Annotated in this window: 44 protein-coding genes and 1 tRNA gene (2 of these 45 only partly in view); 24 read left to right on the plus strand and 21 right to left on the minus strand. The window is 64.7% G+C overall.

The window, feature by feature from the left end:
• The 7 genes from ACIQLF_RS14490 to ACIQLF_RS14520 form a co-directional block, all read left to right on the plus strand.
• On the plus strand, positions 1–382 hold the 3' end of the coding sequence (locus ACIQLF_RS14490) for a lipopolysaccharide biosynthesis protein (protein WP_400299679.1). Its footprint begins 1094 nt before the window's first position; the window shows 382 of its 1476 coding nt (coding positions 1095–1476); its start codon lies off the left edge, out of view; it ends in the stop codon at positions 380–382.
• Positions 379–1650, plus strand: coding sequence for a glycosyltransferase (locus ACIQLF_RS14495; protein ID WP_400299681.1), 1272 nt, complete (start codon positions 379–381; stop codon positions 1648–1650). The genes ACIQLF_RS14490 and ACIQLF_RS14495 overlap by 4 nt, the downstream gene beginning before the upstream one ends.
• Positions 1647–2786 (plus strand): glycosyltransferase, encoded by a 1140-nt coding sequence (locus tag ACIQLF_RS14500; protein ID WP_400299683.1) that lies wholly within the window; start codon positions 1647–1649, stop codon positions 2784–2786. The genes ACIQLF_RS14495 and ACIQLF_RS14500 overlap by 4 nt, the downstream gene beginning before the upstream one ends.
• A complete protein-coding gene (locus ACIQLF_RS14505) occupies positions 2783–4102 on the plus strand; it encodes a hypothetical protein (RefSeq protein WP_400299685.1) in 1320 nt (439 codons plus the stop codon). The genes ACIQLF_RS14500 and ACIQLF_RS14505 overlap by 4 nt, the downstream gene beginning before the upstream one ends.
• A complete protein-coding gene (locus ACIQLF_RS14510) occupies positions 4099–4971 on the plus strand; it encodes a glycosyltransferase (protein WP_400299687.1) in 873 nt (290 codons plus the stop codon). Before ACIQLF_RS14505 ends, ACIQLF_RS14510 begins: the two co-directional genes overlap by 4 nt.
• Positions 4972–5056: 85 nt before the next feature.
• On the plus strand, positions 5057–5833 hold the full coding sequence (locus tag ACIQLF_RS14515) for a hypothetical protein (RefSeq protein WP_400299690.1): 777 nt from the start codon (positions 5057–5059) through the stop codon (positions 5831–5833).
• 8 nt (positions 5834–5841) lie between these two features.
• Complete coding sequence (locus ACIQLF_RS14520; RefSeq protein ID WP_400299693.1) at positions 5842–7860, plus strand: O-antigen ligase family protein; 2019 nt, start codon at positions 5842–5844, stop codon at positions 7858–7860.
• 338 nt (positions 7861–8198) lie between these two features.
• On the opposite strand, the gene ACIQLF_RS14525 is transcribed toward ACIQLF_RS14520, so the two are convergent.
• The 4 genes from ACIQLF_RS14525 to ACIQLF_RS14540 all read right to left on the minus strand — a co-directional run bounded on the left by ACIQLF_RS14525 (position 8199) and on the right by ACIQLF_RS14540 (position 12831).
• Entirely contained in the window at positions 8199–10955 is a 2757-nt protein-coding gene (locus ACIQLF_RS14525; protein WP_400299696.1) for a WecB/TagA/CpsF family glycosyltransferase, read from the minus strand.
• Positions 10956–11024: 69 nt separating this feature from the next.
• Positions 11025–11495: a VanZ family protein gene (locus ACIQLF_RS14530; RefSeq protein ID WP_400299698.1), complete on the minus strand. Its 471-nt coding sequence runs from the start codon at positions 11493–11495 to the stop codon at positions 11025–11027.
• Entirely contained in the window at positions 11492–12076 is a 585-nt protein-coding gene (locus tag ACIQLF_RS14535; RefSeq protein WP_400299701.1) for an acyltransferase, read from the minus strand. The genes ACIQLF_RS14530 and ACIQLF_RS14535 overlap by 4 nt, the downstream gene beginning before the upstream one ends.
• A gap of 104 nt (positions 12077–12180) precedes the next feature.
• Positions 12181–12831, minus strand: coding sequence for a TetR/AcrR family transcriptional regulator (locus ACIQLF_RS14540; protein ID WP_400299704.1), 651 nt, complete (start codon positions 12829–12831; stop codon positions 12181–12183).
• A 136-nt stretch (positions 12832–12967) separates the two neighbouring features.
• On the opposite strand from ACIQLF_RS14540, the gene ACIQLF_RS14545 reads away from it, so the two are divergent.
• The 7 genes from ACIQLF_RS14545 (at position 12968) to sufU (ending at position 19239) form a co-directional block, all read left to right on the plus strand.
• Positions 12968–13040 (plus strand) — tRNA-Gln (locus ACIQLF_RS14545).
• A 97-nt stretch (positions 13041–13137) separates the two neighbouring features.
• Positions 13138–14610, plus strand: coding sequence for a bifunctional UDP-N-acetylglucosamine diphosphorylase/glucosamine-1-phosphate N-acetyltransferase GlmU (gene glmU / locus ACIQLF_RS14550; protein WP_400299707.1), 1473 nt, complete (start codon positions 13138–13140; stop codon positions 14608–14610).
• A gap of 43 nt (positions 14611–14653) precedes the next feature.
• Positions 14654–15634 (plus strand): ribose-phosphate diphosphokinase, encoded by a 981-nt coding sequence (locus ACIQLF_RS14555; protein ID WP_400299709.1) that lies wholly within the window; start codon positions 14654–14656, stop codon positions 15632–15634.
• A gap of 295 nt (positions 15635–15929) precedes the next feature.
• Complete coding sequence (locus ACIQLF_RS14560; protein WP_400299712.1) at positions 15930–16487, plus strand: 50S ribosomal protein L25/general stress protein Ctc; 558 nt, start codon at positions 15930–15932, stop codon at positions 16485–16487.
• Between the two features lie 21 nt (positions 16488–16508).
• On the plus strand, positions 16509–17090 hold the full coding sequence (pth, locus tag ACIQLF_RS14565; RefSeq protein ID WP_400299715.1) for an aminoacyl-tRNA hydrolase: 582 nt from the start codon (positions 16509–16511) through the stop codon (positions 17088–17090).
• Between the two features lie 380 nt (positions 17091–17470).
• On the plus strand, positions 17471–18787 hold the full coding sequence (locus ACIQLF_RS14570) for an aminotransferase class V-fold PLP-dependent enzyme (protein WP_400299718.1): 1317 nt from the start codon (positions 17471–17473) through the stop codon (positions 18785–18787).
• Positions 18784–19239, plus strand: coding sequence for a Fe-S cluster assembly sulfur transfer protein SufU (gene sufU / locus ACIQLF_RS14575; RefSeq protein WP_400299721.1), 456 nt, complete (start codon positions 18784–18786; stop codon positions 19237–19239). Before ACIQLF_RS14570 ends, sufU begins: the two co-directional genes overlap by 4 nt.
• A gap of 137 nt (positions 19240–19376) precedes the next feature.
• On the opposite strand, the gene nhaA is transcribed toward sufU, so the two are convergent.
• Together nhaA and ACIQLF_RS14585 are read right to left on the minus strand one after the other, a co-directional pair.
• On the minus strand, positions 19377–20708 hold the full coding sequence (gene nhaA, locus ACIQLF_RS14580; RefSeq protein WP_400299724.1) for a Na+/H+ antiporter NhaA: 1332 nt from the start codon (positions 20706–20708) through the stop codon (positions 19377–19379).
• Between the two features lie 272 nt (positions 20709–20980).
• Complete coding sequence (locus ACIQLF_RS14585) at positions 20981–21478, minus strand: DUF2505 domain-containing protein (protein WP_400299726.1); 498 nt, start codon at positions 21476–21478, stop codon at positions 20981–20983.
• Positions 21479–21652: 174 nt separating this feature from the next.
• Between ACIQLF_RS14585 and mfd the strand changes: the two genes are divergently transcribed.
• Entirely contained in the window at positions 21653–25267 is a 3615-nt protein-coding gene (gene mfd, locus ACIQLF_RS14590) for a transcription-repair coupling factor (RefSeq protein WP_400299729.1), read from the plus strand.
• Between the two features lie 84 nt (positions 25268–25351).
• On the opposite strand, the gene ACIQLF_RS14595 is transcribed toward mfd, so the two are convergent.
• The 5 genes from ACIQLF_RS14595 to ACIQLF_RS14615 all read right to left on the minus strand — a co-directional run bounded on the left by ACIQLF_RS14595 (position 25352) and on the right by ACIQLF_RS14615 (position 29751).
• On the minus strand, positions 25352–25780 hold the full coding sequence (locus tag ACIQLF_RS14595) for a universal stress protein (RefSeq protein WP_400299731.1): 429 nt from the start codon (positions 25778–25780) through the stop codon (positions 25352–25354).
• Between the two features lie 244 nt (positions 25781–26024).
• Entirely contained in the window at positions 26025–26270 is a 246-nt protein-coding gene (locus ACIQLF_RS14600) for a hypothetical protein (protein WP_400299733.1), read from the minus strand.
• A 45-nt stretch (positions 26271–26315) separates the two neighbouring features.
• The gene (gene deoC, locus ACIQLF_RS14605; protein WP_400299735.1) at positions 26316–27005 is read right to left on the minus strand and encodes a deoxyribose-phosphate aldolase; all 690 of its coding nucleotides are present in this window, start codon (positions 27003–27005) and stop codon (positions 26316–26318) included.
• Between the two features lie 85 nt (positions 27006–27090).
• Positions 27091–28836, minus strand: a complete 1746-nt coding sequence (locus ACIQLF_RS14610) for a phospho-sugar mutase (protein WP_400299737.1) — start codon at positions 28834–28836, stop codon at positions 27091–27093.
• A gap of 105 nt (positions 28837–28941) precedes the next feature.
• Positions 28942–29751, minus strand: coding sequence for a purine-nucleoside phosphorylase (locus ACIQLF_RS14615; RefSeq protein ID WP_400299740.1), 810 nt, complete (start codon positions 29749–29751; stop codon positions 28942–28944).
• 170 nt (positions 29752–29921) lie between these two features.
• Here ACIQLF_RS14615 and ACIQLF_RS14620 point away from each other — a divergent pair, with 170 nt between their 5' ends.
• Both ACIQLF_RS14620 and ACIQLF_RS14625 read left to right on the plus strand, forming a co-directional pair.
• Positions 29922–31328, plus strand: a complete 1407-nt coding sequence (locus ACIQLF_RS14620; protein ID WP_400299742.1) for an NAD(P)H-quinone dehydrogenase — start codon at positions 29922–29924, stop codon at positions 31326–31328.
• A 281-nt stretch (positions 31329–31609) separates the two neighbouring features.
• Positions 31610–33007 (plus strand): MFS transporter, encoded by a 1398-nt coding sequence (locus tag ACIQLF_RS14625; protein ID WP_400299745.1) that lies wholly within the window; start codon positions 31610–31612, stop codon positions 33005–33007.
• Between the two features lie 113 nt (positions 33008–33120).
• Here the strand turns inward: ACIQLF_RS14625 and ACIQLF_RS14630 are convergent, their stop codons facing one another.
• The 6 genes from ACIQLF_RS14630 to ACIQLF_RS14655 form a co-directional block, all read right to left on the minus strand.
• Positions 33121–33657 (minus strand): DinB family protein, encoded by a 537-nt coding sequence (locus ACIQLF_RS14630; RefSeq protein WP_400299748.1) that lies wholly within the window; start codon positions 33655–33657, stop codon positions 33121–33123.
• 144 nt (positions 33658–33801) lie between these two features.
• Positions 33802–35571, minus strand: a complete 1770-nt coding sequence (locus ACIQLF_RS14635) for an acetyl/propionyl/methylcrotonyl-CoA carboxylase subunit alpha (RefSeq protein WP_400299751.1) — start codon at positions 35569–35571, stop codon at positions 33802–33804.
• Between the two features lie 265 nt (positions 35572–35836).
• On the minus strand, positions 35837–36598 hold the full coding sequence (locus ACIQLF_RS14640; RefSeq protein WP_400299754.1) for a Maf family protein: 762 nt from the start codon (positions 36596–36598) through the stop codon (positions 35837–35839).
• Positions 36595–40077, minus strand: coding sequence for an MMPL family transporter (locus ACIQLF_RS14645; protein ID WP_400299757.1), 3483 nt, complete (start codon positions 40075–40077; stop codon positions 36595–36597). The genes ACIQLF_RS14640 and ACIQLF_RS14645 overlap by 4 nt, the downstream gene beginning before the upstream one ends.
• Positions 40078–40081: 4 nt before the next feature.
• Complete coding sequence (locus ACIQLF_RS14650; RefSeq protein WP_400299760.1) at positions 40082–40732, minus strand: TetR family transcriptional regulator; 651 nt, start codon at positions 40730–40732, stop codon at positions 40082–40084.
• A 189-nt stretch (positions 40733–40921) separates the two neighbouring features.
• Complete coding sequence (locus ACIQLF_RS14655; protein WP_400299763.1) at positions 40922–42328, minus strand: dicarboxylate/amino acid:cation symporter; 1407 nt, start codon at positions 42326–42328, stop codon at positions 40922–40924.
• Positions 42329–42708: 380 nt separating this feature from the next.
• On the opposite strand from ACIQLF_RS14655, the gene ACIQLF_RS14660 reads away from it, so the two are divergent.
• Positions 42709–45225, plus strand: a complete 2517-nt coding sequence (locus tag ACIQLF_RS14660; protein WP_400299765.1) for a LuxR C-terminal-related transcriptional regulator — start codon at positions 42709–42711, stop codon at positions 45223–45225.
• A 634-nt stretch (positions 45226–45859) separates the two neighbouring features.
• Here the strand turns inward: ACIQLF_RS14660 and ACIQLF_RS14665 are convergent.
• The 3 genes from ACIQLF_RS14665 to ACIQLF_RS14675 all read right to left on the minus strand — a co-directional run bounded on the left by ACIQLF_RS14665 (position 45860) and on the right by ACIQLF_RS14675 (position 49538).
• Entirely contained in the window at positions 45860–47527 is a 1668-nt protein-coding gene (locus ACIQLF_RS14665) for a DUF885 domain-containing protein (protein ID WP_400299767.1), read from the minus strand.
• Between the two features lie 173 nt (positions 47528–47700).
• Positions 47701–47928: an acyl-CoA carboxylase epsilon subunit gene (locus ACIQLF_RS14670; protein ID WP_400299770.1), complete on the minus strand. Its 228-nt coding sequence runs from the start codon at positions 47926–47928 to the stop codon at positions 47701–47703.
• Complete coding sequence (locus ACIQLF_RS14675; RefSeq protein ID WP_400299772.1) at positions 47925–49538, minus strand: acyl-CoA carboxylase subunit beta; 1614 nt, start codon at positions 49536–49538, stop codon at positions 47925–47927. The genes ACIQLF_RS14670 and ACIQLF_RS14675 overlap by 4 nt, the downstream gene beginning before the upstream one ends.
• Positions 49539–49732: 194 nt before the next feature.
• On the opposite strand from ACIQLF_RS14675, the gene ACIQLF_RS14680 reads away from it, so the two are divergent.
• The 6 genes from ACIQLF_RS14680 (at position 49733) to ligA (ending at position 57018) form a co-directional block, all read left to right on the plus strand.
• Complete coding sequence (locus tag ACIQLF_RS14680) at positions 49733–50593, plus strand: SDR family oxidoreductase (protein WP_400299775.1); 861 nt, start codon at positions 49733–49735, stop codon at positions 50591–50593.
• A 63-nt stretch (positions 50594–50656) separates the two neighbouring features.
• The gene (locus ACIQLF_RS14685) at positions 50657–51523 is read left to right on the plus strand and encodes a biotin--[acetyl-CoA-carboxylase] ligase (protein WP_400299778.1); all 867 of its coding nucleotides are present in this window, start codon (positions 50657–50659) and stop codon (positions 51521–51523) included.
• 122 nt (positions 51524–51645) lie between these two features.
• Positions 51646–52233: a hypothetical protein gene (locus tag ACIQLF_RS14690; RefSeq protein WP_400299780.1), complete on the plus strand. Its 588-nt coding sequence runs from the start codon at positions 51646–51648 to the stop codon at positions 52231–52233.
• Positions 52226–53491 (plus strand): adenylate/guanylate cyclase domain-containing protein, encoded by a 1266-nt coding sequence (locus ACIQLF_RS14695; RefSeq protein WP_400299782.1) that lies wholly within the window; start codon positions 52226–52228, stop codon positions 53489–53491. Before ACIQLF_RS14690 ends, ACIQLF_RS14695 begins: the two co-directional genes overlap by 8 nt.
• 1 nt (position 53492) lies before the next feature.
• Positions 53493–54587, plus strand: a complete 1095-nt coding sequence (locus tag ACIQLF_RS14700; protein WP_400299784.1) for a PP2C family protein-serine/threonine phosphatase — start codon at positions 53493–53495, stop codon at positions 54585–54587.
• 91 nt (positions 54588–54678) lie between these two features.
• Complete coding sequence (gene ligA / locus ACIQLF_RS14705) at positions 54679–57018, plus strand: NAD-dependent DNA ligase LigA (RefSeq protein WP_400299787.1); 2340 nt, start codon at positions 54679–54681, stop codon at positions 57016–57018.
• Positions 57019–57108: 90 nt separating this feature from the next.
• Here ligA and ACIQLF_RS14710 read toward each other — a convergent pair whose 3' ends face one another.
• A protein-coding gene (locus ACIQLF_RS14710; protein WP_400299790.1) for a Pls/PosA family non-ribosomal peptide synthetase crosses the window boundary here: on the minus strand, positions 57109–57671 show its 3' portion. It continues 3379 nt past the right edge of the window; 563 of the gene's 3942 nt are visible here — the last part of the coding sequence; the start codon falls outside the window, past its right edge; the stop codon is at positions 57109–57111.

A 57671-nucleotide genomic window follows, 5' to 3' on the forward strand; every position in this document is an offset into this window, starting at 1 on the left:
GATCCAGGTTTGCAGCTTGGTCGTCTTGATTCCGGCACTCGCGCTGGGTGCCCGTATCGGTGGGCTGGCGGGGATCGCGATGGCACAAACGGCGGTCAGTGCCTTGGTGGTGCTGCCGCTGTACCTATGGCAGCTGCGTCGTATCGGAGTCGGCATCGTGGCGGTGCTCAGCCGTCTGAGCCTCCCGTTTGTGGCAGGCATCGTTTCGGGTGGTTTTGCATGGATGATGGCCAACTCGCTGCAGAATCCCTGGATTTCTTTGCCTGCCGCCGGAATCATGGCCCTTGGCCTAACCGCATTGTTGTTGTACTTGCGACGGGAAGACCTTCGGTCACTGAAATCCATCGGCGAACTTGGCAAAGATGCGGAGACTGCGTCATGAAAATACTGGTGTGTCCACACGACATGAACATGGGCGGCAGCCAGCTCAACGCCATTGAACTTGCCGCCGAGGTGAAAAAGCTCGGTCACGACGTCGTGATTTTTGGCCAACCGGGTTCGTTGACCCAGCGAGTGGCCGACTTGGGGCTGGAATTCATTCAATCGCCCCGAGTGCGGTTCCGCCCGACTCCCGCAGTGACACGTACATTGCGGGAGATCATCGAGGAGCGCGGCATTGACATAGTCCATGGGTACGAATGGCCACCCGCCTTGGAAGCCACACTGGCAGTCGGAATCAAGCGGCGAGCCCGAGCGGTCTCCACCGTACTTTCAATGTCGGTGGCCCCGTTCATCCCAAAGCATGTTCCGCTCATGGTTGGAACCGAGCAGATTGCATCCATGGAGAGAGACAACAACAGGGCGATGGTGGGCCTCATGGAACCGCCCGTGGACACTGAGCTGAATTCGCCAGGAATTGACGTTGGAACCGATTCGTTTGCTGTGCAATGGGGCATTGATCCAGCGTTGCCGGTCATTTCGATCATTTCCAGGTTGGCCCACGAAATGAAGCTTGAGGGGATTCTCGCCGCGATCTCCGTCATAGAGCGTCGCAACCTGGCACAGCCGGTTCAGTTGCTCATTGCCGGAGACGGCCCCGCCCGTCAGGAAGTACATGAGGCAGCGGAAGCGGCCAACCGCAGAATGGGCGCGAAACGGGTTATTCTCACGGGCCAGCTGGATGATCCGCGTCCTGCCTATCTAATTGCCGACGTGGTGTTGGGCATGGGTGGATCGGCCTTGCGCGCGATGGCATTTCAAAAACCGTTGATCGTGCAGGGTGAAAACGGATTCTGGCAGACATTGAGCGCGGAATCCCTGCACACCTTTTTGTGGCAAGGCTGGTACGGCGTCGGCGTCGGCATCGGTGCCAAGCCGGGGGAAGAGCGGTTGTTTGAAGAACTCTCGGGGCTGCTGAACGACAGGGAACGGCGTCTTGAGCTCGGAAAGTTCTCTCGGGTGACGTTGGTTGCGAGGTTTTCGCTGCAAGCCGCTGCCGAACGACAAGTCCAGTTCTACCGCGAAGCCTTGACCCAGGAAACGACCGTCACGGGTTACATGCGTTCGATGGGCAGCTCATTGCTCGCATTTGTCGCATACAACCTCCGGCGGTTGGCGGAACGCGCCCGTGGAAGGTTGCGGCGTGATGATTTCAACGCATCGCCAGTTGTCAGTCTCAACACCACAAGCGAATCCGAGGTGGCGTCTTGAACACCGTTAATTCAGAGGTAATCGTCATGATTGCCGGGAGCCGTTGGGAAGACACCCGGGGCACCGACCACCGGCTGGCCGAAGCGTTGGCCAAAAGAAGTCGTGTCCTGTGGGTTGATCCGCCCGTTCCGATTGTGGGGCCCGCATCCGAAGGCAAACCATCGATGTTTCCCGGATACGCCATCGATGGACTTCGACCGGATCTTTTGTGCCTCAGAGTGCTGGTTCCCCCGGGATTCACCAGGGCGTTCATTCGATCCGTGGCAACTCGGCTCCAGGCCCGTGCAATTCGCCTGGCGCTCGCCGAGCTGAACGCCGAATCGATTGCGAAGATCGTGCTCTCACCTCGCGAACGATTCCCTCATTCGGTATCGGGGAAGAATATCTTGCACGTGACGGACGATTGGGTAGCCGGCGCGGAACTCATGGGACTATCACGGGCGGCGGTACAAAGCACCCTCGCAAGGAACCTCGCTGACGCGGATGTGGTTTGTGCAGTCTCGCCCTATCTCGCCGACAGGGTTGAACAACAGAGCCAAAAACGGGTTGTGGTTCTCCCCAACGGATGCGCGGCGCATCTTCCGCAAACGTCGGAGAAAGAAGTTGTTCGTCGTCCTGTCGCTGGCCTTATTGGTCAGCTGAATGAGCGTATCGACATGGACTACCTCGAAGCCTTGGCAGACAGCGGGATACCGGTGGAAGTCATCGGACCTCGGCGCGATCGAAGCGCCGAAACAAGTGCGCGGCTTGACCGCTTCCTGGAATCGGAAAATGTTCTCTGGCGAGGGGAAATGCCAGAGTCCTTGTTGTGGGCGGAAATTGAAGAATTTGCGGTTGGGTTGACGCCCTATGCGGACAACGAATTCAATAGGGCAAGTTTTCCCATCAAGACCTTGGATTACCTATCTGCGGGCGTACCCGTGATTGCCACTGATTTACCCGCCGTGCGGTGGCTGAACAGTGAATGGATCAAGGTGGTCCAGTCTCCCGAAGAATTTGTGAGCAGCGTCCGAACGGCTATTGGCGATGGTGACCAGAACACCGACGCACAACAACGTCGAAACTTTGCGAGCCACCATACTTGGGATGCCCGCGCGCGTAGGCTCCTGGATCTGATTGCGGGGAACGACTCATGAACAATCTTGGCCGGATGACGAAAAGAGCACGGCGCGGTCGGGCACGTTCCGGCATCGCACTCGCGTTTGTTTTCTCCCTCCTGCTTACCTCGTGTACCGCTTCGGTCACCAAGGGTTCCCTGGAGACGGAGGAACAAGAGATTGGCGCCCTCGGGCTGCCACTTGTTCCGTGGGAGGGAGGTCCGGCCTATTGGAAGCAATTCGCCAAGGCGAAGGCCGGTGGATGGTCCGACCCGTCTTTCTTTCCGATCGTTGCTTGGTACAACGGCGTTTCCGACGAGAAGGAGGTCAAATTCGACAAGGCACTGGGGATCAACACCTACATCGGCATGGCCGACACGCTCGACGCATCCCTGCTGGATGACGCGGGAGTCTTTTGGATTGGAAGGGCGCTGAACAAGACTTTCACTCCAAAAACCAAGAGTTGGGTGGGCTACATTCTTGATGATGAGGTGGACGGTCGATTCGAACCTGTCGAAGGGCGCGAGCACCTCAAGGCAATCAAGGCGAAAGTGCCCGCCGGTCTCTTCTCCTACGCGAACTTTACATACATGGTGAATGAGAGCGATTTGCCCAAGGACGCATCCGAAAAGTATGTCAATGATTTCACGGACGCGGTGTCCGTCGATAAATACTGGTACACCATCCCACACTGCTCCAACGAGCCATACCGCGATGTATCGCTGTCGCCTGTCAGCCGCGAATCATGCCGTAGCTCTTCGAGCTACGGAAAGACCATGGATTCGCTGAGGCTTCGCGACGCCGCCGACGGGAAACTTCAACCGCTTTGGCAGTTCATCGAAAACATGGGGGGAGCGGACGCCGAGGCTGGCTTCTCCGCCTATATCCGGCCGGATCAAGTCCGCGGAGCGGTCATGAACTCCATCATTCACGAGGCACGAGGGATCCTGTATTTCAACCAAAGTCTTGCAGGCCCGTGCCAGGCGGGCAACGTGTTTCGACTTGATCAAGTTCAACCCAATTTCTGCGGCTCGGCCCAAGTGGCTGCCATTCGGAACGTGAACAAGCAGATTCATGAACTAGCGCCGGTGATCAATACGCAAAGTCTCCGGTTTAACTTTGGTGAGGGTCTGGACACCATGCTGAAGGTCAGTAATGGTTACGCATACGTCTTCTCTATGATCGCTGCAGACAGCCAGCCTGGCCAAAGGAAACTAGCGCTTCCGGAGCAGATCGCCGGGCGGGAGGTTGAGGTTCTCTTTGAATCCAGAAACCTGAATGTCGACTCGTCGGGAAGCTTCTCTGATGATTTCAATCAAGAATCCGTCTATCACATCTACAAGGTGAAACTATGAAACCCAGCATTGACCATGTCATCCTGACACGTTTCAACCTCCCTACCGCCGGAGTGGAGAGCCTGGTGCGGGCCCAAGAAGGGTGGTTGCGGGATAGGCAAGTCTTGTTCGAGAAGTACTGCCTTCCTAGCGTTAAGCTCCAGACACGCCAAGACTTCTCATGGATCGTCTACTTTGACACGCAATCTCCGGGGTGGCTTAAGAACCGCATATCGGAGTTGAGTGCTTCGGGTGATTTCTTCGTGTTTTACCGAGACGCGGTATCGCCAGAGGAGCTCATTGAAGATATCCGAAGCACCGGGGCCGGTGAATCGGATGTTCTGCTCACAACCAATCTCGACAATGACGATGGGGTTGCCCTCGATTTTGTTGAACGGCTTCAAGATTCCGTTGTCGACGGCACCCGGACCGCTCGCTATTTTCCTGCCGGGTTGATTCAACAAGGCGACAGGCTCTACCTGCGCCATGATCCAGATAATGCATTTTGTTCGGTCAGCGAAACCTGGCAAGAACCAAAGACATGCTGGACGGACTGGCATAACCTGCTGGGAAATCACATGCCAGTAGCCGAACTCGATGGTGGGCCAGGTTGGCTTCAAGTGATCCATTCAGGAAACGTCAGCAACCGTGTTCGTGGCAGGAGGGTGCCGGCGAGTAATTATCGGACGGATTTTGTTGGCGGGCTCAAGGAAATCGCCGAACCGAAAAAGCTGGAAATGCTCGGCGAAATGTACGTTCAGGCGCCCCTCCGTTGGCTTCGGGAGTCGGTTCGAGAAACTGCCAAGAAACTCGTTCTCCACGTCGGGGGCAAAAAAACCTTGGAACAAGTCAAGGTTTCCGTCTCAACGCTCGGCAGCTTTAGGAAGTGAATAGCAAAAAGCAGTGCATCTGCAAAGCAACCAAGTTAAAGTGAAGCCAAGTGACGGCACTGAGCTGGGGGGCTAACTGATGTTTGTGCGTGACCTGATTCTAAGCAGTCTAAGACGTTGGTATTTTCTGTTGGCCGGCCTGCTACTGACCAGTGTGGTTACCTATCTGGTTTTCGGAATGGTCTCGCCGACGTTCGAGGCAAAGGCCAGCATGGTGCTTATTCCACCCAAAGTTGCGGTGACCGTCGGTGACAACCCTTACCTGTATCTCGGTGGTTTGGATCAGGCTTTGGGAGTGCTTCAAGTAAAGGTGGCGTCCCCGTCGGAATCTGCGGCATTGATAGACAAGTATCCGGGTGCCGAAATATCGATTGCCAAGGACGCGACGACTTCCGGGCCGATCGTCTCAATCCAGGTATCGGCAAATGACGCCAACGACACCATGGAATTGCTCAAGGGCGCGGTTGCACTCGTGCCCAAGACACTCTCGGCAATGCAGACCGAACTTAAAGTTCCTGACAAGTCGATGATTTCCGTGCTGGAGCTTTCCACCGACAATGAGCCGACCAAGGTCACAAAAAAGCAGCTTCAGATGACCATGATCGTGGCGGCAGGTGGCGCGAGTGCTTCATTGCTTGTCACCGGACTTCTTGACCGCTTGCTCAACCGACGCAAGTCCAAGCGGGAAGCCAAAAAGATGGCCGCTGGGACGTTCACCGGACTGCTGCCAGTTGATGATGACAACGTCGAGGAAACCCTGGATGGAAAGTTCGGGTCCAAGCAACACCGACGAACCCGACATGCCGCTCTGCCGACAGATGCCAGCGCCGTTGAATCACCAACCGCCGATGTCGGAACCTGAGCGTCATCGTGACGATTCTGGAGGCTGAAGCACCCGTTGCGCCACGAAAAGCCCAAGCACCTGATGCCACCTCGGTTCTGTCGATCTATCTCTTTCTCCTTCTAGCCATCCCTTCCGACCGTGGCATTGCAGCCCTGGGCGCTGCCGGATCGGTGTCCTCCCTCTTCGCCTTGTTGATGCTTCTTTGGTGGGTATGGCACAACGTGTGGCAGCTCAGGCCCAATAAAATTCGGCGCGTACAACCAGTGCGCATCATGATGTTTGTTCTCCTAGGTTGCGTCCTTGTCAGCTACGTGATGGCTGCACTTCGTACCTTGCCGTTTATCGATGGCAACGCCTCCAACATGAACCTGATCAATGTTGCTTCCTTCGCCGGTGTGCTACTGGTAACGAGCGATGGAATATCTGACCGTGACAGATTCCTTGTCCTGCTCAGGAGAGCCGCATTTTTCGGCGGATGCTATGCGCTTCTTGGACTGGCGCAGTTCTTCGCGGGCGCGAATATTGTGGATTCGATTTCCATTCCAGGTTTGTCGTCCGGCGGAACTGGAGGTGTCGATACGCGAGGTGGATTCGTTCGCCCTGAATCTACGGCTCGTCATGCCTTGGAATACGCAGCGGTACTCTCAATGATCCTTCCGATCGCGATCACCCTGGCTATTCGTGAAACCAAGCGTGCCTTGTTTTCGCGATGGTTCCCGGTCGTAGCCATTTTTATGGCTGCTTTTCTATCGGTTACCAGATCTGCATTGATCGGGATCGTGGCGGTGCTTATTGTTTTGGTGCCGACATGGGACAGAAAAGTGCGTCTGATGGCCACATGGGCCGGCCTTGGTGGTGGCGTGGTCATGTACTTCTTGGTTCCCGGCCTCAGCGGAACGATTATCGGAATGTTCTCCGGATCCGATTCAAGTGTTGATTCCAGAACCGACAGTTTCGCGGTAGTCGGGGGGTACGTGAACGCAGCACCATTCTTTGGCCGCGGGCTGGGCACAATGAGCCCCGAGTATCGGATTTTTGACAACGAGTACATTGGTCTCTTGATTGAGATCGGCATCATCGGTCTCGTCGCATTCCTTGGGCTAATTGCCACAGCGATGCTGACCACGTTCATGAACCGACGTGGACCAGACCCGCTCATCGGTGCGTTGGGTCCTGCTCTGTGCGGCGCGGTCTTGGCTGGCGCATTGCTTTGCGCTTTCTTTGATTCCTTCCACTTCCCGCAATCGGTTGGAATGCTCTTTTTCATGGTCGGATTGTGCGGAGCCCACTGGAACATCAGCCATACCGTGGTGCCCGGTTCTGAGACCCCGGAAAGCCTCGGAGAAGGACCCGACGAACGACTACGCCTTGGCAGGGTCGGCGGCACGCTCAAGCGGCGCTGGTACATCGTCGCCCTGTTGTTTGCTTTGGTCCTCCCCGCCGCTCAGCTGGCGAGGGACGTCCCAGGCGTGTACTACAGCAAATTCAACATCGAATTTCAGGCACCGGCTGGCGCAACGAAAGACAACGCCCTGCGGACCGAAGCGTCATCCACGGTCCACTATGCCGCTCTCATACAGAGGATGTATGAGGGGCGACATCCAAACGCGCCGATCATCCCTACACGTGCCCCGCTCTTTGGAACGGGGCTACGGGATGCTGTTGCGGTGTACTTGCCAAGCGCCGGTGGCCAATGGCAAACGAACTTCAATAGGCCAACCATTACCGTTGAAATCGTCAAAGGCAACGCAGACGCAGTACTCGCCACTGCGGAGACAATCACAGAAGAAATCGCCGCGTTGGCGCAGAAACCGCAAAATGAAATCGGTGTCTGGAAGAAATCCCAGATTTCAACTGAACGTAGTCCTACGGAACCCTCAGTGACGTACATTGCTGTGCGAACCAAATATGCATTGGCTGTAATCGGGGTCCTCGGGGTGGCAATCGCAGTTTCGGGCGCGATCATTTTTGATCGTGTTCTACGCCAAATCCGGAAGCTGCGAAATCAACGATCGAAGACCAAGAAGACGACCAACCCCAGGTAGGAGAAACGGGAAGTCTGGTGTGTGGAGAAGACCCATGTCTCTGTCATTGGGAACCGGCTCCACCTGTGATCGCGCTGGGGTCTGGGCACGAAATCCGGGAACAGTACCGCACTCTTGAGACTCGCGTATGTGGGCTCGCGGTAGCCAGATGGCTCCCGGCTCCGGCTGGCCGGCAATGAGCGTTGTTCCGAAACCACTCGCACGCCCAGAATCGAAACACGGACTCTTGCGTTCTCCTTCGAACGGGGAGCACGGTCTCGTACAGCTCCGACGAAGAAGCGCTCCGCCAACTTGCTGCGGCTCCGCGATGGGTGGGGCACCGCCTAGGAAGAAACGCCTTAGGCGCGGCTGCTGTTGTCGCGTTCCCACTTGTAGTTGCCGGAACACGCCGCTATCCCTTTCTGGCGGAGTCTGGCACGAACCACGAATGATGCGTAGGCGGCGGCATCAAGGGCGCTCCCGGGCCCCCGGATCGATCCGAGCAACTCACGGGCCGTGCGACGCGAACCGGTTCCTCCCCTGCCATGCAACCCCGTAGGAATTGGTGCCGCACTGGAAAGCTTCGCAGCCTTTTCGACGAATTCGGCTTGTCCTCGGTAGTGGCGCTGCAAAACAGCAAACAAGCTCGCAACGGTGCGAGGGGTGACCACGCGAACCGGGGGGGTGTTTAGTATTGCCTTCTCCCAAGTCTCAAATTGTTGATCGACAAAGAGATCGTCGGCGGTCAGCGGCGGGAACTCACCGAATCTGGCGTGCCCTGCCTCGGTGAGGCCGTAGACGCCGGCTCCCCATAGGGCTTCGTTCGTTGATGGAATGCGGCGACGGGCACGGTAAAACGCCCGCACCGGGGGTGAAGCCTGCGAATGGTCGTATTCGAATGCCGGGCGGGCCGCCAACACGTCACTGTGCGTGAGCCGATCAAAGACCATCTGGACTGCCGTTGGAGTCATCTCGATATCCGCATCAAGGTAAATTCTTGGCCAACGTGAGGCTGCCTCGTCGGCGGCATTTAGCGCCGCAACCTTCGAAGCAGCTCCTACTTCCAACACCTTGACCCCGGGGAACGAAGCTGCGATCTTCGCCGTGTGGTCCGTGCATCCGTTGCAGGCAACGATGACTTCCACCGCTCCCGATGCAGCCAATCCGGCAAGGTGTCGTAGCGTTCGGGCAATCACTGCTTCCTCGTTGTGGGCAGGAATGATGACTGTTCCGGAGGGGAAGGTTTCCAGTGAGTCCGGCGACTGCGGGCCGCCACTTGGCCGTGGCAGATCGCTCCAGCTGTCTTCGTCCAGGACGGTCTTGAAGATCCCTCGACGGCTTGGTTTGTACGACCGCAGCAATTCGGCGAGCAGCACCGCTGACCTGAACCCGGAAGCGTAGCTCTTGCCGTGGTACTTGCGGATGTATCGGATGCGGTTGATGGCCATCAACGCATTGAGCGAGGTTGAGGAACCCGACCCGCCCATGTGGTGTGTCATCTGCGATGCAGGCTCGTACCAAATGCTCGCACCACCTTCACGAGCGCGCCGGAAGAAATCCACCTCTTCCGAGTACAGGAAGAACTGTTCATCCCATGAGCCGAGTCTCTTGGCCAGTGATCCTCGGATCAAGAGCGCGGCACCTGTTGCCCAATCGATCCGGTGCGGGTGCTGGTAGCTTTCCGCGTCGTAATCGAGCTCCGATGCCCAGCCGGGGCGGCCCGTGAACCTGGCTCCGAAGAGTGCGTCGCCGACGGCGGTCGCGATACTTGGCTCCCGGCGCAGTGACATGTAGGTGGATCCGTCGGATTCCAAAAGGCGCGGCACCACAATGCCCGCACCGGAACGGCGCATGCGGTCCAGTAGAAGGCCGATCGCGCCGGGCTCGACCCGAAGATCGGGATTGAGCACCAGCACCGCCTCGCTGTCATCGGCATGGCGCATGACGGCGTTGATGCCGCCGGCATAGCCAAGGTTTCCCCCGGTTCGGACGGTCATGACGTCGGGGTGCCGGGCAAGCAGCTCAACGGTCGAATCACGTGAACCGTTGTCGGCAACAACCACGCGCAGCGACAGCCCGCGGGTTTGGACACGCAAGCTGGAAATCAGGTCCTCAACCGTGTCCGCGTTGTTGTATGTCACCGCAAGCACTGTGACATCGGCATGCCGGCCGGCGGGGATGAAGCTGTTTTCCGTACCTGCGCCTTCTTCTGAACGAGGCGAGATGGTTTCGGCCCCGCCGGCAGACAGCGGGTGGCGCTCGGACGGGTTTGCGACACCAGCCGGAGTAGCCGAAGAAACCAGTCGGCTTTCCCGCCTGAGTCGAATCAGGCTCGGGGGATCGTCGACGAGGTACCGGCGTGCCAACCGGCGGGGCTCGAGGGCCAGCCGCCATGCCCATTCCAAACCGTTGTCGCTGGCCCAGTCAGGTGCGCGTTGGACGCTGCCGGCCAGAAAATCCACGACCGCGCCGAACGCCAAAAGGACATTTGCCCCGGTTGCCGGTCCGTACTTGGCCATCCACAGTTCTTGGCGTGGTTTGCCGAGCCCAACGACCAGTATTTGGGTGCGAGACGCCCTGATCGATTCGGCGAGTCGAACCGAAGACTCATGGTCAACGAGATCTTTTCGGTCCGGTGCCCAATAGCCACTGACCTTCAGGTTTGGGCGGTTGCGCGTGACCGTGCGCGAGAGAATCCGCTGGACCACATATGAACCACCCAGGAAGCCGACGGTGAGGCCTTCGGCTTCTGCGCGGTCCAGGAGCGGACCGATGATGTCGCTTCCGGCCAGGCGGGGCCATGGCTCTCCGGTGAGGCGAGTAGCCTCGGCCACCAGCGGCGCGCCATCAAGAAGGACGAGCCAATCCTCGTTGCCGGTTCCGTGCTGGAAGGTTGAACTTGAGCGGGACTCGGGGAGCCCCAGGGCGTAGTCCAAGGTGTCGTACCATCGCCCTTGGCGACCGAACTGCGCGATATGGTCCAGATTGGCCGACACGACCGAAAGCGGACGACGAATTGCCTGGCCATCCTGGATGGGTGCGTTGGCGCGTTCCGTCACGCGATTCAACGCGTCTTCAAGGTGAAGAAGATCAACGACCACACCCACAAGATCCACTTGTTGCATTGTGCCCCCAAGGCAGTTGTTTTCTGTACCGCAGCCCCAGCAGCGGTACCCCAATTGGAACTAATCTATGCGTAGATTGGTGCCGCGACGTAGGTGTTTCCTTCGTGCCCATACCCTAATTTGCGCCAAGGCGAATGCAAGTAGCGCTCCCATGCCCGCCCCGAACCCATTGCAAATCACGTCACGCACTGATCCGACGCGTCCCGGAAGGAAGAAGAACTGCACGCATTCAATGAACGCCGACAGCCCGAGGCAGAGCAACCAACCGACAATCCACCTGGGCGGGGCAAAAATCAATGTCAGCAAGGCGCCAAGCGGCACGAAAAACAGCACGTTGGCCGCGGCCTCAACGTGGCCGTATCGGATGCCGATGAGCAAGTCGCGATCCTGAAAATTGCGAAGGACGCCACCGACACGATCGGCCAGCGGCATATCGCCAACCTTGAGCAGGAACACGACGACGAAAACCAATGCCAGGTAAGCCGTGAATGCCAGAACCGCCCATCGATTCACGCCCCGAGAACGGCTCACAACGGCTGCAAATGTCCGTCGGATTCGATGTACCGGTTTTGGGTGGCCGGGCAAACCCAGTGGCCATCGGCTTGGATCAACGGCCGTCCCGCTTCGCCCACCCATCCAACGCGTTTGGCCGGCACTCCTGCAACGATGGCGTAGTCGACGACGTCCTTGGTAACGACGGCGCCGGCGGCAACGGTCGCCCATTTGCCGATGTTCACCGGGGCAATGCAAACGGCCCTGGCTCCGACGGCGGCTCCCTGTCCAATGGTCACACCGACCATTTCCCAGTCGTCGCCTGACTTCAGCGTGCCATCGGGGTTGATCGCACGCGGGAAGAGGTCGTTGGTCAGCACCGCTGCCGGGCCGATGAACACACCCTCGCCCAGTACCGCCGGTTCGTAGACCAGTGCGTAGTTTTGTATTTTGCAGCGATTGCCAAGCCGGACGCCGGGCCCGATGTAGGCGCCCCGACCCACGTTGCACTGCTCACCAAGCACGGCATCTTCACGTACCTGCGCCAAATGCCAGATATTGGTTTCGGCTCCCAAAAAGGCACTGAAAGCCACATCGGCAGATTCCTCAACATGCGTCATTACTGATTCCCCAAATCATCAGCCAGCGAGTTTCGTATGCTCCCACTAACCTTGGAGGAAGGAACCGCCTCCGCGCAAGGGGCCGGCCCAGAGAATCCTTGGGTCTACTGCTCCGTTGCGGGTGAAGCCATCTGGTCGCGCAGGCCGGGTTCCTTGCGAAGGCCGGTGAGCCCATACCAAGCAAGGTTGACCACGTGGGCCGCTACCGTGCGCTTGTCGGGATGCCGTGCATCAAGCCACCACTGGGCGGTCATGGCGACCATGCCCACCAGCATCTGCGCGTAGATCGAGCCGTCCTCGGCGCTGAAGCCGCGGCGCGAGAATTCGTCGGTCAGGATGTGCTCGACCTGTTCGGTGACCTTGGTCAACAGTGTTGAGTAGGTGCCTTCGGGCTGGGACGGGGGAGCATCGCGCACCAGGATGCGGAAACCTTCGGTGCAGTCCTCTATATAGGTCAAAAGAGCGAGTGCGGCCTTTTCGAGCAAAACGCGCGAAGAATCATCGCCGGACAGCGAATCCGTGATGCGTGCGAGCAGTTCCCTGTACTCGTTGGTCACCACCTCCATGTAGAGGGCTTCCTTGGAGCTGAAGTGTTCGTAGACAACGGGCTTGGATACCCCGGCTGCGGTGGCGATTTCCTCGATGGTGGTTCCGTCAACTCCGCGCAAGGAGAACAACTGACGGGCGATATCGAGCAGTTGCAGGCGTCGCTGGACCCCGGTCATCCGGGTACGGGGGCGTTGAATGGCACTCATGCACTTCATCGTACGCAGAAAAAGCCGGCAGCCGGGTTATCAGCGGGTCCGGACACGCATAGGCATCGAGTCGCATCAAAGGGCCCAGTCGTGGCAGAATAGTTGACTGTGTCGCAGAGCAGGTCTCGAAGCACAATCCGCCCTGGTGTAATTGGCAGCACCCCAGCCTTTGGAGCTGTGGAGTATAGGTTCGAGTCCTATGGGCGGAACGCATCACCCAATGAAATTCTTGGTGAAATTCACGAGATAGAATGGTGAAGCCAGGCTGGGCCGGTCCGGCTAGCCAAAGTACAGGGAGTACAAATCTTGAGCGTTCAAGCCAACGCACCAGCTGCCGTCATTGTCCTAGCCGCAGGCGCAGGAACCAGGATGAAGTCGGCGAAGCCCAAGATCCTTCACGAAATCGGCGGCCGCTCCATGCTCGGGCATGCAATCGCCGCCGCACGTGGACTGGAACCCGCAAAGCTCGTAGCAGTGGTTCGCCACGAACGTGACCGCGTTGTCGACCACCTCCTGCAGATCCACCCGGACGCGATCATCGCCGATCAGGACGAAATCCCGGGCACCGGACGTGCGGTACAGGTTGGCCTGGAAAAGCTGGATGAAAACCTTGAAGGCACCGTCGTGGTGACCTACGGCGACGTCCCATTGCTGACGACCGAACTGTTGTCGGAACTCGTGGAAGCCCACGACCGCGAAGGCAACGCAGTTACGGTTCTTACCGCACTGCTTGACGACGCCACCGGATACGGACGAATCCTTCGCGCCGAGGACGGAACCGTCACCGGGATCCGCGAACACAAGGACGCCAGCGACGAAGAACGCGCCATCCGCGAGGTCAACTCGGGCATCTACGCATTCGATGCCGAGATCCTGCGCTCCGCATTGAACGAAGTCACCACTGACAACGCCCAAGGCGAAATGTACCTGACCGATGTTCTCGGCATTGCCCGGACAAACGGCGGCCGCGTGGCAGCAGTTGTCACGGAGGACCGCTGGCAGGTCGAAGGCGCGAACGACCGTGTCCAGCTTGCAGCCTTGGGCAAGGAAATGAATCGACGCACCCTTGAGGCCTGGATGCGCGCCGGCGTCAGCATCATCGACCCGGGCAGCACCTGGATCGATGTCGAGGTCGCACTTTCCAACGACGTCACCATCAAGCCGGGTACCCAGCTCCATGGCACCACCGCGATCGGGACCGATGCGGTCATCGGACCGGACACCACGCTGACCAACACCTCCGTGGGCCGCGGCGCAAAGATCGTACGCTCGGACGTCACCGACTCGAACATTTCAGAGGGAGCGTCGGTGGGTCCGTTTGCCTACCTGCGCCCCAAGACCAACCTTGGCCCCGACGCCAAGATCGGCGCCTTCTACGAAACCAAGAACGTTGTTGTTGGTCGTGGCTCGAAGCTCTCGCACCTTGGCTATGCCGGGGACGCTGAAATTGGTGAATTCACCAACATTGGCTGTGGCAACATCACCGCCAACTACGACGGTGTCAACAAGCACCGCACCGTCATTGGTTCGCACGTGCGCACCGCCTCCAACACCGTCTTTGTCGCCCCCGTGACCATTGGAGACGGCGCATACACCGGAGCCGGCGCCATCGTACGCAAAAACGTTCCGGCGGGGGCGCTTGCCCTCTCCGTGGCACCGCAACGTAATGCCGAGGGCTGGACGCTTTCCAAGCGTCCGGGTACCCCCGCTGCAGAAGCTGCCTTCAAGTCGGCCCTTGATTCCGGTGTAGCCACCGAATCAGCGGGCTCGGCAAAGTAAAACCAATCACCTTCGATCCCCGTTCGAGCGAGAAAGCGATCCCATGAGCGAATTGAGCCATAACGTCGATAAGAAGCTGGTTCTAGCTTCAGGGCGTGCCCACCCGGAACTAGCCGAAGAGGTGGCAGCGGAGCTTGGCACCGAATTGCTTCCGATGAGCGCGTACGACTTCGCCAACGGCGAGATCTACGTTCGTTCGGGCGAGTCGGTCCGCGGCAAAGATGTCTTTGTCATCCAGGCCCACCCGGCTCCGCTGAACAACTGGTTGATGGAACAGCTGATCATGGTTGACTCCATGAAGCGCGCCTCCGCTCGTCGCATCACCGTTGTGGCACCGTTCTACCCGTACGCCCGACAGGACAAGAAGGGTCGCGGCCGCGAGCCGATCTCGGCCCGCTTGGTTGCCGACCTGTTCAAGGCAGCCGGCGCGGACCGCATCATGAGCGTTGACCTGCACACCGCGCAGATCCAGGGCTTCTTCGACGGCCCGGTCGACCACCTCTTCGCCATCCCGCTGTTGGCTGACTACATTCGCGAACTCGTCGGCGACGACCAGGTGACCGTTGTTTCCCCGGATACCGGACGCGTCCGCGTTGCCGAACAGTGGGCGGAACGCCTTGGCGGCGCCCCGCTGGCCTTCGTGCACAAGTCCCGCGACCTCACCGTACCGAACCAGGCCGTGTCCAAGACCGTTGTCGGCCAGATCGAGGGTCGCACCTGCGTACTGATCGATGACATGATCGACACCGGCGGAACCATCGCCGGCGCCGTGAAGGTGCTGAAGGACGCCGGTGCCAAGGACGTCATCATCGCCGCCACCCACGCAGTCTTCTCCGACCCGGCAGCCCAGCGCCTTGCCGAATGCGGTGCGCGTGAAGTTGTTGTCACCAACACCCTTCCGATTCCGGAAGCCAAGCGCTTCGACACCCTCACGGTGCTTTCGATTGCTCCGTTGCTGGCCCGCGCCATCAAGGAAGTATTCGAAGACGGCTCGGTCACCAGCCTGTTTGACGGCAACGCCTAAGGTCAACGCCTCATAGGTTTTCCGAGGACCTCCCGACGCCCGCCCGGCGTCGGGAGGTCCTCGTTTTTCGTTGGTTGTTCGTGGCCGGGGAATGCCGTGATTACCCTGTGCAACGCAACCCCTGCTAAAATCAATACTTGTGCCCAGGCGAGGGAACTGCATGCAAATGCGGGGTCCGTTATCGACGAGGCTAGAAACGCATATAGCGTCCTTCTCCTGAAGAGGAATCGGATGATGTTGCTTCTAGGCCCGAGCGGGGCAAGAACCAATTCATCATCTTCCACAAGGAGAAACCATGAGCAAGATCATCACGCTTGACGGCGAACTGCGCACCGACTTCGGCAAGGGCGCTGCACGCCAGGCCCGCCGCGCCGGCAAGATCCCGGCGGTAATCTACGGTCACGGCACCGACGCAGTCCGCGTTCTGCTTCCGGCCGCTGCAACCACCCTTGCTGTTCGTGGCGCCAACGCCCTGCTGAACATCTCGGTTGAAGGCGAAGACACCATCACCCTGGTTAAGGACATCCAGCGCCACGCACTGCGCCAGACCGTTGACCACCTTGACCTCCTGATCGTCAAGAAGGGCGAAAAGGTCACCGTTGAGGTTTCCGTCCACATCGAGGGCGAACTCGCCGCTGGCGCTTCCCTGGCACTGGACCACGCTGTCATCGCCGTTGAGGCCGAAGCAGTGGCCCTTCCGGAGTTCGTTGTAGCCAACATCACCGGCGTTGCTGCAGGCACCCACATCCTGGCTTCGGACCTGGTCCTGCCGGAAGGCACCGCACTGGCCATCCCGGGCGACGTTGTCATTGCAACCGTCGAAGCAGCAGCCGAAGCTGAATCTGCCGAGTAATCTTCAGGTATTCTTCATCGCATGACTAGCGATACCTGGCTTGTAGCCGGGCTCGGAAACCCCGGGCCCGGCTACGCGCATAATAGGCACAATGTCGGACAGATGGTTGTTGATGAATTGGCCTCCCGCATGGGCGGAAAATTCAAGACCCACAGCTCGCGCTCACAGATACTTGAGGGCCGGCTGGGGATCGGCGGGCCGAAGTTGATCTTGGCCAAGCCCATGACTTACATGAATCTCTCCGGGGGACCGGTGGGAAACCTTGCCAAGTTCTTCAGCCTCGATGCCGCCCACGTGATCGCCGTCCACGACGAGATCGACATTCCCTTTGACACCGTCAAGCTCAAGCTTGGTGGCGGCGAGGGCGGGCACAACGGGCTGCGGGATATTTCCAAGGCCCTGGGAACCAAGGATTATCTGAGGGTGAGAGTCGGAGTGGGACGTCCTCCCGGACGCATGGAAACCGCGGACTATGTGCTGAAGGACTTTTCCAAGGATGAGAAGAAGGACCTTCCGTTCCTGGTCGACAACTCAGCGGATGCCGTGGAATATCTCGTGCGGCTGGGGCTTGAAGCCGCTCAGCTGAAGGTTCACACTTCGTAACACGAGTAGGCCGGATAGACCTCCACCCCGCGCTGACAGCGGTAGACGGAAATAGTAGTACCTCGAATGGTGATTCATCAATTTGTTCAACCATCGTGCAGCTCCTAGAATGATCTAGTGCCTTTTTGGCCCCAAAGACTAGGGGCCGGTAGTGGGCGGCCTCCGAGACTGGGCCACCCCCATCCTGCTACCGGCCTCTTTTTTGTGCCCAGGAGGCTTGGGTAAGGTTTGGCTTAGGTGCCCACGTCGCCACGGCATGGGAGAATTAGCGAAGAAATTGATGCCGTAATCAAGATGCGATTCCCCGCCGCGTAGCCAGTCATGTTGGCGGCGACCGCGGAAAAGCATCGGCATGAAATCAAACTTCGGAGGATCCAACAGTGTCCAGTGCATCTCCCCAACAGCAAGATGCCCGCATCGAGCCCCTCGACGACGTCGAGGTGTCCCGTCTTCGAGCGGACTTCCCCATCCTCGAACGCACAGTCAACGACTCGTCGCTGGTCTACCTGGACTCCGGCGCCACTTCCCAGAAGCCCACCTGCGTTTATGAAGCCGAGCAGCATTACTATGAGAGCTACAACGCGGCTGTTCACCGCGGGGCGCACTCGCTATCCGTTGAAGCGACGGACGTTTTCGAGCAGGCGCGTGCGACGGTTGCGAGCTTCATTGGGGCGGGGGAGAACGAGCTTGTCTGGACCTCAAACGCCACCGAGGCCCTGAACCTCATTACGTACTCCTTTGCCAATGCCAGCGCAGGGCTCGGGGGAGAAGCCGCCCGGCGCTTTGCGCTGGGGCCGGGCGACGAGATCGTCGTTACGGAACTCGAGCACCACGCAAACCTCATTCCCTGGCAGGAACTTGCATTCCGCACCGGGGCAACGCTGAAATACATTCCGGTTGACGAACACGGCGTGCTTCGGATGGACATCGCCGGGCAGATCATTTCCCCGCGGACCCGTGTGCTGGCCTTCACGCACGTTTCAAACGTGCTGGGAACCATCACGGACGTCGCAAAAATGGTTTCCCTGGCCCGCAACGTCGGGGCTCTCACGGTCTTGGACGGCTGCCAATCCGTCCCGCACCTGCCCGTGGACGTGAAGGCGCTTGACGTGGATTTCATGGCGTTCTCCGGCCACAAGATGCTTGGCCCCACCGGAATCGGCGGGCTCTACGGGCGCAGCGAACTGCTTGACGCGATGCCACCGTTCCTCACCGGTGGCTCCATGATCACCTCCGTCACCATGGAGAAGGCGGAATTCCTGCCGGCGCCCATGCGCTTCGAGGCCGGCACCCAACGTATTGCACAGGCCCACGGGCTGGCCACGGCTGTGTCGTACCTCCAGGAAGTGGGCATGGAACGAGTTGCGGCCTGGGAGGAACACCTGGGTGAGCGCATGCTCGTCGGCCTGCAACAGATTCCGGGAATCAAGCTCCTGGGCCCGCCGCAGGGTGTGGCGCGCATCGGCATTGCACCGTTCGCGGTGGAGGGCGTGCACCCGCACGACGTGGGGCAGTTCCTGGACGCCCGCGGAATCGAGGTGCGTGTGGGACACCACTGTGCGCAACCGCTGCACCGTGCGCTGGGCGTGAACTCGAGCACCCGCGCCAGTACATACATCTACAACACCACCAGCGACATTGATGCACTGCTGAACGCGGTTGCCGATGTGCAAGGATATTTCGGAGTCGGCAAATGAGCGAACTAGACCAGTTGTACCAGCAGATCATTCTGGAACACTCCAAGGCACGCAAGGGGGACGGCCTGATCGAGGCCGATCCTGCCGGCGCGCACGGTGAATCAATGCAGCACAACCCCGTCTGCGGGGACCAGATCCGTCTGCGCGTGCAGATGGACGGGACAAAGCTGAAAGCCGTCTCCTGGGAAGGCGACGGTTGTTCCATCTCGATGGCTTCCGCATCCGTGCTGGCCGAAATGGCGGCCGGTCTGGAACGCGAAGAATTCTTGGCGATCCTCGAGGAATTCCGTGAACTCATGCGATCGCGCGGAGCCCGTGAGGCCGATGAGGAGATCCTGGGCGACGCGGCCGCGTTTGCGGGCGTCTCCAAGTTCCCTGCTCGCGTCAAGTGCGCGATGCTCGCGTGGGTGGCGGCCGAGGCGGCGTTGCTGGCGGCGAATTCCCAAGCCTGACCCGGCCACGGTTGCTTCTGTAACTCCCACGGAAGAGGCTGCACAGTGGTTGCAAAAAGGGCCATGGTCCTGTCCCCGACGAAGTATCGGGTACGGGACCATGGCCCTTTTTGCCGTGCCGCAGGGGTGTCGCCCGGCTACTGCTGGAAGACGTCCGGGATTCCGTCCTGGTTCTTGTCCACGGCGTCGCGTTCGGCAATCAGCCGGTAGCGACGGTCGCGTGGACGCAGCCACAGGGCGCCCATCACCGCGGCCAGCACGGAGGCAAGAAGGATCGCGACCTTGGCATGGTCATAGTGCGGTGACTGAAGTCCGAACGACAACTCCGAAACCAGCAGCGAGACCGTGAAGCCGATGCCTGCCAGGAAGGTGACGCCGAGCAAATCGCCCCACTTGACGTCGGGATCGAGGTTCGCATGGACGCTGCGGGTCACCAGCCAGGTGGAGCCCATGATGCCCAACGGCTTGCCCAAGAGCAGGCCGAAAACGATGCCCCAGAGCACCGGATCGCCGAATGCGGAGGCGATTCCGCTGGCGCCGCCGATGGCAACACCGGCCGCGAAGAAGGCGAAGACGGGAACGCAGAAACCGCTGGAAAGCGGGCGGAAGCGGTGCTCGAACTTCTCGGCCAGGCCCGGCTTTTCCGGTGCGTCCTTGCGGATGACCGGAACGCAGAAACCAAGGACAACACCGGCGATCGTCGCGTGGACGCCGGACCCGAAGACCAGGGCCCAGCTGACGGCGCCCAGCGGCAACAGGATCAACCACGGTGCCCACCACTTGGAAGCGAAGAACTTGGGCCACTTGTGGGTGAGGAACGCGTAGAGCGCGATCGGCGCGATGGCCATCAACAGGTACGGAGGACGCAGGTCGTCGGTGAAGACGAAGGCGATGATGACGATGGCGATCAGGTCGTCGACCACGGCCAAGGTCAGCAGGAAGATGCGCAGCGGGGACGGCAGGTTCGAGCCGATGACGGCCAAGACCGCCACGGCAAACGCGATGTCGGTGGCGGTGGGAATCGCCCAGCCACGCAGGGTTTCCCCGCCGGTGGAGGCATTCATGGCCACGAAGATCAGCGCCGGGACCAAGACGCCACCGAAGGCCGCGGCGACCGGAACGACAGCGCGTTTGAAGTCGCGCAGGTCGCCGGCGACGAATTCCTTCTTCAGCTCGAGCCCGACCAGGAAGAAGAACACGGCCAACAAGCCGTCTGCGGCCCAGTGGCCGAGCGAAAGGTTCAGGTCGATGCCGGCGATCTCGAAGCCGATGTGGAAGTCGCGCAACGCGAAGTAGCTGGCCGAGGCGGGGGAGTTTGCCCAGATGATGGCGGCGACGGCTCCGAGAATGAGCACCATGCCGCCGACGGTCTCCTTGCGGAGGATCTCGCCTATGCGCAGGTATTCGGCGTAACTGCCGCGACCCAGAACCGTCCTGGGGGTTGGTGTGGGGGGTTGTGAATGAGTCATGGATTTACACCAATTCTTTTCGGGTACGTTGAATTATCGCCGACCAGACTTCCCGGCACACCAGAGTCCACAGTATCGGAAAAAGTCAGCCGAGCGCACATTTTTTCGCACGGGGACCGATGCAGGACTCCGTGCAGAGGTCTTCCCGGTCGACGAAGCCGGGCGTACCAAAAACAGCGGACCGGTACCTTCCAGCCTGTTTCTTGTGGCTGGAAGGTACCGGTCCGTTGAACCTGGCGCCGGCGTTCACACCGGGCCGAGTGCGTGCTGGATTAGCCGCGTTCAATCCATGAGGAGACGCTGTTGCCCTGCAAGGCAAGCGCCTTGGAGATGAACGGTTCGGCCGCAGCGGCGATTTTTCCGCCGACGAACGGGATGGAGGAGGACACGGTCGCATCGATGCCCAGGGCGGAACCCTCGGCGCTTGCGCGCAGCGACTCGGAACCCGCCACAGAAACCGGCAGGGAGCCGACGGTGACCTTCAGGGTTGCATCGCGGGAGCCATCGGCGGCCGGGGCGGACCAGGATTCGACCTGGGTGACCTCAACGGTCTGTCCGACGAACTTCCGCGCAATCTCAGGCGCGCGATCGGTCGGCAGGGACCTGACGGTGGTCAGGGTGAAGGCTGCTGCGACGTCGCCGGCAACCTCGAAACTCTTCAGTTCGCCACCGACCATGGAGGTCAGGTGTTCGGCAAATGCGCGATCGGTCAACGTGGCGATGACCGCCGCCGGGGCGTGCATCAAATCAGTGGTGGCATTAAGAGCCATAAGGCAAACTCCGTATAAATAGATAGGCCAACGCAAAACGTTCTTGCGCCTCCAAGGGTACAGGTGTCATCTGACAGGAGCTGTACGCTTGGATATGCGCACCCCGGGATTCACATGGAATTCCGGGTAGTTGTGTTGTGCGCGGGAACCGGTTTTTCGAAAGGTAGCTAGTCGATGGCGCTTCATGGTCTGCGCAGTGCACTGCGAGCCGACACATCTTTTTCCAGGGTGCATTCCAACGCGGCGACCGGCTACGCGACGCGGGCCAACCAGCTGGAAATCGCCGCGCCCACGGGCATGCGGCCCGTCATCACTGCGGAAACGCTCGAGGCGCTGCAGTCCAAGGTGCCGGGTGCCGTGGTGCTTGCCGTGACGGCCACCGGCCGCGAGGCCGAGGACCTCAGCGCCGGGCTGCGCAGCTACCTTCCCGATGATGCGATCGCCGAGTTCCCGTCTTGGGAGACGCTTCCGCACGAACGGCTCTCGCCGCGCTCCGACACCGTCGGGCGACGCCTGGCCGTGCTGCACCGGCTCGAGCTGAAGGACCCGGGCCTGAAGGTCATCGTCGCCCCGATCCGCGCCGTCATCCAGCCCCTGGTGGCGGGGCTCGGCAAGCTCGAAACCGTCGACCTGAAGGTCGGGGACGAGTATCCGTTCTCCTCGGTGGTCAGGGCCCTGGCGGATGCCGCCTATGCGCGGGTCGACATGGTCACCCACCGCGGCGAGTTCGCGGTGCGCGGCGGCATCCTCGACGTCTTCCCGCCGACCTACGCACACCCGGTGCGCATCGACTTCTTCGGCGACGAGATCGAGGCCATGCGCTTCTTCTCGATCGCCGACCAGCGCTCGCTCGATTCCGAGGCACCGACGCAGATCCAGGCCCCGCCTTGCCGCGAGCTGCTGATCACGCCCTCCGTCATGTCCAAGGCCGCCAAGTTGCAGGAGCACATGCCGGCGGCCCGCGACATGCTGGCCAAGATCGCCGGCGGCGTCGCGGTGGAGGGCATGGAGTCCCTCGCGCCGCTGCTGGTTGATTCCATGGTGCCGCTGCTGAGCCAGCTGCCCGCCGAATCCATCGCCCTGGTCATGGAGCCCGAGCGTGTGCGCGCCCGCGCCCACGACCTGGAGGCGACAAACGCCGAGTTCCTCGCCGCGGCCTGGGCCACGGCCTCCGACGGCGGGGCCGCGCCGCTTGACCTCAGCCAGGCGCAGGCGCAGGCCGCCGCCGACGAGCTGGAGGCCGGCAACTTCACCTCGCTGGCCAGGACCGTGCTCGACGCGCAGGACGCCAGGGTTTCCTGGTGGACGCTGACCTCGCTGGGCACCGACGCCGAACTGCTGCCGGAGGTCGACTCCATCCGGGTCGACGCCCGGGAGCCGCGCGGCTACCAGGGCGACGTGGCCGAGATGATGCAGTTCATTTCCTCGCGCATCAAGGACAACTGGCGCCTGGTCGTGGCCACCGACGGGCCCGGTCCCGCCCAGCGACTGGCCGAGCTCTTCCACGACGCGGACATCCCCACGCACCGGATCGACTCGCTGGAGAACGAGCCGACCGAGGGGCTCATCGAGATCACCACGGCGCAGGCCGGGCGCGGATTCGTGCTCGATTCGCTGAAGCTCGGGCTGCTCACCGAGGCCGACCTGCTGGGCCGCTCCAGCGCGTACGCGCCGCGCGGGGCCAAGCGCATGGCCGTCAAGCGGCGCAACGCGGTGGACCCGTTGAGCCTTCTCGAGGGCGACTACGTGGTGCACGAACAGCACGGCATCGCCAAGTTCGTCGAGCTGATCGCCCGCAAGGTCGCCGGCGGCGCCGACGCCAAGCGCGAGTACCTGGTGCTCGAGTACGCGCCGTCCAAGCGCGGGGCGCCGGGGGACAAGCTCTTCGTCCCGACCGACCAGCTGGACCAGGTCACCCGCTACGTCGGAGGGGAGGCCCCGAGCCTGTCCAAGATGGGCGGCTCGGACTGGGCCAGCACCAAGTCCAAGGCGCGCAAGGCCGTCAAGGAGATCGCGGGGGACCTGATCCGGCTGTACTCAGCACGCATGGCAAGCCGCGGCCATTCCTTCGCCAAGGACACCCCCTGGCAGTCGGAGCTGGAGGAGGCCTTCGCCTACGTGGAGACCCCGGACCAGCTGACCACCATCAACGAGGTCAAGGCGGACATGGAGCGGGAGATCCCGATGGACCGGCTGATCTCCGGCGACGTCGGCTTCGGCAAGACCGAGATCGCGGTGCGCGCCGCGTTCAAGGCCGTGCAGGACTCCAAGCAGGTCGCCGTGCTGGTGCCCACCACGCTGCTGGCCTCCCAGCACCACCAGACCTTCACCGACCGCTACTCCGGCTTCCCGGTGCGCGTGAAGACGCTCTCGCGCTTCCAGTCCGCGAAGGAATCCAAGGACATCGTCGAGGGGCTGAAAAACGGGTCCGTCGACGTGGTCATCGGCACCCACCGGCTGCTCTCGGACACCGTGCAGTTCAAGGACCTGGGGCTGGTGATTGTCGACGAGGAACAGCGCTTCGGCGTCGAGCACAAGGAACAGCTCAAGAAGATGCGCACCAACGTGGACGTGCTGTCCATGTCCGCGACCCCGATCCCGCGCACCCTGGAGATGAGCCTGACCGGCATCCGCGAGACCTCCACGCTGGCGACCCCGCCGGAGGAGCGCCACCCGGTGCTCACCTACGTGGGCCCGCGCACCGACAAGCAGATCTCCGCGGCCATCCGCCGCGAGCTGATGCGAGACGGCCAGGTGTTCTTCGTGCACAACCGGGTCTCCTCGATCGACGCGATCGCCTCCGAGCTGCGCGAGCTGGTGCCGGAGGCGCGCGTGGAGGTCGCGCACGGCAAGATGAGCGAGTCGCGGCTGGAGAAGATCATCCAGGACTTCTGGGAGAAGAAGTTCGACGTGCTGGTCTCCACCACCATCATCGAGACCGGTCTGGACATCTCCAACGCGAACACGTTGATCGTGGACCGGGCGGACAACTACGGCCTGTCCCAGCTGCACCAGCTGCGCGGGCGAGTGGGCCGCGGCCGCGAACGCGCATACGCCTACTTCCTGTGGAACGCGGAGAAGCCGCTGGGCGAGGTGGCGCTGGAACGGCTCAAGGCCGTGGCCGCGCACAACGAGCTGGGCTCGGGCTACCAGCTGGCCATGAAGGACCTGGAGATCCGCGGCGCCGGCAACCTGCTGGGCGGGGAGCAGTCGGGGCACATCGCCGGGGTCGGGTTCGACCTGTACCTGCGCCTGGTCGGCGAGGCCGTTGCCGAATACAAGGGCGATGCCGACGAGAAGACCGCGGAGATGAAGATCGAGCTGCCGGTCAACGCGCACCTGCCGCACGACTACGTGCCGGGGGAGCGGTTGCGCCTGGAGGCCTACCGCAAGATCGCCGCGGCGACCGACTTCGAGGGACTGGCGGAGGTGCATGCCGAGCTCGTGGACCGCTACGGCCAGCCGCCGGCGGCGGTGGTGAACCTGCTGGAGGTCGCCCGCATCAGGATCAAGGCCCGCGCGCTGGGACTGAGCGACGTGGGAATGGTCGGCAACTTCATCAAGTTCGCCCCGGCGTCCATCGCGAACCTGCCGGACTCTCGCCAGCTTCGCCTGGCCCGGATGTACAAGGGCGCAGCCGACAAGCCGGGGCTGGATGCCATCTTCGTCCCCAAGCCGAAGACCTCCGCGGTCGGCGGTCGCGACCTGGTGGACGAGGAGATCCTGGACTGGGTGTCCGGGGTGCTGACCAACATCTTCGAATCCGAGCCGCTGAAGGTGAAGGGCTAGCACCACGCAGGTGCCCGAAGGGTGCCCGAACCGCAAAAATGCCCTTCCCGGTTGACCGGGAAGGGCATTTTGGGTTGGAAGTGTTTACTGCTCGCCGTGGTGGATCAGCACGGGGCAGTGCGAGTGGGCTGCCAGCGAGCTGGAGACCGAGCCGAGCAGCAGGCCCTTGAAGCCGCCGCGGCCGCGGGTCCCGATGATCAGCATCGCCGCGTCCTTGGAGGCCTCGATGAGCGTAGGGGCGGCCGGGCCCATGACCACCTCGCGTTCCAGGTGGTCCGGGACGTCGTCGCCGAAGGCCTCGGTGATGGCCGTGTCGAGGGCTGCGCGTGCGTCGGCCTCGGGGTTCCATTCTGGGGTGTAGTCCTCGAGCGCAATGCGGGGCAGCCACGAGGCGAATGCCTGCAGCTCATGGCCAAGTGCCTTGGACAGCGGTGCCGCGTAGCGTAGCGCGGCGATCGACTGGGGGGATCCGTCGACTCCGACGATGACCGTGGTGCGTGGGGCGTTTTCCATGTGTGGCTCTCATTTCTTCAAGCGGGGTTCTTCATCGGATCTGGCGATCCGTCTGGCACCATCGTACCCGCTCCCACGTGGACTTTTCTACAATGCGTAGAAAAGTCGCGTCGTGTCCCCGCGGCGGCGGGACCTGGTGCGTCGCGGGGCCGCGGGAGGGCGCAAAAAAGCCAGGGCGCGCGATTCCCGCACCCGCCGCATGGGCGGGGTTCGGGGACTGCGCGCCCTGGCTGAAGACCGGGTTTTAGCGCTCCGAGGCGGTCTTGGCCGGGGAGCGGTCGGAAATGCCCAGGATGTGCTGCGGGATGGCCCATGCCAGAACGGTCAGCACGAGGCATGAAAGGCCCGGGATCCAGGCGTTGTCCAGCGTCCAGAAGGACAGTGCGTAGATCGCGCCGCAGAACATTGCCAGGAACACCAGGGTTGCGATGAAGTTGCCGACGAAGCGTCCCTGGCCCGAGTGAGCCACATTCTTGCCGTTCGAGTACACAGCGATTCTCCTTGAGTCTGTTGTCAGTGCCCGGGAGCGTACGTCTTAGTACCCCTCGGTGCCTTGTTCACCCTCTACAATAGCAACTCCGGAGCTGGATCCGAGCCGCGTGGCGCCGGCGGCGATCATCGCGCGGGCGGTTTCCAGCGAGCGGACCCCGCCGGAGGCCTTCACGCCGAGATCCGGGCCCACCGTGGCGCGCATCAGGGCCACGTCCTCGAGGGTTGCCCCGCCGCCGGCGAACCCGGTGGAGGTCTTCACGAAATCGGCTCCGGCGGCCACCGAGGCGCGGCAGGCGAGCACCTTTTCGTCGTCGGTGAGCAGCGCGGTTTCGATGATGACCTTCAGGATCGCGCCGCCCTCGTGCACGGCGTCGGCGATGGCGGCGATGTCCGCAACCAGTGCGGCCTCGTCCCCGGCCTTGGCCGCGGCGATGTTGATGACCATGTCGATCTCGTTGGCGCCGTCGGCGATGGCGCCGCGTGCCTCAAAGACCTTCGACGCGGTGGTGGTGGCGCCGAACGGGAAGCCGATCACCGAGCAGGTCAGCACGCCGGATCCGGCCAGCGCTGCGGTCACGGTGGAAACCCAGAGCGGGTTCACGCAGACCGACTTGAAGTTGTACTCGGCGGCCTCGGCGCAGATGCGCTCGATGTCGGCGCGGGAGGCGTCGGCGGCCAGGATGGTGTGGTCGATGTAGGAGGCGATGTTTTCGATGTTCGTCTCGGTGCTCATGCGGGGGACAACTCCTGGGTTTCTGGTGTGTGGCAACGGATAAGAAGGACGGGGGTGCGGGTGCCGGAGGCATCCGCGTGACGGGCTAAGCGCGCAACATTAGCAAGAGTTCGGCCTTGATGGCATCCAGCCGGCGCTGGCCCTGCGCGCGCAGGGTGGAAAGGTCATCGCCTGCCGCGGCAGGCGCGATGATCTCCAGGTAGCACTTGAGCTTCGGCTCGGTGCCCGAGGGGCGCACGATGACCCGGGTGCCGGCGTCGGTGAGGAACAGCAGCCCGTCGGTCGGCGGCAGGTGCGCACCGAGGCCAAGGTCCTCGAAGTCGACGACGGCTTCCCCGGCCAGCGACTGCGGCGGGGTCGCGCGCAGCGCATCCATCATGCTGGAGAGCAGACCGAGGTCCTTGACGCGGACCGAGAGCTGGTCGGTCTGGTGCAGGCCGTGGGCCAGGGCCAGCTGATCGAGCACCTGCGGGAAGCCGGAACCCGCGGCCTTGAGTTCGGCCGCGTACTCCGCCAGCAGCAGGGCTGCGGAAATGCCGTCCTTGTCGCGCACCAGTTCCGGGGCGACGCAGTAGCCCAGGGCTTCCTCGTAGCCGAAGGACAGGTGCGGGGCGCGGGAAATCCACTTGAAGCCGGTCAGCGTCTGCTCGTGCCTCAGCCCGCCGGCGGCCGCGATGGAGGCAAGCATGCGCGAGGAAACGATCGAGTTGGCGAAGACCGAGGCCGGGTCGGCGGTCGGTGCCAGGCGGGCGCCGAGCAGCCAGCCGACCTCGTCGCCGCGCAGCATGCGCCACCCGGTGCCGGGGAATTCCACGGCGGCGGCGCAGCGGTCGGCGTCCGGGTCGTTGGCGATGACCAGGTCGGCGCCGGTTTCCCGGGCCAGGGCCACGGCCAGGTCGATGGCGCCGGGTTCCTCCGGGTTGGGGAACGCGACGGTGGGGAACTCCGGGTCGGGGTGCTCCTGCTCGGGCACGATCGACACCCGGGTGAAGCCGGCCGACGCGAAGCCCTGGGACATGGTGTGCCCGCCGACGCCGTGCATCGGGGTCAGCACGATCTTCAGGTCCGCGCGTGCGGCGTCCAGGTCCGCGGTCGTTTCGCCGCCGGGCGCGGTGAGCAGTGCGGCGACCTTGGCCAGGTAGGCGGCCTCGATGTCGCCGGGCTCGCCGCGGCCGGGCAGCACGTCCCAGCCGGATTCGGCCAGCTCGATCGAACCGATCGGCTCGTCGTGGTCGATCAGCGCGGCGATCTGCGCATCGGTGGGCGTGACGATCTGTGCGCCGCGGCCCCAGCCCGACTCGACGCGCCCGCCCAGATACACCTTGTAGCCGTTGTCGGCGGGCGGGTTGTGGCTGGCGGTGACCATGATGCCGGCCTCGGCGTCCAGTTCGCGCACGGCCCAGGCCAGCACCGGGGTGGGCAGCGGCATCGGCATCAGCGAGACCCGCACGCCGGCGGCGGTGAGGATCGCAGCGGACTCGCGGGCGAACTTGTCCGAGTTGTGCCGGGCGTCGTACCCGACCACGGCACCGGGAACATAGCTTCCCGCGGCGCGCTCGATGAGGAAGCGCCCGATGCCCGCGGCGGTGCGGCGCACCACCATGGAGTTCATCCGGTTGGGGCCGGCACCCAGCTCGGCGCGCAGGCCCGCCGTGCCGAAGGCGAGGTTGCCCGCGAACCTGTCTTCCAGTTCCTCCAGCGCCTCGGATTCCCCGGCGCGCACGCGCCAGCACAAGCCCCGCAATTGCGCCTGCGTCTGTGCGTCGGGATCCTGGTCCGCCCAGGCCGCTGCGCGATCCAGCAACTCGGTGTGGTGGAGGTTCTGGCTCATGGTCGGGTCCTTAGGTCGGATGGGGGAGGAAAGAGGTGGAGGCGGTGCGGTCCGGGGTGGCCGTGGCGCGCCATTGGGCGCCCCGGCCACCCGGTTCCGGTCTTGCTAGAGCTTGGCGACGATGTCGGCCAGCAGCGCGGAGATGCGGGGGCCGGCGGCCTGGCCGGCCTCGATGACTTCTTCGTGGCTCAGTGCGGTGGCGGAGATGCCGGCGGCGAGGTTGGTGACCAGGGAGATGCCGAAGACCTCCATGCCGGCGTGGCGTGCGGCGATGGCCTCCAGCGCGGTGGACATGCCGACCAGGTCGGCGCCGATGGCCTTGGCGTAGCGGACCTCGGCGGGGGTCTCGTAGTGGGGTCCGGTGAACTGGGCGTAGACGCCCTCGTCGAGGGTGGGGTCGACCTCGCGGGCGAGGCCGCGGATGCGGGAGGAGTAGAGGTCGGTGAGGTCCACGAACGTCGCGCCCTCCAGCGGGGAGCTGGCGGTGAGGTTGATGTGGTCGGAAATCAGCACCGGGGTGCCGGGGGTCCAGGCGGGGTCCAGCCCGCCGCAGCCGTTGGTGAGCACCAGGGTTGTGGCGCCCGCGGCGGCGGCGGTGCGCACGCCGTGGACCACGGCGCGCACGCCCTTGCCCTCGTAGAAGTGGGTGCGTGCCCCGAGTACCAGGACGCGCTTGTTGTCGCTGGTGAGCACGGAGGAGATGGTGCCGACATGGCCGGGGACGGCGGCGGCGTGGAAGCCGGGCAGTTCCGTGGCGGGGATGCGGTGGGTGGTTTCGCCGATCAGGTTCGCGGCCTCGCCCCATCCGGAGCCGAGCACCAGGGCGATGTCGTGGGAGGGGACGCCGGTGAGTTCGGCGATTTTGGCGGCGGCGGCTGAGGCCAGGGCAAAGGGGTCAGTGGCGTTATCGATCACGAGGTTAAACTTACCGGCGGATACCGTGCTTGTCAGCCGTGGAAGCCGCCCCGCAGGTGTGAGCTACGGCAAGCGCCTAACGGCGGCTTCACTGGGATCTCCGGTTCCTCCCCGCGGCCACTGCGCGGCGGGTGTGCACTTGGTGCCGCGGTAGGGGAGAATAGGTGATCGTGAGTGCACAACACGATTTCAATTCCCACAGGCTCGTAATCCTAGGTGGCGGCCCCGGCGGCTATGAGGCGGCCATGGTTGGCGCTCAGCTTGGCGCGCAAGTCACCATCGTCGAACGCGCCGGAATGGGCGGCTCCGCCGTCCTGACCGACGTCGTCCCGTCCAAGACGCTGATCGCCACGGCCGACGCCATGCGCCGCGTGATCGGCGCGCGCGAGTTCGGCATCAAGGTCGGCGACGACTCGACCGCGGCCGTGGCCGACCTCTCGGTGGTCAACGCCCGGCTGCTGGGGCTGGCACGCGACCAGTCCTCGGACATCCACGTGGGCCTCGAGCGCGTCGGCGTGCGCGTGGTCATCGGCGAGGGCAAGTTGCTCGACGCCCAGAGCGTCCAGGTCACCCGCGCGGACGGCAGCGTCGAGACCATCGAGGCCGACGCGGTGCTGGTCTCCGTGGGTGCCCACCCGCGCGAGCTGCCCACCGCCAAGCCGGATGGCGAACGCATCTTCAACTGGACCCAGGTCTACAACCTGAAGGAAATCCCGGAACACCTGATTGTCATCGGTTCCGGCGTCACGGGTGCCGAGTTCGCCTCCGCCTACAATCTGTTGGGCACCAAGGTCACCCTGGTTTCCTCGCGCGACCGCGTGCTCCCGGGCGAGGACGCCGACGCCGCCGAGGTGCTGGAGGAGGCCTTCAAGCGCAACGGCGTCAACGTGGTGGCCCAGGCCCGCGCCGAGGCCGTGGTCCGCGACGGCGACGTGGTTCGCGTGACCCTTGCCGACGGCCAGGTCATCGAGGGAAGCCACTGCCTGGTGGCTGTCGGCTCGATCCCGAACACCGCCGGCATCGGCCTGGAGGAGGCGGGCGTCAAGCTCACCGAATCCGGCCACATCAAGGTCGACGGCGTCTCGCGCACCACCGCCACCAACGTCTACGCCGCGGGCGACTGCACCGGCGTGTTCGCGCTGGCCTCGGTTGCCGCGATGCAGGGCCGCATTGCCATGGCCCACCTGTTGGGCGACTCCGTCAAGCCGCTGAAGCTCACCGAGGTCTCCTCCAACATCTTCACCTCCCCGGAGATCGCCACCGTCGGCGTGACCGAGCGGATGGTCGCCGAGGGCAAGTACCAGGCCGACATCATCAAGCTGGACCTCGCCACCAACGCGCGCGCCAAAATGATGAACATCGACCAGGGCTTCGTGAAGATCATTTCGCGCCGCGGCTCGGGAACTGTCATCGGCGGCGTCGTGGTTGCCCCGCGTGCCTCGGAACTGATCTTCTCGATCGCGCTGGCCGTCCACAACAAGCTGCACGTCGACGACGTGGCCGAGACGTTCACCGTCTACCCGTCGCTGTCCGGATCCATCTCCGAGGCCTCGCGCCGGTTGCACGTCCACCTTTAACCGACGAATCCCGCCGACGGCCGCGAGGTCGACTGCCGGGTGGGGCCGGAACCCGAAGGCGGGCCTGCCGCAAACCATTGTGTTTGCGGCAGGCCCGCCTTCGTCGTTTCCCGGTGCGCGGGGCTTTTCGGGAACCTGGCCTGTGACATGCCCCGCAGTGCCGGGTGAGGGATCTCATGCGCGCCGGCGGTCATGTCCACATATTGGACACGATCGTCCATCTAGTGAACAAGCGGCCTAAAGTTGTTATCAGCTTTATTCCACCAAGAGAGTCGGCAGCCATGTCTACCAAGCCAGCGGTCACAGCACCGAAGGAGAACACGCGCGGACGCGTGTTGTTCGCCAGCCTCATCGGCACCACCATTGAGTTCTTCGATTTCTACGCCTACGCCACCGCGTCGGTGTTGGTCTTCCCGACGTTGTTCTTCCCGAACGCGTCGAACGTCAACGCGATCCTTTCCTCGTTTGCCATCTTCGGTGTGGCCTTCGTGGCCCGCCCGGTTGGCTCGGTCCTCTTTGGCCACTTCGGTGACCGGATCGGCCGCAAGGGCACCCTGGTCGCCTCGCTGCTGCTGATGGGCATCGCCACCTTCCTGATCGGCTTCCTGCCTCCGGCCCAGGGCAACTTCGTGGTGCTCGCACCGCTGATGCTGGTGCTGCTGCGCTTCGCACAGGGCCTGGCCCTGGGCGGCGAGTGGTCGGGTGCCGCGTTGCTGGCCACCGAGAACGCTCCGGCCAACAAGCGCGCCATCTACGGCACCTTCCCGCAGCTGGGCGCGCCGATCGGCTTCATCATCGCCAACGTCATCTTCGTGATCCTGCAGACCACGCTGACCGACGAGCAGTTCATGGCCTGGGGCTGGCGCGTGCCGTTCGTGCTCTCCGCCGTCATGGTCGCAGTGGGCCTCTGGGTCCGACTGAAGCTTGTCGAATCCGTCTCCTTCCAGAAGGTCGTCGACCAGAAGAAGGTCGCCAAATCGCCGTTCAAGGTGACGATGACGTACCACTGGCGCCCGGTGCTTGCCGGCACGTTCATCATGCTGGCCACCTACGTGCTCTTCTACCTGATGACCTCCTTCACACTGACCTACGGCACCGCGCCGGCCACCGTCGAGGCCGCGCGAGCCGCGGCCGAGGCCAAGGGCAAGGTCTTCGACGCCGCAGCCGAGGCCGCGTTCGTGCCGGGCCTGGGCATAGCCCGTCCCGAGTTCCTCACCATGCTCATCATCGGCGTCGTCTTCTTCGGTATCTTCACCGTGGTCTCGGGCCCGCTGGCCGAGAAGTTTGGCCGCCGCAAGTTCCTGATCGCCGTGACCCTGGGCATCCTGGTCTTCGGCCTTTCCTGGACCCTGATGTTCGGCCCGGGCAAGGCCGCGGCCATGGTCGGCCTGATCCTCGGGTTCACCCTGATGGGCCTGACCTTCGGCCCGATGGCCGCGTACCTGCCGGAGCTCTTCCCCTCCAACGTGCGCTACACCGGTTCGGCCATCGCCTACAACATGTCCTCGGTCATCGGCGCGGCACCCGCGTCGTTCGTGGCGATCGCCCTGTGGCAGTTCGGGGGCGGAAACACCGCCTGGGTCGGCGCCTACCTGGCGCTGGGCGCGGTGCTGACGCTCGTCGCCCTGTTCCTGACCAAGGACACCAAGAACGTCGACTTCGAGAACAACGTCTCCTAGTTCGAACACGCCCCGGCCGCCGACAAGCGGCTCGCGAGGCAAGGCCGCGGCGCCCGCCATCCCCACAAGGGGTTGCGGGCGCCGCGGTGCGTTAACCGAGCTTCAGCCAGGGGCTATTCGCCGACAACCCCGTCGATGCATTCGCGCAGCAGGTCTGCATGCCCGTTGTGGCGGGAGTACTCCTCGATGAGGTGGGTGATGATCCAGCGCACCGACACCTCCCCGTGGCCCCCGACACCCACGCACAGCTCGAGCGGCTCCTGGACCAGGGCGGCGTCGCTGAATGCGGTTTCCTTGCGCCACGCCTTCCACGACCTGCGCACCAGGGCCTCGGTGGCCTCCGGGTGCTCGAAGTCGGTGTCGTGGCCGTCCTCGTGCCAGTAAAGCGGCGGATCGGGTTGCCCCAGCAGGTTCGACCTGACCCAGAAACGCTCGACGTCCGTCAGGTGCCGCACCAGCCCCAGGAGCGAAAGCGTCGAGGGCGGAACCGCTCGCGTGGCCATCGCCGCGTGGTCGAGGCCCGCACACTTGGCCTCGAGTGTCTGCCGTTGGTAGGCCAGGAAGCCCAGCAGCGTATCGCGCTCGCTGCCGCAGGCCGGAGGATTCACGCGCGGATCCAGCCCGGCGGAGGCAAACATGGGTGTGCTCATGGGCTACAGCTTAGGCACACGACCAGTCGCCGGTGCAACGGGTCTGGCCGGCTGTTGTTGATGAACGCAAAAAGGGATGGCCGGGTTTCCCGTGGGAAACCCTGCCATCCCCGGCCTCCGAATGCGGAGGCAGACAGGCTGTCGCTATTCGCCGATCGAGGCCAGCACGGTGCCGGCGGAGACGGTGTCTCCGGCCACGGCGCTGAGTCCGGAAACGACGCCGGCGCAGTGCGCAGTCAGCGGCTGTTCCATCTTCATGGCCTCGAGGACCATGATCAGGTCGCCCTCGGCCACGGTGTCACCGTCGGCGACGGCTACCTTGACGATGGTTCCCTGCATGGGGGAGACCAGGTCGGCGCCCGAGGCGCCGGCGGTGGCGCCGCCGCGGGCCTCGCGCTTCTTCTTCTTTGACTTCGAGCCGTTGCCGGAGGCCGAGAAAGAACCCAGCGATGCCGGAAGCACCACCTCAAGGCGCTTGCCCCCCACCTCGACGGTGATGGCGTTGCGGGCCGAGTCCTCCTCGGCGGTTCCGGCGGTGGCCGGATCCCAGGCGGGGATGTCGTTGGCGAACTCGGTTTCGATCCAGCGGGTGTGGACCGTGAACGGGCCCTCCGCCGGGGTGAATGCCGGGTCGGCCATGACCGCACGGTGGAACGGAAGCACGGTCGGCATGCCCTCGATCTGGAATTCCTCCAGGGCGCGGCGGGCACGCTGGGCCGCCTGCTGGCGGGTGGAACCGGTGACGATGAGCTTGGCGATCATCGAGTCGAAGTTGCCCGAGACGGTTTCCCCTGCCTCGACGCCGGAGTCCAGGCGGACGCCGGGGCCGGTGGGAAGCTTCATGGTGGTGATGGTGCCCGGGGCCGGCATGAAACCGCGGCCGGCGTCCTCGCCGTTGATGCGGAACTCGAAGGAGTGGCCGCGGATTTCCGGGTCGGTGTAGCCGAGTTCCTCGCCGCGGGCCAGACGGAACTGTTCGCGCACCAAATCCAGGCCCGTGATTTCCTCGGACACCGTGTGCTCGACCTGCAGGCGGGTGTTGACCTCAAGGAAGGAGATGACACCGTCCTGGCCCACCAGGAACTCGCAGGTGCCCGCGCCGACATAGCCGGCCTCGAGCATGATCGCCTTGGACGCCTCGTAGAGGCGGGCGTTCTGCTCATCGGTCAGGAACGGTGCCGGTGCCTCTTCGACGAGCTTCTGGTTGCGGCGCTGCAGCGAGCAGTCGCGGGTGGAAACCACCACGACGTTGCCGTGCGCGTCGGCCAGGCACTGGGTTTCGACGTGGCGCGGGGCATCGAGGAAGCGTTCGACGAAGCACTCGCCGCGGCCGAAGGCGGCAATGGCCTCGCGCACGGCGGATTCGTAAAGCTCGGGGATTTCCTCGCGGTTGCGCACGACCTTGATGCCGCGCCCGCCGCCGCCGTAGGCGGCCTTGATGGCCAGCGGCAGGCCGTGCTCGTCGGCAAAGGCCAGGACCTCGTCCGTGGATTCCACGGGGTCCTTGGTGCCGGGAACCAGCGGGGCTCCGACCTTTTCGGCAAGGTGGCGTGCCTGGACCTTGTCGCCCAGCTGGTCGATGGCCGACGGGGGAGGGCCGATCCAGGTCAGTCCGGCGTCGATGACGGCCTGGGCGAACACGGCGTTTTCGGCCAGGAAGCCGTAGCCGGGGTGGACCGCGTCGGCACCCGAGCGCTTGGCGACCTCGATGATCTTTTCGATGCTCAGGTAGGACTCTGCCGCGGTGGAGCCACCCAACGAATAGGCTTCATCGGCCAGGCGCGAATGCAGTGCGTCGCGATCGGGTTCGGCGTAAACGGCAACCGAACCGATGCCCTCGTCTCGGGCTGCACGAATGATGCGTACTGCGATTTCTCCGCGGTTAGCGATGAGAACCTTGGTCAACTGACTCATGGCAGGGTTTTCTCCTTAAATGTGCTCTTGTGGAGCCTACCCGCCGTTGTGGGATATGCACCCACAAACCACCCTGTGTCGGATGGAAGTCGCGATTTTGTTGTAGGAACCCTACAAGATGGTGGGCTCTTCCGGCATGCGGGGAATGCCCGATGCCGTGAGCGCCCGGTGGGCAGGTAAAAGCGGCGTGGTCGATGGGAAGGGGTTCTTCCGATCGACCACCCCGCTTCGGTGGTTGGCCCGCAGCGAGCGGACCGGGGAGCAGTTAGGCCCAGACGTCCGTGATGGACAGGCCCGCCTCGTGCAGCAGCTCGCGCAGTGTGGAGACGTTCAGGCCGACGACGGTGTGCGGGTTGCCCTCGATGCCGCGGATGAACGCTGCCCCGCGGCCGTCGATGGTGAACGCGCCGGCGCACGGCAACGGCTCGCCGGTGGCGACGTAGGCGGCGATTTCCTCGGCGGTGACCTTCTCGAAGTTCACGACCGTGGAGGAGACGGCGCCGATGGTCGCACCGCTGCCGCCGTCCTCGTCGTCCTCGGAGCGGTTGTCGATGAGCCAGTGGCCGGTGTGCAGGATGCCGGACTTCCCGCTCATGGCCTCCCAGCGCTCGGTGGCGACCTGCGCGGTGTACGGCTTGCCGTAGGCGACGCCCTCGAACTCGAAGACCGAATCGCACCCCAGCACCACGGCCCCGTCGGTTTCCTCCAGTGCCGCCACGCTCTCCGCCTTGGCCTTGGCCAGCAGCAGGGCGGTGTCGGCCGGTCCGAGTGCGCCGAAGCGTTCGGTGGCCGCGACCAGCGCGGCGTCCTCGTCAACGGTGGAGACCTGCACGTCGAAGTCGATCCCCGCATCCGTCAGGATCTTCGCACGGCCGGGGGAGGCCGAGGCCAGGACCAGCAGCGGGAGCTCCTCCGGGTTCTCGATTTCCCCGCGCGGGTCTTCTTCGGTCGTCACGTCATCCATCGCCGCTTCATCCATCGGCGCTTCGTCCGACAGGTCGGTGGTGTTGCTCGTCATCTCGCTCATGCATCCACCGTATCCCGGGCCGCGGGTCCCTGGGGATCCTGCGGGTAATCGTCGGCGTCGGCCTGCGCCTGTGCGGCGTCCGCCTCCGCGAGCGCGGCGATCTTCGAACCCTCCACATCCACGTCCGGCAGGATGCGGTCAAGCCAGCGCGGGATGTACCAGGCGTGCCGGCCCAGCAGGTGCATGATCGCCGGGGTCAGCGTCATGCGGACGATGAACGCGTCGAAGAGCACGCCGATGGCCAGCGAGAAGCCGATCGCCCGGATCATGGTCAGGTGCGAGAACACGAACCCGGCGAAGACCGAGGTCATGATCAGCGCCGCGGCCGTCACCACGGGCGCCGAGTGGGCGAAGCCGGAGCGCACCGCGGCGCGGGCGGTCTGCCCGTGCGCGAAGGACTCGCGCATGCCGGCCACCAGGAACACCTGGTAGTCCATGGCCAGCCCGAAGAGGATGCCGGTGAGCAGGATCGGCAGGAAGCTCATGATCGGGCCCGGCACGTTCACGTCGAACACCTCGCCCATCCAACCGAGCTGGTAGACGGCGACCGTCGCGCCGAACGCGGCGACCAGCGAGAGCAGGAAGCCGGCGGTGGCCAGCAGCGGCACCACGACGGAGCGGAAGACCAGCAGCAACAGGATCAGCGAGAGTCCCACGACGATGCCGATGTACAGCGGCAGAGCCTCGGCGAGCTTCTCCGAGACGTCGACCTGCGCGGCGACCTGGCCGGTCACCGCGATCTGCGAGCCCGTGGCCTCCTTGATGGCCTCGGCGGAGTCGCGCAGCGTGTGCACCAGCGCCTCGGTCTCGGCGCTGGCGGGGCCGGCGACCGGGATGACCTGGATGGCGCCGAGCGTCTGTGCCTCGTTGGTCTGCACGGGGATCGCGGCGACGACGCCGGGGACCTTGCGCAGCTGGTCCGCGACGTCCAGGTTGGCGGTTGCCGCCCCGCGCTCGTCGAGCCCGGCCGGAAGGTCCGCGAGGACCAGCAGCGGGCCGTTGTAGCCGGCGCCAAACTTGTCGCTCATTTGCTCGTACGCCTGGTAGGCGGCCGAGTCCACGGGTTCGGCGCTGCCGTCCGGAAGGGCCGTGCGCAGCTGCAGCGCCGGCAGCGCCACGATCGCCAGGACCGCGATCGACGCGATCGTCGCGATCCACGGCCGGCGGGTGACGATCGCGCCCCAGCCGCGGTTGCCGGCGTCGTTCTTCGGGGCGGCCTGTTCGCGGCCGGCGGCCTCGTTGCGTGCCCAGGCGCGCTTGGAGACCAGCTTGGTGCCGATGAAGCCGAGCAGCGCCGGGGTCAGCGTGATGGCGATCATCACGGCCATCGCCACGGTGAACGCGGCGGAGAAGCCCAGGATGCCCAGGAACGGCAGGCCCGGCACGGCGAGTGCGGAGAGCGCGATGACCACGGTGAGGCCAGCGAACACCACTGCGTTGCCGCTGGTGCCCGTGGCGCGGGCGATCGATTCGCCCACCGGGACGCCCTCCAGCAGCTGCCGGCGGTGCCGGTGCACGATGAACAGCGAGTAGTCGATGCCCACGGCCAGGCCCAGCATCAGCGCCAGGGCGGGGGTGATCGAGGCCATCTCGATGGCGGAGGACAGCGCCAGGGTTCCGCCGACGCCCGCGCCGACGCCGAGCACGGCCATCAGCAGTGGCAGCCCGGCGGCCACCAGGGTGCCGAGCATGATCAGCAGCACTGCCGCGGCAACGGCCAGGCCGATGACCTCAGCTGCGCCGAAGAGCGAGGAGAGGTCCTGCAGGATCTCCTTGGAGAAGAGCACCTCGACGCCCGCGGCCTCCGGGCCTGCGGCGATCGACTTGATGTCGGCGCGCTGCGCGGTGGTCAGCGCATCGGTCGAGCCCTTGAAGGTCACGTGCGCCACGGCGGTGGACCCGTCCAGGGAGATGAAGCGCATGCCCTCGGAGGCGCCGGCCTGGCGTGCGGCGAACGCGAGTTCGGCCTCGCCGGTGGCGAGGTCCTTGGCGCCCTGCTCCAGCTTGGCCTCGGCCTCGGGGAGCTCTGCGGCCTTCTCGTCCAGGGTCTTCTGCCCGGCCACGAGTTTGGCCTGGTTCTCGTCGACGGTCTTCTGCCCGGCGGCCAGCTTGGCGGCGTTGGCGTCGATCTCGGCCTGGCCGGCGCGAAGCCTGGCCTGTCCGTCGGCGACCTGGGCCGCCGCGGCATCCAGCTTGGCCCGGCTGGCGGCAAGTTCCTTGGCTCCGGCGTCGAGCTTGGCCTTGGCGGCGGGCAGCTTGGCGGCGCCGGCTTCGAGTTCCTTCTTCTTGGAGTTGAGCGTCTTCTGCCCCGCGGCGAGTTCCTTGTCGCCCGCGTCCAGCTGCGTCTTGGCAGCGTCCAGCTTCTTGAGGCCGGCCGTGGCGGAGGCAATGCCGTCCAGCGCGCCGGTGGCCTCCGTCTTGCCGATCTCGGCCTTTTTCTGTTCTGCTTCCAGGGCCGTCAGGTTGCCGCTGAGCAGATCGTATTGCTGCTGGGCGGCCGCCTTTTCCTCGGGTGTGGCGGCGTCGTCGTCGAGCACCTGCTGGGCCTGGGTGATGCCGGCCTTGGCCTGTTCGATGAGCGAGGCAAGCTGGGTGATGCCAGCCTCGGCGCTGGCCAGTCCGGCCTCGGCCTGTGCCTTGCCCTGGGCCAGCTGCTTCTCGAAGTCCGCACGGGACTGGCCCTGCAGGATGTGCTGCAACCCGGCGTCGTGTTCGGTGCGGCCCGAGGCGAGTTGCTTGCCGCTGGCATCGAGCTTCGCCTGGCCGGCGGCGAGTGCCTTGCGCCCCTCGGCGATCTTTGCGGCGCCGGCCCGGTATTCGCGGTTGCCGGAATCCCATTGCTTCTGCCCGGCGTCGAACTTGGCCTGGCCGTCCTTCAGCGCGGCTGCGCCCCTGGCCAGTTCGGTGCGCGCGGCGTCGATCTTGGTCTGCCCGTCGGCCAGCTGCCGGCGGGCCTCCGCCAGCTGGGTCTTGGCCTCGCCGAGCTTGATGCGCCCGGAATCGAGCTCCGACTGCGCAGACTCGATGGCGAGCTTGCCGTCGGCCAGCTGCTTCTGTCCGTCGGCCAGCGCCTTGGCGGCATCGTCGAGCTTGGCCCGGCCCTCGTCGAGTTTCGGTTGGGCGTCATCCAGCTGCTTCTGCAGTTCGAAGGGCTGGCGGACCTCGGTGACCTCGGACTGGGACGCCAGGTCGCCGAGGGAATCGGTGATGGCGCGGTGCTGCGCCTGGGTCAGGGCCGAGCCGTCCTTCGAGCGGAAGACGATCGACCCGGTGCCGCCGGCAAGTTCCGGCATCTCGACCTTGAGCCGGTCCAGCGTGCGCTGGGTTTCGGTCCCGGGGATGGTGAACGTGTTGGAGAGCTTGCCCATGAAGGCGCCGGCGCCGACGCCGATGAGCAGCAGGATGACAGTCCAGAGGCCGAGCACTGCCCAGCGCCGGCGATAGGCCAGGGCGCCGAGGCGGTAGAGGAAGGAAGCCATGTGCTTAGGCCTTTCGGGGTTGCGCGGCGCGTTGCTGCAGGGAGGGGAAGCCGTCGCGCAATTGGGAGATGGCGTCGGCCAGGGTGGTGCGCAGCAATTGCGTGCTTTGCGCGTCGAGCGGTCCGCTGAGGTTTCGCGACCACTGGGCGAAGGCGGCCTTGCCGGCTCCGACGATCGAGTGTGCCAGGACCATGGCGGCCAGCTCCGTGCCCTGCGGGGCGCGGGCGGTGATGATCTGGGTGAGCTGCTCGGCGCAGGTGTTCCACGCCTCGAGCTGCATGCGCGCCATCTGCGGGTGCGCCGCGGAATGCAGGTAGAGCGTTGCCACGGGCTCCAGGTAGGCGGGCTCCACGAGGGACTCGATGGACACGACCGCGGCGTTGAGCAGCTCCACGTCCTCGTCCATGCCGTCGAGTGCGGCGACGGCCCGGTCAAGCAGCTGCCTGGTCGGCTCGTTGAGTGCGGCCTCGAGCGAGGGGAAGTAGTTGAAGAACGTCCGGCGGGAAACACCCGCGGCCTCCGCGACCGATTCGGCGGTCAGCGAGGCGAACCCGCCGGCGTTCAGCCGCTCGAATGCTGCGTGGACGATCGCGTCGCGGGTGGCTGTCTTGTTTTGCTCACGCCTCGAGGGCGCGGTTGTCTCTGGGGAGCTCACATTTCTACACTACGTGCAAACTTGCATGCTGTGCAATTTGACGGTGCTGGTTGGATTCGGGCATTTCCATGGCGCCGGCCGGAGCGCCCTTAAAAAGAGGAGGGCCGCACCCGAACGCCGTCCGTTCCCTGCGGGGAATGGGGGCGTTCGAATGCGACCCGCCATGAGGCGACTACATCAAGGGGCGTGTTAGCCGACCGGCACCTTTTCGGGGGAGATGTCCTGTGCGGACTCTGCCTTGGAATCGGAGGCGAACTCGTCGTTGAAGGGATCGCCGTGGCGCGGAGCGTTGTACAGCTCCTCGTCCAGGATTCCCTCGCGCTTGGCGACGATCGTGGGCACCAGTGCCTGGCCGGCGACGTTCACCGCGGTGCGGCCCATGTCCAGGATCGGGTCGACGGCGAGGATCAGGCCGACGCCCGCCAGCGGGAGGCCGACGGTGGACAGCGTCAGGGTCAGCATGACCACGGCGCCGGTGGTGCCGGCGGTTGCGGCCGAGCCCAGCACCGAGACCAGGGCGATCAGCAGGTAATCGGTCAGGCCGAGATCGATGCCAAAGAACTGGGCGACGAAGATCGCGGAGATCGCCGGGTAGATCGCGGCGCAGCCGTCCATCTTGGTGGTCGCGCCCAGCGGGACGGCGAAGGATGCGTAGCCGGAGGGCACACCGAGGTTGCGTTCGGTCACGCGCTGGGTCAGCGGCAGGGTGCCGACCGAGGAGCGGGAGACGAAGGCCAGCTGCACGGCCGGCCAGACGCCGGAGAAGTACTGCTTGACGCTGAGGCCGTGGGCGCGGACCAGCACCGGGTAGAAGGCGAAGAGCACCAGGGCCAGGCCGATGTAGATGGCCACGGAGAACTTGCCCAGGGCGCCGATGGTGTCCCACCCGTAGGTGGCCACGGCGTTGCCGATCAGGCCGATGGTGCCCAGCGGTGCCAGGCGGATGATCCACCAGAGGATCTTCTGGATGACTGCGAGGGTCGCGGTCGAGAACTCGAGGAACGGGCGGGCCGCGTCGCCGACCTTCAGTGCGGCGACGCCCACGGTGATCGCGATGACAAGCACCTGCAGCACGTTGAAGTTCAGCGCGGTGGTCACGGCCCCGGCCTCGGAGATCTTCGAGGTGGCGCCAAGCCCCAGGAAGTTCGACGGGATGATGCCGATGAGGAACGCCCACCAGTCGCCGGTGCGGCCTTCGTATTCGGGTGGGGCCGCTTGGCCGGTTCCGTCGCCCGGACGCAACACCAGGCCCAGCACGATGCCGATGACCACGGAGACCAGCGAGGTGATGCCGAACCACAGGATCGTCTGCCAGGCCAGGCGTGCTGCGTTGGTGACCTTGGAAAGGTTGGCGATCGAGGCCACCACGGCGAAGAAGACCAGCGGAATGACGGCGGACTTCAGCAGTGAGACGTAGCTGGAGCCGATCACGGTCAGGGTGGCGCCCAGGCCGGTCGGGGTCTCCTCGGTGTGGCCGGTGTACTTGGCCAGCAGTCCGAGTCCGAGGCCCAGTGCGAGGGCGATGATGATTTGCGGGCCGAACGCGGTGGCCCAGGAGGGCAGGCGGCGCTTCGGCGTGGAAGTTGATGTAGTCACCTTTAGAAGGTAGGTGGTGCAAATTACCAAAGAAAGCCAGCATTGAGAAATGTTACGAAAGCAGAACTTGTTCCCGAACATTGCACTTCTTTTGTGATTTTTTACACAAGCCCAAGTCGCAGTGTTAAGCTGTACTTTCCAACCGCTTGGTTGGTGAACTACTTGTTTTGCCTTGTGATCAAGTGGTTTTGGGGGAAGTTAAACGCGGCTCGTCCGACGTACTCAAGGACTGGGGTGTAATGCATATGGGTTGGGGCCGCATAGACAGCACGGTCACTCGCAGTCGACTCGATATCCTGCTCGAACGAGCGGTGAGGTCACCGATCGTGATTGCCAGGGGGCCACGGGGCGCGGGAAAGAGTACTGCGGTCCGCGACTGGTTGAAGCGCCAGGACCCGAATGCGGAGAGCTGGAGCTGGATCAACCTTCCCAAGCTGGATGAGCAGCTTGCACTGGAAGCCGTTGGGGGTGAAACAAGCCTTGCCGCATCGAAACCTGTCGACGGCGACGGCGTGGCCGAACTGCGTCTCGCGCATATCCGCCGGCAATTCGAACAGGCCACCGATCCAGGCTCCCATTTGTTGGTGCTTGATGCGTTTGCCGCGAAGCACGATGCGGGGCTATCGGCAATGCTGGAGGATAACGCCGAGCGGCATCCGGGACGTCGCCTGATCATCATCACGCACGAGTTCCTGGTGACCGAACGCCGCAGGACCCTGGCGCCCATGGACGTCTCGGTGATTCCCCCGCACGAATTCGCATTCACCGTCGAGGAAACCAGACTGTACCTCGCGGGGACGCTGTTGGTCGACTTCGCGGAGGAATTGACGGAGGAATTCTGTGGCTCCGCCTCGCTGCTTCGGCTGGCAAAACTGCGGGCAGAGACCATCGACATGCCCCGGTCATTCGGTGGCACATTCCCGCCGGCCCGGCGCGGCAGTCTTGAACCGTCCTTGGCTTCCGATCGTGGCAGGTTCGATCCGGAGGCACGTGCCATTGTGGACGCGGTCCAGGCCGCGGTCCGCCGCGATGTGTTGCTGTTGATCGAAAACGAGATCCTGGATCCGGAGCAGCTGGAGTTCTTTGCGGCGTTGTCGGTGCCGTCATTCGTGGACGAATCCATCGCAACCCAGGTTTTCCCTGGCGCGCAACCGCAGTGGATCAGCGATCTGGAATCGCGGGGACTCGTCTATCGATCATCGAGAAACCCCGAGCGGGAGCATCGAATCAATCCCGTTTTTCGCCGGGTCCTGCAGGACGCCTACCTTGCGCCGGCGCCCGAGCGGTTCCGGGAACTGCATGCACGCTGCGCACGACTCGAATTGGCCGACGGATCGTCCTTCCGGGCCCTGCGCCACGCACTGGAAGCCGCCGACTACAAGCTGGCTTCGGATATCCTGCGCCTGCGCGCGGATGAATACTTTGACGGGGACCTGGGCCGGCGCGGATCCCTGCTGCTCGACAAGCTGCCCATGACGGTATTGGCCAAGTACCCGATGCTCTCGGTTTGCCTGGCCGTTGCCTACAGCGCCACTGGAAAATTCAAGTTCAAGACGCTTGAGCTGTTGGCCTTGGCGGCGACCGGCGCCCATACCGTTGCCAGGAAGGGACCCGCCGCGGACAGGCTGGTCATGGTCATGATCGAATCGGTGGCCATGCGGCTGAGCGGATTCGGTGAGCGGGCGGCCCGCGCGGCCCGGGCGGGAGTCACCATGTACCGGGAAATGGCGCCGAGCGAGCGGGACGACATCGGGCCCTTCGAGGGCGCGATTTTGGTTCAATTTGTGCTGGCGTTCCACAGCAATCTGCTGCACCAGGAGGCCCTGGAAGTCGTGGAACTCGGGGTCGCCGCCGACCACCGTCATGATCGCAGCGAAAGCGACATGTACGCCGGCACGTTGCGCGCCTATCTGCATGCGCTGAGGGGCGACATCCACAAGGCCAAGGCGCAGCTGCTGGAATCGCACCCGGAGCACTGGTCCAACCCTGCGACCAGCGCCTACTTTGCCGCGCCCTTTAGGCTCACCTCGTTACTCTGCGCCATGGAAGAGCAGCGTTTTGACCAAGCCGCAGAATGGCTGGAACTGCTGCGAATCGATCTGGAAGGCAACGAATTCTGGCCGGCAATCCGGTTGGCGGAATCGGTGCTTGCGATCGTCAACGGCGAAACGACGGCCTCCCTCGTGCGGATGCAGAACTACCTGGTGCGAGAACGTGAGCAGCCTATCGCCCAAAAAGTTGGACGCCAGATGCTCACGGATGCTTCCAGCCTCTTGAACCTGGCAACCGGCGATGCCAGCGGGGCGCATCGGGTGACATTGAAATGCACCAATCCGGTGGCCAAGCGGTTGCTGCAGGCGCGCATCCGTTTGGCTGAGGGGGACGCGGCCGAGGCGTTGCGACTGTGTGCCACCGTTGGCATTCCGGTCTCACCGCGTCCGCGCTTTGAGCAAGCGGTCTTGGTGCTGGCGGCAACCCTGCAACAAAACAACCGTCCGGCCATCGCCGGAGCCATGCGCCTTGTCGCTGCACTGAGTGACGAGTTTGGGCTGGGGCTCGCGTTGAACCTATTGCCGGCGCCGGATCTCGAGCGGGTGCTCAGCCATGCGCGAAGCATGAACGTGCGCCTTGCTGTGGATGAGAACGCCGTCTCGAACATCCCCGGCGGGCTGGGCCGTGTGGTCCTGAGCGAGCGGGAGCGGGCGGTCCTGGGCGAGCTGGTCTCCACGGGAAGCGTTGCCGAAATCGCGGAGCGCCAATTTGTTTCGGTCAATACCGTCAAGAGCCAATTGCGAAGCGTGTATCGCAAACTCGGTGTCTCGGAACGCGCCGCCGCCATTGAAATGGCACAGGCCCAAGGGCTTCTTGTTTCTCAGGTTCCTCATGACGGGGACTAGCTCAAACTAATTGCGGCCTGTCCCGGACGTGGTCTTGGTGCTTCTTGTGCGAGGAGTCGATTCCACCATGTTGTAACCCGGAATCTTTCCCCAAATACCGGTGCAGCCCCCAAGCTTGCACTAGTGCATCCCCGCGATCGTTTCCCCAAACGGCTTTCGCTTTACTAGCTGAAGTGGAGTTTCTCGGATTTCCGAGCCGTGGTCACTTCAGGTTATTTCGCGGTGATAGATATAACTATCTCAAGAGATCCATTGCCCCAGAAGCGTTTGACTGACTATTCACCCTGCCGTTCACCCTCAAATGGACTATTTTCGAATCACTGATGGGCACTTGCCGAGAGCTCCAAAAATTCGGCAGCAGAATTGTCCTACAAGGTGAGAAAAAGTGATGCGGGTCACGCACGTCGCGCCCGGAGTATGAATCCGGCGAGGGCTCGGGGCCCGCGGTTATCCGGGAAGGCCCTTTGGATAGGTCGCGGGCAATTTTCTGCACTGCCGCACGATGCTGCGCCGCCAGCGGGTCGTTTTCGTGCGGGATTGCCGGCGATATGCTCCGGGCCGCACTTGGGAAGGGCCCGTTTTCTCTCTTCTCTATCGAAAGGAGAAAACGGGCCCGGTCTGTTGGGGAGGAAGCCTAGCCCAGAAGTGCGCGGCGCAGGGTGTCCAGACCCACCGAGCCGACGTTCAGTGCCTGGGAGTGGAACGCCTTGAGGTCGAAGTCATCGCCCGCGCGTGCGGAGCGCTCGTCGCGGATCTGCTCCCACAGGCGCTGGCCGACCTTGTAGGCGGGTGCCTGTCCGGGCCAGCCAAGGTAGCGGGTGAACTCGAACTGAAGTTGGCCAGCCGAGATGTCCAGGTTCTTTTCCAGGAATGCGAAGCCGCTTTCCGAATCCCAGGTGCCGCTGCCCCAGGCCTCGGGGATCTCCAGCTCCAGGTGCACGCCGATGTCGAAGACGACGCGGGCGGCACGCATGCGCTGGGCGTCGAGCATGCCCATGTAGTCACCCGGGTCTGCGAGGAAACCGAGGTCGAACATCAGGCGTTCGGCGTACAGGGCCCAGCCTTCGCCGTGTCCGGAGACCCAGCAGGCGTGGCGGCGCCAGTCGTTGAGCGTCTCTCGGGCCAGCACCGCTGTGGCGATCTGCAGGTGGTGGCCCGGCACGCCCTCGTGGTAAACGGTGGTCAGCTCGGCCCACGTGGTGAACTTGTCCTCGCCGGCGGGCACCGACCACCACATGCGTCCGGGGCGCGAGAAGTCCTCGGACGGGCCGGTGTAGTAGATGCCGCCTTCCTGGGTGGGGGCGATCATGCACTGGATCTGGTCCATCGGTGCGGGGATGTCAAAGTGCGTGCCGGCAAGTGCCCGGATTGCGGCATCCGACTTTTCCTGCATCCAGGCCTGCAATGCATCGGTTCCGTTGAGCTGGCGCGCCGGATCCCCGTTGAGAATCGCCTTTGCCTCCGCGATGGATGCCCCGGGGGAGACCAGTTTGGCCACGCGCTCCTGTTCGGCAATGATGTTCGCCAGTTCCTGCACGCCCCAGGCGTAGGTTTCCTCCAGGTCCACCGTGGCACCCAGGAAGCGGCGGGACATCAGCGAGTAGTATTCCCGGCCGACGGCGTCCTTTTCGGGAGCCAGTGGCAGCAGCTCGTTTTCCAGTACGTCGGCCAGGTTGAGGTAGGCGGCGTTGGCCCGCTGCGCTCCCGATGTCAAGCGCTCGCCGAGCTCCGGGGCGATCTTGCTGCCCGCTGCGGCCAGCGTGTCGAAGAAGCCGCCGGCATTCGCGTAGTCGCGGGCCTGGGTGGTGACGATCTTGATCTGGCGTACGGCGGAAACGAGCCCGCGGGAGGCCGAATCGCGCAGCGAGGCGATGTAACCCTCCATGGCCGCCGGCAGGTTGTGCATGCGTTCGGCGATGAACGCGAAGTCCCCGGCGCTTTCCTGCGGCATCAGGTCAAAGATGGCGCGGATGTCCTGGGCGGCGGAGGCGATGTTGTTCAGCTCGGTGCGGCGGGTGTTGGCGATCTCGATCTCCAGGCCTAGGCGCTCGCGCATGGCATCGAGGGTGATCTCGTCAACGGCGTCCGTCGGCGTCAGTGATTCGAGCGCGTCCAGGGCGGCGCGTGCGGCCTGGACCTGGGCGGCGGTTCCGGCGGGGGAATAATCGGAGTAGGCGGCCTCGCTTCCCGGCAGGCCAAGTGACGTGGCGAATTCGGGGGAGAGCTCGAGGAGCATCTTGAAGTAATCGGTGGCTGCGCTGTCGATCGCGCTGGATGTGCGCGTGGCTGTGGTGTTCGTCATGGCACCAGCCTAAGTGCTTGTGAAGCTGTTATTGAAGATTATTTCCGACGAGTTTTCGGCGGCGGTGATCCGACGGGGAAAAGCCGCGGCGGCGAGCCGAAGGAAATCGTGAAATTGATTCCAATCGGCTCGCCGCCGGAAGGGCGTTGCGCCCGGTGTCCGGGTGCCTCCGGTTAGCGTCGGCCCGAGCGCCACGGCTGCGGGGCGGTCGCAAGCAGCCTCCGGCGCTGCATGCGGATGCGGTGCGCCGTGCCGGAACGGGTCTCCGGATCGGCCGGCGAACCCGCGCTTTGCATGGCCGCGACGACCGCGGTGACCGCGGCGATTTCCTCGGCGGTCGGGGCGCCGTGCATGAAGCGCAGGGTGGTCTCCGCCGGCGCCTGGTTCTGGTTGTCGGTCACAGCGGGATGTTCCCGTGCTTCTTGGCCGGCAGTGCCGCGTGCTTGTCGCGGGTGGCGCGCAGGCCGCGCACGATCTGCAGGCGGGTGTCCGAGGGGGCGATGACCGCATCGACGTAGCCGAGCTCGGCGGCCTGGTACGGGTTGAGCAGCTCGGCCTCGTAGCCCTCGATGATGGCGGTGCGGCGTGCCTCCACGTCGCCGCCCTCGGCGGCCACTGCCGCAAGGTCGCGGCGGTAGAGGATGTTGACCGCGCCCTGGGCGCCCATGACGCCGATCTGCGCCGTCGGCCAGGCCAGGTTGATGTCCGCGCCGAGCTTCTTGGAGCCCATCACGATGTACGCCCCGCCGTAGGCCTTGCGGGTGATGACTGTCAGCTTCGGCACGGTGGCCTCGGCGTAGGCGTAGAGCAGCTTGGCGCCGCGGCGGATGATGCCCTGGAACTCCTGGTCCTTGCCCGGCAGGAAGCCCGGGACGTCCACCAGGGTGAGGATCGGGATGTTGAAGGCGTCGCAGTGGCGCACGAAGCGTGCGGCCTTTTCCGAGGCGGCGATGTCCAGCGTGCCGGCGAACTGCATCGGCTGGTTGGCGACGATGCCGATCGTCGAGCCCTCGACGCGGGCGTAGCCGATCATCACGTTCGGCGCGTAGAGCGACTGCATCTCCAGGAAGATTCCGTCGTCGACGATGTGCTCGATGACCTTGCGCATGTCGTACGGCTGGTTGGCCGAGTCCGGGATCAGCGCGTCCAGCTCGAGGTCCTCGGCGGTGAGCTCGAGTTCCTCGTCGAACTCCACGGACGGGGCCTCGGAGATGTTGTTCGAGGGCAGGAACTCGAGCAGTTCCTTGCAGAACTCGATCGCGTCCTGCTCGTCGGCGGCCAGGTATGTGGCGGTGCCGGTGGTGGCGTTGTGCTGGCGCGCGCCGCCCAGGGTCTCCATGTCCACTTCCTCGCCGGTGACCGTCTTGATGACGTCCGGGCCGGTGATGAACATGTGGCTGGTCTTGTCGACCATGATCACGTAGTCGGTCAGCGCGGGGGAGTACGCGGCGCCGCCGGCGCACGGGCCCATGATCAGCGAGATCTGCGGGACCACGCCCGAGGCGTGGACGTTGTTGCGGAAGATGTCCGCGAACATGGCCAGCGAGGCCACGCCCTCCTGGATGCGGGCGCCGCCGCCGTCGTTGATGCCGACGACCGGGCAGCCGTTGCGCAGCGCGAATTCCTGGACCTTGACGATCTTCTCGCCGTTGACCTGGGAGAGCGAGCCGCCGTAGACGGTGAAGTCCTGCGAGTAGACGGCGACCTGGCGGCCGTCGACGGTGCCGTAGCCGGAGACCACGCCGTCGCCCAGCGGCTTCTTTTTTTCCATGCCGAATGCGGTGCTGCGGTGCACGGCGAGGGCGTCGAACTCGATGAACGAGCCCTCGTCGAGCAGCATGTCGATGCGCTCGCGGGCGGTGTGCTTGCCCCTCGCGTGCTGCTTCTCGATGGCGTCCTGCCCGGAGGGGGCCTGCGCGAGGGCCTCGCGGCGGCGGAACTCGGCGATCTTGCCGGCCGTGGTCGACAGGTCGATCGATTCCGTGAGGTCGTCGATGCGGCTCTGGGTCATCCCGGGGCTCCCTTGGGGTAGTTGCGTAGTAGGAAAGGCACAATAACTATGCCACCTCGGCCAGTCTAGTGAGGGTTTGGGTCGATTTGTGTGTAGGAACCCTACAAAATCGCTCCGTGTTGGGGGCCGAGTCGTCCATAAAACAAGTTACTGACGGGTAGCTTGCGGGCAGTGAGTGCCGTAACGTGTGTCACATGAGTGAACCACGACGCGACATCATCGCCGCCAATGAGCGATCCCTGAAGGGCAAGACCATCCTGATGAGCGGGGGGAGCCGCGGCATCGGCCTGGCCATCGCCCTGCGCGCAGCGGCCGACGGCGCCAACGTGGCGATCATGGCCAAGACCGGCACCGCCCACGCGTCCCTGGAGGGAACCGTGCACACGGCCGCCGCGCAGATCGAGGCGGCGGGCGGGGCAGCGATGGCCATCGTGGGGGACGTGCGCAACGACGAGGACGTGCTCGGCGCAGTGGCGCAGACGGTCGAACGCTTCGGCGGGATCGACGTGGTGGTCAACAACGCCTCCGCGATCGACCTCTCCAGGACCGACGAGGTGTCGATGAAGAAGTACGACCTCATGATGGACATCAACGTGCGCGGCACCTTCCTGCTCTCCAAGACCGCGCTGCCCCACCTGCGCAAGAGCGGCAACGGGCACATCCTCACCCTGTCCCCGCCGCTGAACCTGGACCCCAAGTGGGCGGGCGCGCACCTGGCCTACACCATGGCCAAGTACGGCATGTCGCTGACCACGCTGGGCCTGGCCGAGGAGCTGCGCGAAACCGGCATCGGCGTGAACTCGCTGTGGCCCGCCACGCTGATCGACACCGCGGCCATCCGCAACATGCCCGGCGGCGAGCAGCTGGTGAAGGCCGCGCGCTCGGCGGACATCGTGGCCGATGCCGCCCACGCCATCCTCACCAGCCCGGCCGGGACCTGCAGCGGGAACTTCTTCACCGACGAGGCGGTGCTGGCGGCGGCGGGAGTGACGGACCTGGGCGGCTACTCCATGGGGGCCCCCGAGGACCGGTTGGTCCCGGACATCTTCCTCTGACGCCGGCACGGACGTCTGCAACGGAGGGTGCCGGCGGGTGCGAAGGTGGCTAGGCTTGTGCCCATGAGCCCCGAACCAGCACCCGTCCAGCGCCCGCCCCTTGATGATTCCCGCGTGCGGGAGGTCATGAAAGGCCTCGGCATGGGGGAGCTGTGGGTCAGCCAGGCCACCGGGTCCACGAACGACGACCTGGTGGCGCGGGCCAAGGCCGGGCAGCTGGCCCACCTGAGCGTCGAGACCACCGAGCACCAGGAGGCCGGACACGGCAGGCTCGGGCGCGGCTGGGAAACCCCGGACCGCAGCTCCCTGGCCATCAGCATCTACTTCCGCCCGGACGCGGGCTTCGACCCCGCCGGGCTGCCCTGGCTCTCGATGCTCTGCGGCACGGCCATGGTGCAGGCGCTGAACGAACAGGCGGGGCTGGCCGCCGGGCTCAAGTGGCCGAACGACGTCGTCGCCGGGGGCCACAAGCTCTGCGGCGTGCTGGCGCAGCTGGTGCTCACGGCCGACGGGCCCGCGGTGGTGGTCGGCACGGGGCTGAACGTCAGCCAGGAACGGGCGGAACTGCCCGTTCCCACGGCCGGCAGCGTCGCCCTGCTCGGGGGCCGCACCACCGACCGGACCGATCTGATGGCCGGCTACCTGGACCGGGTCGCCGAGCTATACCGCGGATTCGCCGCGGTGCACGGGAACGCGGGGGAGGCCGGTCCCGGGGACCGCGTGTCGCTGCGCCGGACGATCGCCCGGCACATGGTGAGCATCGGGCACGAGGTGGACGCACACCTGCCCGACGGCACGGTGCTGCGCGGCACGGCGGAGGACCTGGGCTCCGAGGGAGCGCTGGTCCTGCGCGACGCGGCCGGAAAGCTGCACCACGTGCTGGCCGCCGACGTGTTCCACCTGCGCCGCAGCGACGGCAGCTACGCCTAGGGAGCGGCAAAACACGTGGAGATCCGGGGGTTCCTGGACTAAGCGTGGGTGCACTGCCCCTACGATGGATGGGTAGGGATAGACCGGCACACACAACCGGTGTGGGGCCGAAGGAGCCGGACGTGAAGCTGATACTGGAAATGCGCGAACGCGTGATCGTGAAGACGCGGGCGCACCCCCGCGCCCTGCGCGGCACGCTGCTGCGTTTTTTCCTCCTGCTGGCGGCAACCAGCTTCCTGGCCGGACTGCTGATCCGCACCGACCTGCCGGACTGGGCCGCCGAGGCCAGCCCGCTGCTGCTCGCCGTGCTCGGGGTGGCCTTCTGCGTGCTGCTCGTCATCTGGTGCCTGCGCCCGCTGGTCCGCTGGGCCGGCACCTACACCTACCTGACCACCGAGCGCATCGTGACAAAACGCGGGCGATCCGCCGTGGGGCAGCGGTCCATCGGGCTTTACGCCATCCAGGACATCGTGGCGCTGACCGGCCGGCGTGCCCCGTACGAGGCGCCGGGCACGCTGCAGATCGTGCTGGCCGAACATCGAATCAACATCCCGCACATGCCCGCGGTGCAGAAAATGCGGGAGCTCGGCATCGGCGCGATAACCGCACTGCCACACTTCCCCCGGGTTGATGGTGTAAACATGGAAGAGCGCGTTGAACAGGATCAACCAACGCACCCACAGCAAAGAGATTGGACTGAGCATGAGTGAGCGGTCGCAGGCAACGGGCTCACAACCCGTTGCACCCACCGCTGCCCGTGATGCGGCACGTGCCCAGGCCATGCGCCAGCCGAACGACGCGGAAGACCTCGGCGGCGCCGAGTCCCGGGAACCGGAGGCCGCGGGGGACGCACCGGCGCTCGCCGACCCCATCGCGGACCTCGCCGCGGCCATGAGGCGCCCCGAACAGGTCGACCAGACAACCCCGGCCTCCGCGCGCGACGCCGTGCGCGAGCTCGAACGCCGCCTGCTTGGCGCCGACCGGACCATGAAACGCCGCGAGGTCGCTGCCGCGGCCGGCGTCTCGCTGCTCTCGGCCCGCAAGATCTGGCGCGCCCTGGGCTTCCCGAACCTCGGGGACGAGGAGGTCTTCTTCACCGAGGTCGACGAGGGCGCCCTGGAGCTGATGCTCGGCATGGTCCGCGAGGGCATGCTCACCGAGGAAACCGCGATCTCGCTGACCCGTTCGATCGGCCAGATGACCGACCGCATGGTGGTCTGGCAGGTCGAGGCGCTGGTCGAGGACATGGTGCAGAACCAGAAGATGAGCGACCCGGAGGCGCGGCGCAACCTGGTGAACCTGCTGCCCGACTTGATCGACCCCATCGAACAAATGCTGGTGTACTCCTGGCGCCGGCAGCTCAACGCCGCCGTGCACCGTTTGGCGGTGCGCGCCGAAACCGGGCTGGCGGCCTCCGAGGAGGGACGTGACGGCTCCGAGGACGACATCTCGCTGCCGCTGGCCCGCGCCGTGGGTTTCGCGGACCTGGTCTCCTACACCTCCCTCTCGCGCCGCATGAACGAACGCACGCTGGCGCAGCTGGTGCAGCGCTTCGAGTCCAAGTGCGCGGAAATCATCTCCGTCGGCGGCGGCCGGCTGGTCAAGACCATCGGCGACGAGGTGCTCTTCGTCGCCGAAACCCCCCAGGCCGGCGCGCTGATCTCGCTGGCCATGTCCCGGGAGTTCGCGGCCGACGAACTGCTGCCCAACACCCGCGTCTCGCTGGTCTGGGGCCGCATCCTCTCCCGGCTGGGCGACATCTACGGGCCCACGGTGAACCTCGCTGCGCGGCTGACCTCCCTGGCGGAGCCGGGCACCGTGCTCACCGACGAGCTCACCGCCTCCACGCTGGCGGGCGACGACAGGTTTGTCCTGTACCCCCAGGAGACGACGGCAGTGCGCGGCTTCGGCGACATCAACCCGGTGCGCCTGGCCCCGGGAACCGGAACGGGACTGGTGCTGGACTGACATGCGCACACACATGGGCGGAATCCACGGCGGGGCACTGACCGACATCGGGTTGCGGCGCGCCGTGAACGAGGACGCCGTGCTCAGCGCCCGGAGCATCTTTGCCGTGGCCGACGGCATGGGCGGACACGAGGCGGGGGACCTCGCCTCCCGGCTGTGCATCGAAACGCTGGCGGAGATCGCCGTGGACCCGGCGGCCGTCGGGCCTTCGGGGCTGCCGCACGCGCAGGCGGTGCTGGCCCAGGTCGAACGGGCCGATGCGATGATCCGCAGCGCCATCGGTTCCCGCGGCGGGACCACGCTCTGCGCGCTTGCCCTGGTCAGCTGCGAACCCGGCGGCGGCACCTGGCCGCAGGAAAAACCCGTGGCCACCACCCTTGAGCTGCCCGTCCAACCCGATGCCGCTGCGGCGCCGGAGGCGGACGTGTCCCCGGCGCGCTACCTGGAGACGGTCCAGGAGGCGCATGTCCACCCCGGGGACGCGGTGTTCCACCATGGGACCGCCGGAGCCGCGGAGCCCGTGCCGACCACCGACGTGCTGCCCTACGTGCCCGTGCCCGGCGCCGGAACCCCCGCCGTGACGCGGCTGGATGACGGGGAACAAGACTCCGCCGCCCAGGCCGACGCACCTCTTGGCCACGCGTCCCGGAACCCCGAGCCGGGCCACGAACCCGCGGTGCGGCTGATGCTGCTGAACGTGGGCGATTCCAGGGGCTACCGCCTGCGCGAGGGGAAGCTGACCCAGCTGACGCTCGACCACTCGGCGGTCCAGGAGCTCATCGACGCTGGAACCATCACCGAGGCCGAGGCCCGCATCCACCCGCAACGCAACCTGATCACCCGTGCGCTGGGCGCCGGGGGAAACTCGGTCCCGGACTCCCAGTTCCACGAGCCGGTGGCCGGGGACCGCTACCTGCTGTGCAGCGACGGGCTCACCGGCGAGGTCGACCCCGCCGGCATCGAACGCATCCTCAGCCAGACCCCGGACCGTGCCGAGGCCATGGCCAGGCTCGTCGATGCGGCCCTGGCCAGCGGAGGCCGGGACAACATCTCGGTCGTCATCGTCGACGTTTCGGAGCCGGGCAGCACGGACTGACGCGGTCCGCGCGGCACCCTGCCACGCCCCACCGCGCCACGGTGGCGCCCGCCTCATCCCGCGATCCGCGTTCGTGGGGCAAAATGGGAGGGTGAGCCACCAAGAAGCGACCCAGCCCGCAACCACGACCCAGCAGCCTGAACCCTTCCCGGGCCCCGACCCGACCGGGGACTTCGCCTCCGGCGACGGACTGCCCAGCGAGGCCCTGCGCGCCGAGTACCAGGACCTGGTCGACGAGGTCCGCAAGCACCGCGCCGCGTACTACAACGACGACGCTCCGCTGATTTCCGACGCGGAGTTCGACCAGCTGTACTCGCGGCTGGAACTCATCGAGGCGCAGCACCCCGCCATCGTCGCCAACGACTCGCCCACCCAGGAAGTCGGCGGCGAGGTCTCCGCCGCGTTCACCCCGGTGGAGCACCTCTCGCGCATGTACTCGCTGGAGGACGTGTTCTCGCTGGAGGAGGTCGTCGCCTGGGGCGAAAAGACCATGGCCAACGCCGCGCTGCGTGCCGCCGGGCACGAGCTGAAATGGCTCTGCGAGGTCAAGATCGACGGCCTGGCGGTGAACCTGCTCTACCGCAACGGCAAACTGGTGCGCGCCGCAACCCGTGGGGACGGCTACACCGGCGAGGACGTCACGCACAACGTGCTGACCATCAAGGACATCCCCACCCAGCTCGCGGGGGCGGACTGGCCCGATGAGGTCGAGGTGCGCGGGGAGATCTTCATCCCCTCACGCGAGTTCGACGCCTACAACGAGGCGCTGATCGAGGCGGGCAAGGCGCCGCTGGCCAACCCGCGCAACGCCGCGGCCGGATCCATCCGGCAGAAGGACCCCGCGGAGACAGCCAAGCGCCCGCTGAAGATGTTCGTGCACGGCCTGGGCGTGCGCGCCGGGCTCGACGCCGCCACCCAGTCGGAGACCTACGCGCTGATGGCCTCCTGGGGGCTGCCGGTCTCCCCGTACTCCAAGGTCGTCGACACGCTCGACGAGGTCCTGGGGTTCATCGCCGCCAACGGCGACCACCGCCACGACCTGCTGCACGAGATCGACGGCATCGTGGTGAAGACCGACGCGTTCGAGATCCAGCGCAACCTGGGCTTCACCTCCCGCGTGCCGCGCTGGGCCGTGGCCTACAAGTACCCGCCGGAGGAGGTCAACACCAAGCTGTTGGACATCCAGGTGCAGGTGGGCCGCACCGGGCGGGTCACCCCGTTCGGCATCATGGCACCCGTCAAGGTCGCCGGATCCACCGTGGAACGCGCCACGCTGCACAACCAGGACGTCGTCAAGGCCAAGGGCGTGCTGATCGGCGACACCGTGATCCTGCGCAAGGCCGGCGACGTGATCCCGGAGATCGTCGGCCCCGTGCTGGCGCTCCGCGACGGCAGCGAACGCGAATTCGTCATGCCGACCACCTGCCCCTCCTGCGGCTCGCCGCTGGCCCCGGCCAAGGAGGGCGACGTGGACATCCGCTGCTCCAACGCCGAATCCTGCCCGGTGCAGCTGACCGAGCGCGTTGCCCACCTGGGCGGGCGCGGCGCCTTCGACATCGAGGCGCTGGGCTACGAGGCCGCCCAGGCACTGACCGTCGGCCCGGGCCCGGACCCGGCCGAGAACGGCGGGGTCATCGCCCCGGCCGGCCCCGGGCCGATCACCAGCGAGTCGCAGGTCTTCGCGCTGGCCCAAAGCCATCCGGACCCTGCCCTGCGCGAGGCGCTGGCCGGCGTCAACGTGTGGCGCGAGATCAGATCCAAGGGCGAGGGCACCGGCAAGTTCCAGCTGGTCCCGTACTTCTACACCAAGGCCACCGCCAAGAAGGAATCCGTCCCGTCCAAGACCACCGAGAAGCTGTTCACGGAGCTGGACAAGGCCAAGGGCCAGCCGCTGTGGCGGGTGCTGGTCGCGCTGTCCATCAGGCACGTGGGCCCCACCGCCTCGCGCGCCATGGCCACCAAGTACGGTTCGATGGAAAACATCCGCGAGCAGCTGCGGGCGCCGGACGCCCGCGAGGCCTTGGCCGAGGTCGACGGGGTCGGCGCGATCATCGCCGACGCGCTGATCGAGTGGTTCTCCGTCGACTGGCACAACCGGATCGTCGACGAATGGGCGGACGCCGGGGTGCAGATGAAGGACGCGCAGGACGAGTCGATCACCAAGCACCTCGAGGGAATGAGCATCGTGGTCACCGGCACCCTGCCGACCTACAGCCGCGATGCGGCGAAGGAAGCGATCATCGTCCGAGGCGGCAAGGCCGCCGGCTCGGTCTCCAAAAACACCGCCTACCTGGTGGCGGGGGAGGCCGCCGGGTCCAAACTGGACAAGGCGGTCAGCCTGGGCGTGCAGGTGCTCGACGAGGAAGGCTTCAAGCTGCTGCTCGACGGCGGGCCCGAAGCCGTCGAGGGGCGCCCGAACCCCGAGGCCTGATCGATCCGCCCGTCGGCCTGCCCGGCCTTCGGCTACACAAGTCAACGGCCCCCGTCTCCGAAGCGGAGACGGGGGCCGATGTCATGCGGATCATGCGCGCCGCGCCAGGTGCCGGCCCTTTGCCTTGGCCGGTTGCGCATTGCCCACCATGTAGGAGGACAGGTCCTGGGCGGGGTTGCCGCCGTAGAAGCCGTCCTTCGGCACGTCGGTCCCCTTCATCAGGAACGAATCGGCATCCAGCACGGACCCGTCGTTCATGGTGACGCCGTAGTGCACAAACCCGTTGACACCGACCGTGCACTTGGAGCCGATGCTGATGGCGTCGAGCTTAAACGCCCCGTCCTCCATGGAGTGGCACTGGATGGAGGTTCCGGCGTTGAGGTTCGTGTCATCGCCGATGCTGACCAATGTCTTTTCCGGGATTCCGCACCCGTCATCGAACAGCCTCTTGCCCACGCGCACGCCCAGGCAGCGCCATATGAACGGCTTGATCGGCGTGCCGTTGAACGCGTTGAGGTAACCCCCGACGGAGAACTTCCAGAAGCGTTCGTGGTACCAGAAGTGTTCGTCGTAGATGGAGCAGAAACGCGGCACGAGCGGGTGGCCGATCAGCGTGATGCGTTCGATGACGATGGCCAGCGCGATCAGGAACA

It is taken from the genome of Paeniglutamicibacter sp. NPDC091659 (genome assembly GCF_044756805.1).
GTDB lineage: Bacteria > Actinomycetota > Actinomycetes > Actinomycetales > Micrococcaceae > Paeniglutamicibacter.

Coding starts and splice junctions, on each gene's coding strand:
- sufU (WP_400299721.1), top strand. CDS start 18,784: ATGAGCGAACTAGACCAGTTGTACCAGCAGATCATTCTGGAACACTCC.
- ACIQLF_RS14645 (WP_400299757.1), bottom strand. CDS start 40,077: ATGGCTTCCTTCCTCTACCGCCTCGGCGCCCTGGCCTATCGCCGGCGC.
- ACIQLF_RS14610 (WP_400299737.1), bottom strand. CDS start 28,836: ATGAGCCAGAACCTCCACCACACCGAGTTGCTGGATCGCGCAGCGGCC.
- ACIQLF_RS14535 (WP_400299701.1), bottom strand. CDS start 12,076: ATGACGCATGTTGAGGAATCTGCCGATGTGGCTTTCAGTGCCTTTTTG.
- ACIQLF_RS14595 (WP_400299731.1), bottom strand. CDS start 25,780: ATGGAAAACGCCCCACGCACCACGGTCATCGTCGGAGTCGACGGATCC.
- ACIQLF_RS14685 (WP_400299778.1), top strand. CDS start 50,657: ATGAGCCCCGAACCAGCACCCGTCCAGCGCCCGCCCCTTGATGATTCC.
- ACIQLF_RS14680 (WP_400299775.1), top strand. CDS start 49,733: ATGAGTGAACCACGACGCGACATCATCGCCGCCAATGAGCGATCCCTG.
- pth (WP_400299715.1), top strand. CDS start 16,509: ATGACTAGCGATACCTGGCTTGTAGCCGGGCTCGGAAACCCCGGGCCC.
- ACIQLF_RS14695 (WP_400299782.1), top strand. CDS start 52,226: ATGAGTGAGCGGTCGCAGGCAACGGGCTCACAACCCGTTGCACCCACC.
- deoC (WP_400299735.1), bottom strand. CDS start 27,005: ATGAGCACCGAGACGAACATCGAAAACATCGCCTCCTACATCGACCAC.
- ACIQLF_RS14675 (WP_400299772.1), bottom strand. CDS start 49,538: ATGACCCAGAGCCGCATCGACGACCTCACGGAATCGATCGACCTGTCG.
- ACIQLF_RS14495 (WP_400299681.1), top strand. CDS start 379: ATGAAAATACTGGTGTGTCCACACGACATGAACATGGGCGGCAGCCAG.
- ACIQLF_RS14585 (WP_400299726.1), bottom strand. CDS start 21,478: ATGGCTCTTAATGCCACCACTGATTTGATGCACGCCCCGGCGGCGGTC.
- ACIQLF_RS14510 (WP_400299687.1), top strand. CDS start 4,099: ATGAAACCCAGCATTGACCATGTCATCCTGACACGTTTCAACCTCCCT.
- ACIQLF_RS14700 (WP_400299784.1), top strand. CDS start 53,493: ATGCGCACACACATGGGCGGAATCCACGGCGGGGCACTGACCGACATC.
- ACIQLF_RS14560 (WP_400299712.1), top strand. CDS start 15,930: ATGAGCAAGATCATCACGCTTGACGGCGAACTGCGCACCGACTTCGGC.
- ACIQLF_RS14665 (WP_400299767.1), bottom strand. CDS start 47,527: ATGACGAACACCACAGCCACGCGCACATCCAGCGCGATCGACAGCGCA.
- ACIQLF_RS14505 (WP_400299685.1), top strand. CDS start 2,783: ATGAACAATCTTGGCCGGATGACGAAAAGAGCACGGCGCGGTCGGGCA.
- ACIQLF_RS14635 (WP_400299751.1), bottom strand. CDS start 35,571: ATGAGTCAGTTGACCAAGGTTCTCATCGCTAACCGCGGAGAAATCGCA.
- nhaA (WP_400299724.1), bottom strand. CDS start 20,708: ATGACTCATTCACAACCCCCCACACCAACCCCCAGGACGGTTCTGGGT.
- ACIQLF_RS14640 (WP_400299754.1), bottom strand. CDS start 36,598: ATGAGCGAGATGACGAGCAACACCACCGACCTGTCGGACGAAGCGCCG.
- mfd (WP_400299729.1), top strand. CDS start 21,653: ATGGCGCTTCATGGTCTGCGCAGTGCACTGCGAGCCGACACATCTTTT.
- ACIQLF_RS14630 (WP_400299748.1), bottom strand. CDS start 33,657: ATGAGCACACCCATGTTTGCCTCCGCCGGGCTGGATCCGCGCGTGAAT.
- ACIQLF_RS14555 (WP_400299709.1), top strand. CDS start 14,654: ATGAGCGAATTGAGCCATAACGTCGATAAGAAGCTGGTTCTAGCTTCA.
- ACIQLF_RS14540 (WP_400299704.1), bottom strand. CDS start 12,831: ATGAGTGCCATTCAACGCCCCCGTACCCGGATGACCGGGGTCCAGCGA.
- ACIQLF_RS14625 (WP_400299745.1), top strand. CDS start 31,610: ATGTCTACCAAGCCAGCGGTCACAGCACCGAAGGAGAACACGCGCGGA.